Origin of the sequence: Lachnoanaerobaculum sp. OBRC5-5 (genome assembly GCF_000296385.1) — a bacterium.
In the GTDB taxonomy this organism is placed as follows: Bacteria; Bacillota; Clostridia; order Lachnospirales; family Lachnospiraceae; genus Lachnoanaerobaculum.
Genome location: NZ_JH815185.1, coordinates 2,097,281 through 2,154,951, shown reverse-complemented (window position 1 = coordinate 2,154,951; position 57,671 = coordinate 2,097,281). Strand labels below are relative to the sequence as shown.

Genomic DNA, 57,671 nt, shown 5'->3' with positions numbered 1-57,671 from the left:
TAGAAATAGTGAGCTTTTAGGAGCATATCTGGTACAGGCGATTATTATAAGTTTTATGGGAGCATTTATCGGCTGCATACTTGCAAGACCTTTTGGAATGTATATGTTTAATCAGTATGCGGAGTTTTTTTCATTGCCGTCACCAAGCTATATCGATCCGCTTTCCACAAAGATTAAAGGATTTTTAATAGCGGCCACCTCAAGTATTGTGGCTGTAATTTTGGGAGTTGGCGGAATAACAAAGATACAGGCGGCGGAGGCTATGAGGGCAGCCGCACCGAGTGTAGGAAATAATTTTTCTCCGAGTATAATAAGGCATTTTAATGTTATGCATAAAATGGGTATACGCTCTATTTTAAGAAGTCCTTTCAGAACATTTTTTATTGCCTTTGCGATTGCCTTTCCGTTTGCACTTTCATGTACTTTGCTGGCGTCGGAAAATGCGGTCAACAAGATGTTTGTAGGATATTTTGAAGATATTGCAAAATATGATGTAAAAGTAACAATGGAAAATTATTCCTCTTTTAACAGTGTATTTAATTCACTTGACAGTATAGACGGAGTAGGTGAGAGAGAGATTATTTGTGAGATACCTGTAACATTAAAATCTCAAAATCATACAAAGCCGACATTGCTCACCGGCATAGGCAGAGGTTCAAAGCTTTATAGGATATGTGATGTGGATGATATATTTTATGAGCCTCCAGGGGAAGGAATTATTTTAAATTCAAGGATTGCAAAGGATTTGAATGTAAAAGAAGGCGACAGTATTGAAATCAGTACAGGCTATGCCCCTAAGAAAAAAACAAAATTGCCTGTAAGTAAGATTATTTTTGAGGCATTTGGAAGCGGCTGCTATGTGGATATACAAAATATAAATCAATATCTTTCATTGCAAAGTTTCTCAAATACATTAATTTTTAATACACAAAGAGGAATGGAAGATAATATTAAAAAGAGGCTTACAGATGACAGTGCAAATATTACTTCATTTTCAAGTAAGAGGGATACTTTGAGGATTTATCAGGACAGAATGAAAAGCTCTAAATTTATGCTTAGAATGTTTATATATCTGGCATTATTTTCAGGTGTGGTACTTATATACAATATTTCTTTGATAAGCATAAGGGAGAGAAAAACGGAATTTGCCACTATGAAGATTATGGGAGTTTTGGATACGGAACTTAAGCAGATGATTTTTATGGAACAGCTGGTATATCTTATATGTGGACTTATTTTAAGTATTCCACTTTTAAAATTATTCAAATGGCTGCTTGAGAGTTTGCTGGTTTCAGAATCCTTTACCCTGAAATTAAATATAGAGATATCAATGTATATATCCTCACTTATATTTTGTATATTGATGCTATATATATCCGGAAGGGCAATTCTTAAAACCATTGATAAAATAAATCCGAATGACAGTTTAAAAGAAAGAGGTTAACTATGAAAAAAAATAGTTTAGCACAGCTTTTTGAGGGAAGAAAAAAATACATACTGATTTCTATTATTATCTTAGTTATTATATCAGTCTTTATTATAAATAATCTTAATAAGGCTATAGATGTGGAGGTCTATACCGTAAAGCCGGGAGAGGTGAATGATACTTATAAGGAAAATGCGGTTATAAGTCTTGGAAAGGAGTATCATATTCTTTCCAAGGTGAACGGAAGTATTGAAGAGGTTTTGGTAAATGAAAATTCACCGGTAAAAAAGGGAGATGTGCTTATAAAAATATCAAGCAGAGATCTTGAATATCAAAAGCAGCTAAGGCAGAGCAGCTTGGATTCATATACAGCCAAAAAGGAAGAAAGTGATATAGGTAAGCTTATGGCAACTTCTCCTATGGAGTATATAAGCGGATTAAAATCAAGTCTTGATACTGCAAAAGCAGCATACGAGGCGGCACAGACAGATTACTCGGCAAAACAGGCACTTTTTGAGGCACAGAGTGTATCATTGATTGAACTTGAAACTTCCAGGGCAAATTTTGAAAATGCCAAATCAAATTTTGAAACAGCGTCAAAAAGGCTTGATGAAAGCAATAAATATCTGCAAACTCTGAAAGGCCAGGGCTTAAGCGAAAAGGATATCAGTGAAAAGTTTTATGAAAGTACAAAAAAGCAGATTGAGGCGGCTATTGAATCCGAAAAAACATCTATAGCACAGTTGGAACATCAAATAGAAGATTGTGAAGTAAAAGCGGAATATGACGGAATCATTTCCAAGATACCTGCAAAGGATATATCAATGGCTGTAGCAGGTCAGGAACTTGCGGTAATTGATACAAATAATAATGAGTACAGGCTGGAGTGCAGTGTTTTAACGGATGTTATACCCTATCTGCATGTAGGTGATGTAATGGAGGCGGAGTTTAATCTAAGAGGGATAAAGAAAAACTATAGCGGAAAGATAAGTGAAATATATGATTTTGCGACTGAGGAAAAGTCCCCTCTGGGATTAAAGGAGTACAGGGTAAAACTTGTGGCAATATTAGATAATGTTGAGGATGATATCTTAAAAAGCGGTTATGGTGTGGATGCGATATTTACACTTTATAAAAATGACGAAACGATTTCAGTACCTATAGGCTCGGTTTTTAGTGAAGATGAAGTGGACTATGTGTTTAAGATAGAGGATAAAAAGGCTAAGAAAACTCCTGTAAGCATAAGCTATAAATCATCCACACAAGCAGTCATAACTGAAGGATTAAAAGAAGATGATAAAGTGATTATAAATTCGGATGAAGAAAAGCTTAATGACGGCAGTAAGGTCAGAGAAAAGAAGTAAAGATATAGAAGTTTGATAATAAATATTCAAGAATTTTTAACCGGTCATAATTTTTGACCGGTTAATTCTTTTGTTATGGCAAGGATTTGTTCTCGCAAGAGAACAAATAAACCAACTGGTTTTTGGGGATACAACTTTGACTTATAAGTATTCTTCACAGACGGTAATTTACTACCGGTATAGAAGAATAGCGGTACCGGTTACAACAGCACCTGCAAAGACAAATAAAATAATAATCCCGGGTGGAAAAAGTATAGAATATAATATTAATATAAATAAACCAAGTGAAAACTCTGTTATTTTGATTGACACACCGAAACCTATACCTAAGCCAAGGGACATTCTCATGGCAATGTCAACAAGCACAAGGTTGGGATTAAAGGTACCGAAGGCAGCTGATGAAAGAGACGTAAGAGGATATATGTTTATCCTTATGAGTTCGATTGCAGCGGCAATGTTACTTTCATTAAAGAAAAAAGAAGAAAGATAACTTTCACCCTCCGGCTTTTATCCGGGAGATTTTTTTAGATTAAAAGACAACTGTTGAAAAGATATTGTAAGAATTTGACTATAGTAATTATTACTAGATTACTATAAAATGTAAAAGGATAATGATGTTAAATTTTTGTCTGTTTTGTATATGACAAATAAAAGCATTTTTAATATATATAATTTTATTACCGGGGAAATATGAGAAAAAATCACTGCATTATTTTTTATTATTGTTACCAGTGCTTTCTCTATCGGGGAAAGTATATGCTACGGGTGCCGGCGGTAGTGTTATAACTACAGATGTAAGGTACGGTTTATCCGGGCAGACGTCATCTTTAGTAGCACAAAAGGACTCATACTATGTTACAAATACGATTTCAGGAGCAGTATCTACACTGTACAATCCGTTTTCGTATGTGTATTTTGACAAGAGTATATTTGCACCTCCTGTTGTCAGTGATGTTACCTTGGCATCAGGTGCAAGCAGTGTAAATATTATAAATACAGATCCGAACTATTATATTGTAAAGATAAATTATTCCAGACTGTCTACAGACTTTGTATCAAGTTTGTTCGGATACGGTTACAGCGGTCCTGCAAATACAGCCAACGGCGGTGTATCACAAGTACCGTCAGGGACCGGTGCAGGTATGGATAAGAGAAAGGTAGAGTTTAAGATTACTCTTCCGGCCACCGCAGTATGGGATCCTTCACTTCCGAACAACTCGAACCGGACATATAACAGTGCAGACAGAACTATCACACAGGTAGTGGACAGAGGCTTGGGAACAGTATTACAGCCGCCTTTTTCACTTAAGTGGGACGGAAATCAACCTGTTACTTTAGCTCCTACATGGACGAAGATAACTATGCAACAGGTCACTACATTGGTAAATGATGACGGAACTTTGGATAATTCCACAAGAAGAAGCGGTGAGTTATACTACCATGTTTCATATGTAAGAAGAATCCGTATAAAAAAGACATTACTTGGCGAAGGTGGTTATCTGGTACCGAGGGATGCGGACTATAAGTATAACTATTTGGTAAGTGTCGATCAGTTCGGTGGTACAAGACCGCAGACTGCAAGCAGTGTTACATTCAGAATGATAGAGGATGAACCGTAGGCAAGAAGCCTTCTCACAGGATATGAACTTAGAGTCAGACCTGAAAGATTTACTGCGACAGAACTTGCAAAGCTTTCACACAATAAGCTTATCGGCTCCGACAACGGAACTACATGGACCACTATCGCTACAAATATTACACCTGTTCAGGTGAGTAATGCCACAGATTACAGAGCAAACTCTGTATCTACCACATTGGCTACACCGCCAGAGTACAGGTATTTCAGACTTGTCTTTGATGATGATATAACCATCTCACAGTTTGAAGAGGATGCAGTAGGTTTTATAGTTCAGACACAGCTTACACCTGCTACACATACGGCTTTTATCAACGATTTGAATGCTCGTGCCAATGATGTATATTGGAAGCTTGTCAGAAACTTCGGTAGAGTAAGAAATGCAGCCGGTAATGAGCTGGGATATTCACTGGCTGATGCATATTTAAGAAATCCGTATGCAAGCATGCATCTTCAAAATATCGGAATGAGTATAAACGGTACCTCCGCTACAAGTACGGTAAGTGTTGGAGGAACTATAAAGATAACACCACGTATTTGGTATAACAGTATACTTTGGGACCCAAGAGCTGCCATAAATCCCAAGATGGTGGTTGTAGTCGATTCGGACCTTGCTTTTGACAGTGTGCAACCGCAGATGAATGCCAATTTATTTACTTTAAATCCAACTCCTACAGTTATACAAAATTATAAAGGTAATGTGGGAAAGACAGCGTACGAGTTTGAACTTACAGGATTGACATTCCCGGGTTCTACATTTGCGGGTTACGGAAACTATACACAGAACAAAATCGACCATTTGAATATTTCATTTAAGCCGACAGCCGGTATGGATGGAGGTTCACATGATATAAAGGTAATACTCAGCTGGGATAATAATACCACAGACGCATCAAGTGCGGCTCCGGGAATTATATATTCTTCAGATACTGCAGACTACCTTGACACATATGATGCCAATAACAACGGCAATACAAATGACAGACTTTCCACATTGACATATAACTACACCTTTGTACCGCCACAGGCAATGGTACTCGGAAAGAAAGTGAAACTTTCCACAGATAGTGTATACCAAACAAGCATAAAGGCCGATAAGGGAGATATCTTAGATTATCAGGTTAGAGTATGGAACAATACCAATGACCCGGTGGAAAATCTTCATGTAATGGATGTTTTCCCATATGCAAATGATAAATTTATAGTAAAAGACGGCAGCGGAAACTATCTTGACAGGGATTCAAAAATATATCCGAAGGCTATATCGGGAGTGACTGCCAATAACTCTAAGTTTGATATTTACTACTCTACAGATGCTCCAAGTACAATGATAGAAGGAAATATAGGAGCGACATGGTTACCGGCCGCAAGTATTACAGACTGGTCAGCAGTCACCATGTTTAAGGCTGATTTAAAGTCGGGACAGAGTATAACGGCAGGAGAAGAGGTACTCTTTAATTATAAGGTGGAGATGCCGGATACAAAGGATAATCTCGCCACAGATACTGCAAATAACTCCGTAGCTTCATGGAGAGGTAATAATATTGACGGTGCAAATGAGTTTACCGACTCAAAGATAGGTACTCATAAGTACAATAGCGCAACTCATGCCTTCTATGATTTAAATAATAACGGAGTCTATGACAGCACTGATTTAAATATTGCAAACAGACCATATATACTTGTAAAGCTTGATGCAACGGGAAATGAGACAGTGGTTGAATCGGGAACAACGGATTCAAACGGAAATATTTCCTTTACAAATAAGCTAAGCAATGCAGGAAATTATAAGCTCTATGTGGAGAACTTGACCGGTGACAGCTTTGCTTCACCAAATGTGGCAAGTACTGCCACTGTGATTGGAAATGACTTCACTTCATTTACTACAAGGGCATCTGTAATCAAGGCAAATCAGACTCCGGTACCTAATACACCATGGTCAACTGTGGATATAAGCTTAACAAGAGATAATCCAAGTGCCATCAAAAACCTTGGACTTAAGACTGATTTTTATAATCTTACGGTAAAGCATATAAAGGATGAGGACGGAAGCAATCTTGTTGCCGATGTGGTTACAAGAGAGCCGAGAGATACTGCATATACAACAGCGGCAATCACTACAGATCCGAATTTTGAAGTGGATACTGCAAATCTTCCTGCAAATGCAAACGGAAGTTATACTGCAGATACAACAGTTACATACCATTACATAAGAAGAAATGCAGGAGATGTAACCGTACATCACTACGAAACAGGAAAGACTGATGAACTTTATGCGGTTTCAACAACAGCAACACCTGCGGCCGAAGTACTGTCAGGTGCAAGACAGATGGGTAAGCCTTATCAGACTTACAGAAGAGATGTGAGTACGGCGGGAAGCTATCCGATACCTCATTACCACCTTGTAGGAACACCTACAGGTCCTGCAAGCGGAGCATTTGATGCAACGGCAAAGACGGTTACTTATTTCTATGAAAGAAATGATGCACCGGATGTTACTATAAAATATGTGGATATTGATACAGGTGCAAATCTTACAAGACCTGAGAGTCTTGTAAGTACTGTAATGATCAATACTCCTACGGTTCGTTCAGGAACAAATAAAGAAGGACTTGCATGGGGCAGCAATGTACTTCCTGTAGACAATTATGATTTTGTAAGCAGTACTACTCCTAAAAACGGAGTATTCGGTGACGGAACAACCTCCGTAACATATTCCTACAGAAGAAAAAATGCAGGAAATATTACAGTTCATCACTATGAAAAGGGTACTACCACAGAGCTTTATGCTCCGGTAGCCGGAGGAGCTGTGGGACCGGAAGTTATAAGCGGTACAAATAAGCTCGGACTTACATATCAGTCACAGGAGAGGTCGGCGGACATTGCAAATTATCATTTGTATCAGTCACCGAATCCTACGCTGGTCACATTTGCCTCTACACCTACAGAGCTGATTTATTACTATGAAAGAGATAGTACTTCACCGATAATTATTCATTATTATGAAGACGGAACTACCAATGAGTTGTATTCATCTACTCCGGGAGGAACACCGACGGCTGTGACAGTGGACGGAACCAATAAGCTGGGAACTACTTATACTACACAGAGCATGAATATTCCTCATTTCCATCTTGTAAGCTCACCGGCAAATCCGACGGTGACATTCGGAAATGCGCCTGTAGAAGTGGTTTATAAGTATAAGAGAGATGATGCCGGAGATGTTAAAGTACATATTCAACAAGTCCGAAAAACATGCCATATTATACGGTAGTAAATGCTACACCTGCAGGACATACAGGAACTTATCCTGCCACAGGACTTACAGAGGTTACATACTGCTACAAGAGAGATGATGCCGGAAATGTAACAGTACATCATTTTGAAGTCGGAACAAGCAACTCTCTTGCGGCAGATGAGAATTTATCCGGAGTAAGTAAAGCCGGACTTTCCTATACAACAAGCTCTGCAAATATAGCCAACTTTACGGTAGTAAATCCTACACCTGCAAATCATATCGGAACATTTACGGCAGGAACAAACTATATTGTTACCTATGAATACAGAAGAGATGACGCCGGAGATGTGACAGTAATGTATACCGACAGAGACGGTAATGAACTGGATGCAAGAGACATACTTTCAGGAACAAATAAACTTGGATTGCCATATACTACGGCACCTAAGACTATTGGAGGTCTTGTGCTTGTAAATTCACCGACAAATGCAACGTGAGTATTTACGATTGCTCCACAAGTTGTAAATTATGTCTATAAGAGAGATGATGCGGGGGATGTGACAATATATCACAAGTCTGTACATGACGGAAGTGATTTGGTAGCGCCTACAGTACTTAGCGGTATCGAAAAGCTTGGACTTGCCTATACAAGCAGTGCGGAAAATATCGCAAACTTCGATATAGATAAGATGCCTGCAAATGCAACCGGAGTATTCACTCATGGAGCACAGACTGTGACTTACTTGTACAGAAGAAAAGATGCAGTGGATGTGAATGTAAGATATTTGGATGTTCACGGAAACAGCATAGAAAGTGACGATACAATTTCCGGAGTAAATAAGCTTGGACTTAATTATATAACATCACCTATAAATGTTGAGTATATTTACAAGCGTCAGAGAGCGTTTTGTCAAGTACCTTTTTATGTTTATGAATGATTTTTTGAAAATTGAGCAACAAAAAACAGCAAACCTATTTTGATTTACTGTTTCTCAAATTGTTATATTCAATTAAACAAATAGGGAGTTATTATCTCCAATTACATTCCAAGGGCTTTATATCATACTCAGATGGACCTGATAGAACAATTCGATAACCATCAAGATCAGAAAACCATACTTCCCATTGCTTTGCATACTGATTAAAGAAAGGTTTTTTATCAAATACAGTTTTGAGTTTAATTAATCTATCAAGTGCAACATCAAAATCAACAACTGAAAACCATAATAATACCCCTAATCCTACTGAATCATCAGGTCTGAGTAACGCTTCATGATTAATGTCGGAATCCAAGCAATGTAATTGCAATACAAGTTTATTATCATAAATTAACTGTTCATAATGATTTCCGCCATGCCCTTTTTGAAGTCCAAGATGCTCACAATACCAATCCGAACTTTCTCTAACGCTTATAACCGTAATCAACGTTTGATTATTCATTTTTCTCACCTCTACAAATTCTAATTTTATCTATCCCTACAAACCGAAATTATCTAACAGACTAATTTGTTATATCTGTAATGAGCATCCCATATACATAACTATCAGTCCATTCCCCTTTGTTCCAGTAATCCTTGATAAAATGAGCCTCTCTCCTCATACCAATATTACTGCACAATTTAGCAGAAGATATGTTTTGAGCATCCAAATTCGCTTGTATTCTATGAACATTATATTTTTCAAACAACTCTTTCACTACTTCTTTTACAGCTTCTTTTGCATAACCTTTTCCAAAAAAGTTCAGATTAAAAACGAATCCTATTTCAACGGTTTGTTTCATGCCGATGTACCAGATTGATATATCGCCGATTACTTTTCCATTTAGTAACACCGCTAAATTCAATTGGGAATTCTCTTCCAGTTTATTGTTATTCAATTTTTTTTGAAACTCTTCACTTTTATTTTCATATTCCCAAGCATCCTCTAATAGATACTTGCAAACATCTTTGTTTGAGTAAATTTCGTATGTGTCCTCAATATCATCGGGTAAAAATGGACGAATATCCAAGCGATCCGTTTTTAAGTGCATATTGGTCTTCTTTACAAATCTAAACTTGTTTCTCTAAGTGTTTATCAATATTATACCATTTTGAGGGCATTTTTTCCACTGTCGGATTTCCTTCTTGCCATCGTGTTTTTCATAGAAACAGATTGATAAGAATAAAAAAGCTTGATACAAAGTATTTGTTTTCTTTATTCTTTTCGCTGGGCTTGCACCACCTTAAATAGCTTATCTTGAAAGGTATCCTTGCTCTTTTTATCAAAATATATCTCGGTTACAAAGGTCTTTCCGTTCATCTTTTTCGTTAGAACTCCGTCGGGTTTTCGGGGCATCGCTCGTTCTTCGTTGGTCTGTGTTTTTTGTTTTTCGGTCATTTAATCCTCCTTTTACTTGCACAAAAAAAGATTTCCCATGCTTAGGAAACCTCTTTTCTTATTAGTTGATATTTCGTTTTAGGTTGTTGCTTGTAGTTTCTTTTTTGCTCGGTATTCTTTGTAATATTGCCTACGATATGCTCGTGCTTTTTCTTTCTTAGCTTCTTCGATTTCTTCTCTCATCTGTATCATTTCCTGTTCTGTCGGCTCGATTTGTTTTGTGAGTTCGTTTTCAAATTTTCCGATATAGTCGAAATAGACTTCGATACGCTGAACGGCATATTTTGCTCTTTTGACATCTCGCTCATGCACTACGATTTTATTGATAAATTCATTGATGGCGGTAGGGGTAAGTTCTTCAAAGTCTGAATAGCTTTCTGCAAGTCTTATAAAGTTCCTGGCTCTTTGATTGGAATTTTCAAATTCGGATAAGCGTTCTTCTATTTGCTCCTGTTCCAATTTTAAGCTGTAATATTCTTCTGCATATTTTCCCGATAACTGTTCATAGCGTTTCGGTTCGATATTTCCCAGTGCGTTATCTTCATATAGTTTATTCATCACTCTTTCTATCTGTTCCAGTCTATCTGTGATTTGTGGGATACGCTTTTTCTGTTTCCCTACTTCTTCGGTCTGTTCTTTGGCAAGACTGTTTTTTACCAATGCTTCAAACTCTGATTTGTTTGTGAGTGAAAACTTGCCTATCTTTCGTAAAACTTCTTTGAGCGTTTCCATGACATCATCGACATCAATGCGGTGGGGAGAGTGGCATTTCGGGTGCTTGGCTTTGCCTTTGGCATATTCGCTACAATAGGTTACATGCTGTACTTTATTATTCTTGTGTATGGTGCGAATGTGCATTTTCGTACCGCAATCTTTACAGTACATCAATCCCGATAAAGGGTGGATTTCTCCATCTCCGTTTGGTCTTTTAACGGGTGCGTTTTTCAATATCCGCTGTACATTTTCATAGGTGGCTCGGTCGATGATTGGCTCATGCACATCGGAGGTGATTTGCCACTTATCTTTATCGACATAGTGGTTTCGCTTATCTTTGTAATGCTTTTCGGTCTTGAAGTTGACTATATCGCCACAATACTCCTGCCTTTGCAGTATGCGTGTTAGGGTTGCTTTGTTCCAGTTATAGCGGTTTTCTTCATTGAGTGTTCTGCTTTTTGCGGTTCCTCTGTCTTGCTGTTTCATATAAAAGGTTGGGGTTAGTATTTCTTTGTCTTTGAGATAGGTTGCTATCTGATTACGGTTTTTTCACTCCATAAATAGCGTAAAAATGAGTTTTACAACTTCGGCAGCTTCTTTATCGACGATCCAATAATCTTTGTTGTTAGGGTCTTTTATATAGCCGTAGGGGGCTTCTGTTGCTACGGGCTTTCCGCTTGCTCCTTTTGTCTTAATGCCTGTTTTGACTTTCTTGCTGATATCTCTTGCGTACCACTCCGACATAATATTGATAAAGGGAGCAAATTCCAATGTATTTTGGTCTTTGCTGTCGATTCCGTTGTTGATGGCAATAAAGCGTACATTGTTTCTACGGAATATCTCCATAGCGTTTCCTACTTGAAGATAATCTCGTCCCCACCTTGTCATATCTTTCATAATGACAATGCCGATTTTACCGTTTTCCACATCGCTTATCATCTGTGTGTAAGCACTACGGTCAAAGAAGCGACCGCTTTCATCATCGTCGATATAGTGGCGAATGTTCATCAGCTTATGCTGTTTTGCATACTGTTCTAAGAATGCCTTTTGATTAACGATACTGTTGCTTTCCCCACCGTCCCTATCCTCATCACCAACTGAAAGGCGAGAGTATAGCGCAGTGATTTTGGTTGCATATTCTATCATGGCGTTATCCTCCTTTTTTGTGTCTATATATCACTCCTGTTCAGTTAATATTATGCAACCCAGGATGCAGGAAATGTTATTATTGAATATCTGGATGAGAACGGAAATGTTCCGCTTGTTGAGACTACTGTTTTAAACGGTAGTGAGCAAATCGGAGTACCTTATACTTAAGAGCTTAAGTCATTTGACTACTATGACTTGATTTAAATGCCTGCAAATGCGAACGGAGTATTTAATCCGGGAACACAAAGAGTAACATATATCTTTCGCAGACAGGATTCAGGAGATGTAATTGCCCATTATATCAATCCGGCAGGAGTTGCACTGGATGTAGATGATGTTTTTGACGGCAGCAGAAAACTTGGTCTTGCCTATAGTACAAGTGCAAAAGCTATTGCAGGATATCATTTGGAGAGAGTTGAAGGCGCTGAGAGCGGATTGTTCTCAACTACACAAATAGAAATCAACTATATATACGTTAAAAATCCAAGTGTTATAATCTATCCGGATCCGCTACATACGGCTACACCAAGCCAGATAAATCGTCCGGGTGACAGAAACAATGATATTATCATAAGACCTATAGCTACACCTTCAATAGCCACATCTTCAAACGGAAGAAGAGGCGGCTCGGGCACAAGCTCATCTATAAGACCTACACAGACAGTTGTAGAGAAAAAAGAAGAAATAAAGGCTGATGTTATAAATGTCGAGCCTGTAAAACCTGAAATTATCATAGAGGATCCGAAGAAGTTTACTGCGGAGACTGTATCAGACAGACGCCCACTCCCGGTACCTAAGACCTCGGATAATACAGACCTTTTCAAATATATGATATTACTGATATCTTCCTACGGAGCAATGTTGGTGGTATTTAAGAAGAGATAGTGACTTGACAAGAAGAAAGCCCCGGGAATCGCAACTTCCCGAGGCTTTCGCTATGTGTACATATGGTACAAATATCTCTTTTTTACAATTAAAGTATAACTACTTAGTGTTGTATAGTCAAGAGATGGTTTAATATTTAATTTTTTTTAAAATGACTATTTTATAAAAAAGTGTTAAACTAGCCATATGAATATTTTATTTACAGATTTGGACAATACTTTGATTTATTCAAAGAAAACGAATATAGAAGAAAAGATACCTGTGGAGATTTATAACGGAGAGGTGAACAGCTTTATGTCAAAATACTCATATGAGCTTTTACATAAGTTAAATGAGCTGCTCCTTATAGTGCCTGCTACCACAAGAACCTATATTCAATACAGTAGAATAGATCTTGGTATTACACCAAAATATGTACTATGTGCAAATGGGGGAATACTTTTAAAAGACGGTATAAAGTCGGATGAATGGTATAAAGAAAGCCTTGATATAGTAAAGCCTTCATCAGATGAGAGAGAAAAAGCATATGTATTTTTGCAAAAAGATAAAAGAAGAAAGTTTGAATGCAGAAATATTGACGACTTATTTATCTTTACAAAATGTGATGAGTCGGAAGCAGTTGTAAGAGATCTTAAGAGCATATTGGACTTGGAAAAGGTAGAGGTTTTATACAATAAAGATAAGTTGTATGTAATGCCGAAGAATTTAAACAAGGCGGATACGATTAAGCGTTTTATAAGAGAATATGCTGCAGAGGAAGTACAGATATTTGCTGCCGGAGATACGGAGTTTGATACCGGAATGATAGAGCTCGCAGACATAGGATTTGCACATAAGGATTTGAATATAAGTAAAAATATTTTCAAGGATTATGAAGGACTTTTTTCGGATTTTTATTTGGAAAGGGTTTTAGAATATATTAAGGAGTAGGAAATGCCGGGATTTACAACTCACTATATTTTAGGGTTAAAGGCATATGGTGCCTTAGAAAACTCGGGTTTAAAATATATTATATCTAAATACAGATGGTTGTATCAGCTGGGACTTCAAGGACCGGATATGTTTTTTTACAATATCCCGATACTGAGGCACAGGGATTACAGAAATGTCGGTTCATATATGCATGAGAGTCATGTAAACGATTTTTTTGCAAATGCACTTTGTGAAATACAGTCCATGGAATCAAAACAAAAGCAGCAGCAGGCGATAAGCTATATTGCAGGTTTTTTATGCCACTATGTGGGAGATTATATCTGTCATCCATATATTTACGCAAGAATAGGGCATGAAAACGGAAAAAACAGCGCCTATGTATACGGACTTCATGCGGCACTTGAAAATGATATAGATACCATACTTTTAAAAAAGTATAAGAAAAAGAAAACCTCGGAATTTAATCAGGCTGCCACTCTGGCACTCAACGGTTTTGAGATACAATTTGTTTCAGATTTTCTGGCAAGAGTTATAAATAAAACCTATTATCCGATCACATATAAGAATAATTTCAGAGTAACACCTGCCATGGTACACAGATCGGTACTGGCAATGAGATTTGGAGTGAGGACTCTCGCCGATCCTACGGGCAGAAAGAAAAACAGAATAAATGCTATAGAATCCTTATTTTTAAAAAATCCTATAGTTTCACAGAAGATACTCTCAGATGAAGTACCGGATGCAAAAGGAGCCCTAAATCTTGAACATGAACTTTGGATAAATCCATGGAATAAGAGTGTTCATTCAAATGAAAGCTTTCCGGAGCTCTTTGATAAATGCATTGACAGATGTGAGGAAATATTTAAGATACTGAATACGGAAATAGTGCCGGACAGAATGGAAGAGACCGATTTTCACAGACTGCTTGAGAATATAGGAAATTACTCCTATCATTCAGGGCTTGATGTAGGGTGAAAGATATCAAATGATTAGTATTTAAAAATTTAAATATTATTACTTTAAAGAAAGTGAGGTGAATAAGAGTATGTATTCGATGAATGTGACAAAACCTATGGGTGCAGACCAACTTGAAAATCTGAACCGAAAAAAAGGTGTTGTACTAAACAGTGAAAATGTAGATATTTTGAATACTTCCTATTATAAAAAAACGGGAAACACTGCAAGTACACAAAATCCTGTTACTGCAGGCAGTACTACAGTAAGTCAAAACACCGGACAGGCTCAAAGTACAGGACAAAATGCCGATGTAAGGCAAATAACATTGCCGACGTTAAGCAAGAGAGTTTCAAAGGGACAAAAAGTCCCACTTGCCTTTTCTTCAAATAAGATAAAGGTGAATTTTGGGTGGAATGTGAATAATTCAGCTTGTGATGTTGATGTCTCCGCATTTTTGCTTGCCGGAAACGGAAAAGTGGTGGGGGATGATTTCTTTGTATTCTACGGACAGGAGAGCAGCCCTGAAAGGAGTGTGCTTTTTAAAAATGTTGAAGAGGCAAATGTATTGCAGGTATTTGATATAGATACTTCTATATTAAATCCGGCTGTACAAAAGATAGTCTTTGTAATGACTATAAATGATGCAATTGAAAAAGCACTTAATTTCGGTATGTTAAAAGACGCATACATACAGATAGTGGATCCGGTGACAAACGCCGAGGTAGCTTCTTTCCTTGTAGAGGAATATTACAACAATATAAATTCCATGATGATGGGAGAAGTATATCTACACAACGGTGCATGGAAATTTAATGCAATAGGAAACGGAGTAAATAAAGACTTGGCGGGACTTTGCGAATTTTACGGAGTACAAGTCGAATAAGGAGGGGAATATGCTGACATTTGAAGTTATTAACGAGTTGACACTTAAGGTTACCTGTGAAGGAAATGATACATTGATAGCAAAAGCAGGTGCATTTATAGCAGGAGAAAATCCGGGCGGAAAGAACTATACTTTTGAAAAGATGTTGCTTGGACCGGGAGGAAGTATCGGACAGGCATTACTGGGACAGCTTGTAAGAAGAGTTGCAGGTGAAAATATACCGCTTATGAAGGTACATTTAAACGGAGCTTCCACAACATACTATGCAAACTACGGACAGCATGTAGTAGTGTATAAGCTGGCACCGGGCGAGACGGTTTCGGTAGAGTCTGAGAATATACTTGCATTTACAAACGACTGTGATTACTCTGTAAGATTTTTAGGTGTAGGTGTACTTTCACAAAAAGGTCTTGCTACAACCACATTGGTTGGTAGAGGAAATAATGCCTATGTGGCATTACTCTCAGACGGAAACCCGCTTGTGGTTTCAAATGTGAAGTCAAGAGATACACTTGCGGTAGATCCGGATGCTGTAATATGCTGGTTCAGTAGGAACGGAATGGGAGATCCACAGATAAAGGCGGATATCTCATGGAAGACCTTTATCGGTCAGGCTTCAGGAGAATCATATTCATTTGAATGGTCAGGAAATGAGCCTGTAACGGTTCTGGTTCAGCCAAGCGAGAGAGGTGGCGGAATCAGAGTGAGCGTGGATTAATAAATTTGGGTTATTGCAAGTTAAAAGCAGTCGGAAATCCCGACTGCTTTTTCATAATTATTAAAGCTTCATTACTTCTTTAAAAAAGTCCTTTGCATATCTGTACATCTTAAGAGAGTACTCTCCGAATTCTTCCCCTACATTGGCCTTATATACCGTCCATAGAGCCCAAAGGTAACCGCTGAGTGCCATGTATGAATAAAGTTTCTTATACTCATCTGTAAGAGGTTTTCTTTTAAGATAAGTTTCTAAAAGTTCATCAGCTTGAGATTTATCATAATAAGAATAGATTGCACACATTGCCACATCTATAATAGGATCCGCCATTCCGGCATATTCCCAGTCAATAAGCTTTATCTTATTATCTGCGGTAATAATAAAATTATCGGCTACACTGTCTATATGGCAGAGGCGACTTTCAGACTTCATTCCTTTAAGTAAATCGAGTAAGAGCATCATATTTTTGTGAACCTCTTCTACATCTTCAAAAGATATTCCACCGCTCTTTTCACAGAGTCCGGTATAATAATCTATTCTCTCGGCTATATCAAAGCGATGGCTGACCTTTACATCAGTTTCATGCAAAGTCCTTAAAAGTTCCATACATCTTGCCATTTCTTCCTTATTAAAGGCATCGGCATTTTTTGAACCATCATAAAACTTTGATATCTTATAACCGCTTTCCTTATCAAAATAAATTATTTTCTCCGTAATATGCAAATCTTTGACTGCCATATAGCAGTCATACTCATTTGAACGGTTTATAAGTACATCTGTGCCCTTTCCGGGAATTCTACATATATAACTCTTATCATCCACTTCAAAAAGAAAAGATTTATTTGTCATACCGGCTTTTAATGTACGAAGACCTTTTATATGACTCTCCGGGATATTAAAAACCTTTGCAATAAGTTCAAGAGCTACATTTCCGCTGTTTTCCATATATTTATTATCAAATGCTCGAAGCTCTTCCAGATTTTCAAACTCATAGACCTGATTTTCGGGCTGGGGGTTTATATGCATGGCAGGTAGTGTAGAGTTTTTCTTTTGTATTTCACTCATAAGTACATTTTCCCAATACCAGTCATCACTTCCCGGAGTAGCAAAGGCCTTTTCCAGTATCGGCATAAACTCTTTTGAAAAGTCCTTACTGAAATATACAGGTCCGTACATTACATAGGCATCGCTGCCGCCCACATTTATAGCTGTTATTTCGCGCTTTTTATTAAAATCAAGTACCCATTCATTGGTATTTCCTTCCATATATATGGAAGAATACCAGGAGTAAGGCTCATAGCTGTGATACATATTATCTCTCATCCAGTTATCTGAAGAAAGGATATAGACATTGGAATTCTCTATATATTTACATGCATAGTGCAATGTGGAAATATTGTTCTTAGTGGAGTAATCCGGATTATACACAAGTTTTACATTGTACTTATCTATAAGATATTCAAAATGCTCCTTTAAATATCCCACAACTATTACTATATCAAAGACACCGACTTCATGTAGTTGCTTGATCTGACGCTCAATCATTCTTTCGCCGAATACCTCAAGTAATCCTTTCGGTGTTTCAAATGTAAGAGGAACAAATCTTGAGCCGAAGCCTGCAGCCATGATAACGGCACGTTCCACCTTAAAAGGAGATAGATAATCAAGTCCGGATTCGGTAAGACTCATACTACTTCCTTCCTTATGTAAATAGTTTAATGCCATAGCATCTTTTATAAGTGAGTTGATGCTTCCAAGAGAGAGGTTTAACTTCTCCGCGAGCTCTCTTTGAGTAATAGTATTACATTCAAATATTTCTCTGAGTAAATATGCGTATCTGTTCATATAAGCTCCCAATATAGTAAAATAAACATTAAGTTCAAAAACAATAAAAATATATCCTTATTGAACATATTAGCATAACAGGGGGTATAAGTATACATATATATCTTAGAAAAGACAGAAATGTAATATTTTTGTAAGAAATCAGAAAAAGAAAATATATTGTAAGTAATAAAATAAAGTTATATACTAGCTTTGTCTTAAGATAAAGGACTGATAAGAGCCTTTACGGGACGCATTAGATTTTAAAAGGATTTCAAAAAGGAGATGCATTCATTATGAGAAAGCAAACAAAGATTGCTGCATTGATTTCAGCAGCAGCAGTTCTCTCAGTTGGTGGAGCTATGACAGCTTTCGCTGCTACAGGTTGGCAACAGGAGAACGGTACATGGGTATATTATAACAGAAACGAAGAGAAAGTAACAGAGACATGGCAGAAGTCAGGTGACTACTGGTTCTATCTTGACGATAACGGCGAGATGGCTACAGATTCACTTATCGACGATAACGGCGATACATACTATGTTGACGTTAACGGTGTTATGGTTACAAATCGTTGGGTTGCAGTTGACAATGAGAACGCAGGCGAAGAGAACGAGCCAAATCAGTGGTGGTACTACTTCGGAGCTAATGGTAAGGCTTACAAGAGAAGCGATTCAGCTACAGGCGATGTTTCTTTAAAGACTATCAACGGTAAGAAGTATACATTCAATACTGACGGTAAGATGCAGTACGGTTGGGTAAAAGACGGCGAGACACAGCATGATGACAACGCTTGGCAGGATGCTGAGTACTACTTTGGAGATGAGAACGATGGTTCTATGGCAGAGGGATGGAAAGAGATCGCTATCAAGGATGATCAGGCAGCAGACCTTCAGCCTGGTGACAACTACTGGGATGAGGATCAGACAAGATGGTTCTACTTCAAGGCTTCAGGAAAGAAGGAGAAGGATCAGACAGGTAAGACAATCAACGGAAGAAAGTATGGCTTCGATGAGTATGGTCGTATGAACGCTGGTTGGTTCACAAAAGCTACAACATCTAACACATCTGTTAAGGATGGCGGTAGACAGGGTATTGCTACATACTCTAACTCATTCTTATACTACTCAACACCTGAGGATGGTGCCAGATCTACAAAGGGTTGGTTCAAGGTAACTCCAGGTTACTACCTCCAGAAGGATAAGTATGAGGATGGATCAGATTACTGGTACTACTCAGACGGTAACGGAAAGCTTACAGTTAACGAAATCAAGACAGTAAACGGTAAGAAGTATGCATTCGACAACTACGGTAGAATGATCACCGGATTCGTTGTACTTCAGATGGAAGGTAACACTGTAGGTTCAGGTTACAGCTCAAAGAAGATTGTTCAGAAGGTAGATTCTGACGGTACATATGATACAAATGACAACTATAACAAGTTTGTAAAAGCTAACGACGGCTTGTTCAGATCAGGAGAGCTTAAGGCTTACTTCTTCGGTGGAAGCGATGACGGTTCTATGAAGACAGGAAAGCAGAATGTAGAGCTTGATAGCGAAAAGTACACATTCGAGTTTGCTAAGAACGGTTCTAACAAGGGTGTTGGTATTAACGGTATGGAAGATCACAAGTTCTATATTGGTGGAAAGCTTACAACAGCTGATGCTGACAACAAGATTGAGATCGTTATCCTTGACAGCAACAACAAGTTAGTTGCTAAGTCATCTGTAGAGGATGCTCTTGCGGCTTACGGTAACGGTGGAACACAGCACTTCAAGTCAAACGGAGACTTAGATTATACAGAGTATAAGCTTACACGTCTTCCAAGCGGATCTAAGGCTTATGTTGTTAATACAACAGGTGCTATGGTTAAGAGCGGAACAAAGAAGGACGGAGATGATTACAAGGTTAAGACATCTAACTACACAGTAGATTGGGTACGTCTTGAGGAATAATCTCAGTTAATTAAATAGATTTTATATAGGCTTGAGGTGGAGCGAAGCGAAGCCTCATGGCATCTGATAAATCTAATGCGAGAGGAATACTTTCTAAGGAGGTATTCCTCTTTTTTGATTTTATCATATGTAAATTGTACTTAATAAAAAACAGGAATAATTCTCATTATTAGTACTTGACTTTTTTTATATTTTAGTTCATAATAAAAGCACATTGTGGTTGTGCAAAATTAAATCTAATGATTTTGAGATTTAAGTAAATTGCTCAAGTACAACCGGATATTGGAGGACAATATGTTAAAAGATTTTAAAGAGTTTGCGTTTAAAGGTAATGTTTTGGATATGGCGATAGGTGTTATCATAGGTGGAGCCTTTGGTAAGATTGTCACATCTTTGGTAAATGATTTGTTTATGCCTATCATATCTATATTGACAGGAGGTTTGAACTTTACAGATCTTAAGTATGTTATTACTCCTGCACATGGAGACATAGCTGAGAATGCTATTGCTTACGGATCTTTCATCCAAAATGTAGTTGATTTCCTTATCATTGCATTCTGTATCTTCATGTTTGTAAAACTTATAGAGAAGGTTAAGAAGAAAGAGGAAGTTAAGGTAGAGGAAGCACCTGCAAAGGCTGATGATGTTGTTCTTCTGGAGGAAATAAGAGATTTATTAAAAGCAAAGAACTAAGGAGGAAATATGAGTTTTTATCGTTGTGCACACTGTGGAAATATTGTCTCAGTAGTAGTTGATGGTGGTGGTACACTTGGATGTTGTGGAGAGCCGATGAAGCTCTTAAAGGCTAACACAACAGATGCGGCTCAGGAGAAGCATGTACCTGTAGTAACTGTTGAGGGAAGTAAGGTTGTTGTTAATGTAGGTAGCGTAGATCATCCTATGACACCTGAGCATCTTATCAACTTCATCATGATTGAAACAAACCTTGGAAAGCAGTACAAGGGACTTACAGCTGAGGATAAGCCACATGCTGAGTTCGTATTACAGGATGGTGAGAAGCTGATAGCAGCTTATGAGTATTGTAATTTACATGGTTTATGGAAAGCAGAGGTATAATTTATGAAGTATGTATGTGATGTTTGCGGATGGGAATATGATGAGGCTCTTGGAGATCCTGATAACGGAATAGCTCCTGGAACAAAATGGGAAGATCTTCCGGATGATTTTGTTTGCCCACTCTGTGGCGTAGGCAAGGATGAGTTTTCTCAGGAATAATTTTAAATAAAAATTTTCAAAGGGTCCTTAGGGGCCCTTTTTATATATAATCGGGCAGGTTTTCCTGCTCGATTGTTTGACTTGGAAGTATATACTATAGTATATTAGAATTATTATGGATGAATTAAAAAGAGATTACAGTGATATGATAGATATGGAACTTCCAAGTTTGAAGGTTCCGCTATCGAGAAAAGAGAGAGCTTCACAGTATCTGGCTTTTGAAGCCGTACTCAGCGGTAAAAAGCTTTTGGATAGGGGTGAAGAGATTTGGCTTAGAGAGTATGCACCTGAGGACTACAAACAGGAAGTACACAAAACCGAGCAGAAACAGGAAGAAGAATGATTTGTGATTATTGTATAAATTATATATATGATGAAGATGTGGAAGGATATATCTGTGACGTGGATATGGACGAGGATGATTATGCAAGAATGAGAAGCAGTGATTATTCCACATGCCCGTATTATAGAAGTAATGATGACTATTTGATAGTAAGGAAACAGATGTAATGGAAATTGAGATAGGTAAACTGCCGGAGTTACAGAATAAAAAGATAATAGACATAAGGCCCGAGCATGAATTCAAAAGAGGCAGTATTCCTGACTCCGTAAATATTGCGGAGGAAGATATACTTGAGAGAATAAAATATTTTGATAAAACAGATATTATCTGTCTGGTATGTGCCACAGGTAATAAGACCGAGTACCTTGCAGAAGAGCTTGAAAGTCATGGATATGAGAATATATATAATCTGGTAGGCGGATATGAGGCCTATATTAAGCTTAAATTAAATGAGTTTCTAAAAGAGGAAAGTAAAAAGGGTGAGGAGAATAGAAGAAGCAGGGATATTGAGAGAAGTCTTATAAAGAAGTTTAGAAAGAGTATCTGGAGAAAATTTACCGCAGCCATAAATGAATATGAACTGATAAAGGACGGTGATAAGATTGCCGTATGCATATCCGGAGGAAAGGACTCTATGTTGATGGCTAAGCTCTTTCAGGAGCTTTTAAGGCATGGAAAGAGGAATTTTGAGTTGGTATTCCTTGTGATGAATCCGGGATATGATGATATAAATTATCAGACTATAGTGGACAATGCTAAGATTTTGGATGTACCTATAGTGGTATTTGAGTCATCCATATATGATATTGTGGCAGAGGATGAGAAATCGCCATGTTATCTCTGTGCCAGGATGAGAAGAGGACATTTATATGCCAAGGCAAAGGAGCTGGGATGTAATAAGATTGCTCTTGGACATCATTTTGATGATGTGATAGAAACTATTGTTATGGGAATGTTGTACGGTGCTCAGATACAGACAATGATGCCGAAACTTCACTCTACAAATTTTGAAGGTATGGAGCTTATCAGACCGCTTTATCTTGTGAGGGAAGAAGATATAATACATTGGGCAAAGTACAATGAGCTTAATTTTATAAGATGTGCCTGCAGATTAACTGACAATTGCTCCATATCGGAGACCGGCGACAAGGGATCTATGAGGGCTGAAGTAAAGAAACTTATAAGGGAGTTGGCTGCCAAAAATCCATATATTGAGAAGAATATTTTCAGAAGTGTGGAAAATGTCAGCCTTGATACAGTAATAGCCTACAAGAAAAACGGGGTAAAACATTCTTTCTTGGAGAGCTATGATTGAGAGGTTATCTTGTATGAGTGAGAAAACTTTGAATATTATGATAGCTACCGATATCCACTACCTTTCAAAGAGTATAAATGACGGTGGGAAGGCCTTTGAAAATGTAATGGAAAAGGGCGACGGTAAGGGGATGACATATATTGAAGAAATAGTGGATGCATTCTGCAATGAGGTTAAAAAAAGAAGACCGGATTTGGTACTCTTACTTGGTGATTTAACTTTTAACGGAGAGAGAGTAAGCCATTTGGAACTTTCACAAAAACTTAACAGTATAGTGAAAGCGGGTATACCGATATATTTGATACCCGGAAACCATGATATAGATTATGAAAGAAGCTTCGGATTTCGCGGAAATGAAATATATAAGGTTGACAGCGTGAGTGCAAAAGATTTCAGAGATATATATGTCGACTGCGGTTATAAAAATTATGAATATTATGACGAGTATTCCGGAAGCTATATTTCAAAACTTAGGGACGATCTGTATTTGATTATGTTGGATACCAATTCCTATCATTCAAATTATGTGAGTAAGGAAAGTCTTGATTGGCTTGATAAGGCTCTTTTTGAATTATCAAAAGCGGATGTCAAAATACTTGCGGTAAGCCATCAAAATCTTCTTGAGCAAAATTATATGTTTACTGAAGGTTTTATGATTAAAAATGCGGAGGAAATAGAAGCTCTTTATGCCAAATACAATGTAAAGCTGAATCTCAGCGGTCATATGCATATTCAGCATATTGAAAAGAATCTTATAACAGAGATAGTGACATCTTCTTTGGCAGTGTCACCGAATCATTTTGCAAATATTATTTATGACGGGAAGTCTTTTAAATATTTTACGGAATGTCTGAAGGTGGAGGCTGTAAATGATTTTGAAAATTACAGCAGGCAGTTATTTAAAGGTGTTGGAAGCAGACAATTGAATAAGTTGTTTAAGACTCATACCTTTGACAATGATGAAGAAGAAGATATTGAAAAGATGGGCAGAGCCTTTCTTAGGATGAATGAATGCTATTTTGCCGGAGAGATTTTTGATGCTACGGGGTTTGAAGAAGGAATAAGACTTTGGGAAGATCAGCATGAGAGCTTCACATCTTTATATATAAAGAGTATACTGGATTCTGTGTTCAATGAGCAGAATAAATTTAAATTGGAATTATAGAGAGGAGATACAATGGAAAGATTTGTAGATAGATTTTTGCGTTATGTAAAGAAAAATACCAGGTCTGATGAGAGCAAGGCGGGAATAGAGATTCCGTCCACAGCTTCACAGATGGAGTTTTTGGAGGAACTTAGTGAGGAGCTAAAAAGAATAGGCTTTGAGGAAGTTAAGATAAATAAGAAAAATGCATTCCTTACTGCTACAGTTCCTGCAAATGTGGATAATGCTCCTGTAATAGGATTTATTTCACATGTGGATACAGCAGCTTTTAATGCTGAGAATATTTCACCACAGATACATGAAAACTATGACGGAGGGGATATCGCACTTGGAAACAGCGGATTTGTGCTCTCCCCTAAGGAATTCCCAAATTTAAAAAATTACATCGGTCAAACTCTTATCACTACTGACGGAACTACACTGCTTGGTGCCGATGATAAGGCGGGAGTTTGTGAGATAGTTTCAGCTATGGAATATTTGATTGAAAATCCGCAGATAAAACATGGTAAACTGAGAGTAGCCTTCGGATGTGATGAGGAAATAGGTGTCGGAGCCAACAATTTTGATGTGGAAGACTTCGGTTGCGATTTTGCCTATACAATGGACGGAAGTTCTGTAGGTGAATTACAGTTTGAATGTTTCAATGCCGCAGAGGCCAAGATCGATATTTTAGGTAAGAGTGTACATCCGGGTGATGCCAAGAATAAGATGATAAATGCGCTTACCATATCAAGAGATATTCAGATGGCTATGCCGCTTTTATCCGTACCTGAAACAACTGAGTGCAGAGAGGGCTTTATACATTTGATAGAGGCACATGGAGATGTGGAGAATGCAAGCCTTGTCTATATTATCAGAGATCACAACCGTGAGCTTTTTGAGGATAAGAAGAACACTGTAATAAAGATTTGTGAAGAAATCAATTCAAGATATGATATAGACAGAGTAAAGCTGGAGATGCATGATGAATATCGCAATATGGCAGATATCATAAAGAATGATCCAAGGAGTGTGGACATTGCTACAAAGGCAATGGAAAATCTTGGAATAACAGTAAATAAGGATCCTATAAGAGGTGGAACAGACGGCTCCAAGATATCCTTTATGGGACTTCCTACACCTAATATATTTGCAGGTGGAGAGAACTTCCACGGAAGATTTGAGTTTGTAAGCGTTCAGTCAATACAAAAGGCTATAGATGTTATTGTGGAGATAGCAAAGATAGCGGCTGAGAAATAGCTAATAAAAAACAGGCTTTATTTTTATGATCCCGATAAAGTTTTAAACTTTGTAGGATGTAAAATAAGGCCTGTTTTAGTGTTAAATCACAAAGTCATTTCCCGGATCCTCTACTATCAGATCGGCAATGGAAATGTTGTCAAAATAATCGTTTATCATTTTTGAGAGTTTACTCCACATATCAATAGTACGGTATTCGCTTGTGCGATACATACTTTCTGTATCTTCATCATCAATCATTATATTTTCTTCTGCAATTCTAAGCACTTCACCCACAGTGATATCGCTTGGATGTCCGGTTAGTTTGTAGCCGCCGCCTTTACCGCGCAGTCCTACAACAAGCTTATGCTTTACAAGAAGTTTTATTATACTTTCCAGGTACTTTTCTGAAATATCCTGTCTTTTGGCAATGTCACGCAATGGTATAAAGTCATCGGATTTATTTTCTGTCAAATCAATCATAACAAGAAGTGAATATCGCCCTTTTGTTGAAATTTTCATATGGTTCACCTACTCCTTAATTTATAATCCTATTATACAGGTAGGTAATAGGTAAATCAAGCGAATAATAAGACAGAAATGAAAATAGTGATGTAACAATTTATATTTATCCTATATAAAGGTCTTTGTATTCATCTTTATTTTTATTTTTATCAAACCATTTTACTGCATATGAACATGTAGCCTTTATTTTTTTATTATTTGATTTGGCATAGTCTATTACCTCAAGCATAAGCTTGGCTGCAATGCCCTGACCGCGAAGAGAGTCATCCACAAATGTATGATCAATAACTATTGTTTTATCATCCAAATTTGGGAAAGTAACCTCAGCAATCATCTTACCGTTTTCGTCATTCATATATATTCTGTTATCAGCTATATTAAACATAGTACCTCCAATATTTTTATTATTTAAGTAAAGAGTAGCATGTGAGAGAGAAAAGTCAAGGGCTATTGAAAAACATAAATTTTTGTAGTATATTAAATGTAACAAGTGAGAAAAGATATTTAATCATAGTGTTACAAACGAAAAAGCCACGAGTTGCAGCTCGTGGCTTTTTCTATTCTTTTTTTGCAAGGTAGCTTAAACCTTAGGCCGGTTGCCTATTATTTATCTCCATCCAACCATTTGCAGATATAATGGCAGATTATACCTGCCACAATAGAGATAATCAGTGAGAAAAATATATCTATCATGTGTTACACCTCCTTTCTCTGCCGAGTATAGGAGTGGCAACATAATAAGTATAACATGGGGTAGAGAATTCTGTAAATGTCGGGCATTCAAATCATATTGACAGCAATTTATGTTTATGCTAGTATTCCATCTTCAACAGTCGGATAGTAGAAAAGTGGCCCAAAACCCTGTATTTACAAGGCTTTAGCCACTTTTTTCTTCTTTGCAAAAAATGTTGTATGGAACGTCTAGGTTGAATTTTTTTTTATTTAAATCTTTTGGCTGGTAGTATTTCTTATCTAATCCAAGGTCCATTATAGCATTTAATGCCGTTAGAACTTGGGAATTATTATATGTCGACATATAGCACACATCCTCCAAGTTATCCATAAATAATCCCATTTGTGCAATAGGATTTGGCCTATGTTCTTCGCTTACACCATATTTTCTTAAACCTTTAGTTACCTAACCGGTTACTGCATCTACATAGTCGTCATCATTTGATTCTGTTTCAAAGTAATAGTTTGAACAGTTATAAAAGCATACAGAGGTATCTCTTTTTACTATCTTAGTACTGGCATCATATAGATGAGAGATATATTCATCGTAATGATTGTACGTTATATCAAGTGTAGTAAGGATATGTTCATAACCAAAGTCAGGCTGTTCATAATAGTCGGAAAGACTTTTATGAGTACCAAGCTTAGAATCAGGGCTAAGTATTAGCGAATAGGTAAGGAATCTATTTACCTGATTAGGATCAAACTGTATCTTGACATCTTTTGTGATACTTTTAAAGAATGATCCTATCTTAAGATCATGATAAATCTGTTGTAGAAAAAAATATCTGATATTTAAAAGTTTTGACTTGGATACTATATCATCTTGATATGTTATTTTCTCATTAAAGTCAAACTTAAAATCTAAATCTACCGTTTGATTATTTTTCAGCTCCTCGTTATATCTTTGGACCTCCTTTTTAGTATACTCCAGAGGATCGATGGTAGTCTTTAAAAGTTCGGAATGTTTTCCTATACGAACTACATTTTTAGTAGTGGTCTTTTTTCCATTACGGATTCCTCTTTGAATAAAATAAGTGGGATCCTGTGATTTTTTGTCATACCAAAGTTTTATACTTTATTATATCACATAATACAACAATAAAATAAAGAAAATTTAACAGCAAGAATCCTTTATTTATAAGGCTTTGGAGGGTTTATATATATGACTAAGTGTTGTTGTTGAAGACCCGAAAATGCAAACAGGATATTGAAGGGGAAAGTTAGAGGTTAAAAGCCATATATAAATAGTAGAAAGAGATGCTGAAATATTACGAGTTTAATCGCTAAATAACAGCATCTTTACTTCTAATAAGATCATTTGTCAAGATTACCAAGTGCATCAAATAGGTCTTTTACCAAGTGCATCAAATAAGTCTTTAAATCCCTGCGCAATATCTTTTGTAGCATTTGTTACATCTTTAAATCCTTCAACAATCCCATTCATTGAAATATCAAACAAATCTTTCATAATAAGTTGTAATACATATACCTCAAAATCGTTTGATGAACTGAAAGTTGCATCGTCGGCATCCCAATACCAGTTTTCGTCAGTATCAGGAAAAAATCCCCAATCTCTGGTGTATACAGCAGATGTAGTAAATACAAGTCCTGTTTTTCCGGGATCCATAACTGATGTTGATATAAGAGCGACTATATCATCACCGGATATATCATATGAAAAGTATTCTTTTATTCTGGAAATAGTATTGTTATCTAGATTGTAATAGGGTATGACGCTATACCCGGAAGCATTCATTAGCGCAGGAACATAACCTGTTATACAATCTAACATTTCTTGTTTATTGTCCATTGTATTATACTCCTTAGTAATATAAGAATATAAGACTGTAACAAGTAATTAAATGCTACAGTCTCAAGTGATTGTTTCAGAATAAATTAAACAGACAGAAAATTATAAAACCTCGTAAGCTGTTCCATATGTTGCCATAGCTTTGGCCTTTGCCTCTTGGATATTCTTAGCATCAATAAGAACATTCTGTACTTTGCCGGTTTGTCTGTCTTTTAGACGTATTGTATACTTAGCCATAATGTACCTCCTTAAAATCCTTTAGTACATTATATATATATATAGTCAATACTTTTATAAAAAATATGACAGAATTTTCTATTCCATTTTTATTGAACATATATAAGATAGAAAATACTAAGAGACAGTAAATAACTGGAGTTTAGAGATAGATTTATATTATTTTATGTAGTAAATTAATAAAGTATTAAATACTTGTGATATAATGTGTATGTGAGCATACAAATGAGTATGCAACACAAAAATCAAATTAAAATGGAGAAATGTGGCAATGTGTGAGGCATTGGATAAAATAGAGGAAATCGGAGTTAAAAAGGGCATTTTGATCGGTAGAGAAGAAGGCAGGCAGGATACTGGGTGTAGATCAGGGTGAAGATTTAGTGTCCAGGCTAAACGGTATTTTAGCAAGAGAAAGAAATATAGAAAAGATTCTTAAGGCAAGCGAAGATAGGGAGTACAGAAAAGAATTGTTGCGAGAGTATAATCTTATATAATTGCTTAGATTTTATTGAAGTGTAAAACCTTTAATGGGTTTGTGTAGTTTTAGAAGATAGGGTTTGAAAAAATCCTATCTTTTTTATTTCAATGATGAATAGTTGAAATAAACTTTTTATCCATATTTATTACAAAAAACAAAAGAAATATTGAAGAATAAATTGCCGGATGATATAATTTTCTTAAAATTATTAGTAGATGGGGAAATAAATGGGATTACGTTTTAGGAAAAGTATTAGGATTTGCAAAGGTATGAAGTTAAACTTCGGGAAAACAGGTGTAGGTGTTTCTTTTGGAACGAGAGGTCTGCATTATACAGTTCATTCAAGTGGAAGAAGAACCGCTTCTGTAGGAATTCCCGGTACAGGAATATCGTATGTCAGCTCAAGTGGAGGTGGCAGGTCTAAAAGAAGTAGGGCAGGTGCATGTGTAAAAGCACAAAGAGCGATTCAAGTACAGCAACAAAAAGAAGAAGAATATAACAGAAATTGTGAAATGGTAGATGATTTTAACGAACTTCTTGATATGATACGTTCCATTCATGAAGAATGTAGTGAGACAATAGACTGGATTTCACTGAAAAATAAACCTGAGCCGTTCAACAATATGTTACCGGGCCCGCATGAGGAAGAGGCACTTAGAAGTTTACATGATGCCAAGCCGGGATTTATAGGGAAACTTATACCTGCTGCGCATAACAATAAAATGAAAAAGCTTAATGACGCTGTTTTGGCTGCCCGAGAGGAAGATAAGCAAGTATATGAGGATTGGGAAAATATGAAAAAGCTTGCAACACAAGTTCTGTCAGGGGAGATTGACAGTTATTTTTATGTTGTTTCTGAAATGCATCTGTTTGATGAGATATTGGATTACGGAAGTGACTTTAATATAGGTACAGATATACCTAATATTTTAGAAGTGGAGTTTCACGCAAAGACTGATAAAGTGGTGCCTAATCACGTTTTAGAGATTACAAAGACAGGAAAGTTGTCTTCAAAAAAGATGACGAAGACAATGCACTATGATATAGCTCAAGACTATATTTGCAGCTGTGTTTTAAGAACAGCGAGAGAAGTATTTGCGTTATTACCTATAGATAGTGTAGTTATTCATGTCGTGGATAAAGTTCAGCCTATAATCGGAAATGAATACGAGGATACAGTGCTTTCTGTTCTTATAGACAGAAAGAGATTTGAACAGATAAGCTTTAGCGGAATAGATGCCTCCGATACTATAGAAATGTTTAAGTGTAATATGAGCTTTAAAAAAACAGGCGGTTTAAAGCCGGTAAAGAGGGTTGAATTTTAGATACTGAGGAATGAGATATGAAAATTTGCAGAAATTGTAAAAAGTTTATAGATAATGATGCTTTGGTCTGTCAATACTGCGGTTGTGTAAACAGAAATGATAACAGTGTAACTAGAGGTAATATTGAAAGAAATACTCAGGCTCCAAGAAAAAAGAGTAAGTTATGGCTGTGGGTGCTCGGTTGGATGTGTTTTTTTCCAATACCGCTAACTATACTTGTTGCAAGAAGTAAGAAGCTTAATAATGTGGCAAAAGCGGTAATATTGATATTGTTTTGGGGTATTCTTATTCGTGTCGGAACAAAAAAAGAAAAGCCCGGTGATATAACCGGTACAACTGAAATTGTAAGGGAAATGCCTTCACAAGATGATACAAGCGGTGAAAGTATGTCACAGGAGAGTACCGCTGTTGAAAGTACACAGGAGACTCAGACACCTGTAACGGCACAATCAATAAGTTTTGTTGAAATAAAAAACGTTATGAATGTTGGAGATACTTGGCAGGCTGTAGCAATTATCTCACTTGAGAATACACAGGATAAAACAGTTGTTTGGACTTCAAGTAATGAGGCGGTTGCTACTGTTGACAGGGAAGGTAATATTGCAGCATTAGGTGGCGGTGTGACAACAATTACCGCAAAAACATCAAACGGTATTGAAAATTCTTTTGATATAAGCGTTGAAGAGCATAAGGATGTAGATAAGAGATTGATGCAGGTGATTACTGATTGGAACAGAACCGACGACAATAATATCGGACATGAGTGGTCATATGATATAAGAATCAACGGTGAAAGAGCTAAAGGAGAGATGGAAGTGGCTGTAGGTGACAATATTTCTTTTTCTGCAAGAATGGAGGAAGAAGATACAAAGCCTGATATAGGTTCGGAATCGGCTTCTCATACAGTTACAAAAGAAGACATTATGAACGGATTCAGCACTTCACTTGAAGTGGTAGTAACTGAAAACGGTGGAAGAAATAAAGGTAAGAGCGCACACTTTGTAGTAACATATAAGTTTGTCCCGAAATAAATAAGTTTGTCCTCCTTCCTTGACTTGACCAGAATAAAAAAGTATAATCACATCTTCAACAGTTGGACAGTGGAAAAGTGGCTTAAAATCCTGTATTTACAAGGTTTTAGCCACTTTTTTCTTCTTTGCAAAAAATGTTGTATGGAACGTCTAGGTTGAAATTTTTTTTATTTTTTATTTAAATCTTTTGGCTGGTATTATTTTTTGTCTAACCCAAGGTCCATTATAGCATTTAATGCCGTTAGAACTTGGGAATTATTATATGTCGACATATAGCATACATCTTCTAAGTTAGCTACTTGTATGTTGCTTAGAGTTTTTATAATACTGTCTACAGTAAAGCATGTTCCATACATATCAAGTTTCTTTTCCAGAAGTCTATATATAAGGAGTGCTGTATAACAGATCATAAAGTGTGCGACTATACGCTCTCTCTTTTGATGAAATACAGATCTGGCTGAGAAATTTGTTTTCATTACTCTGAAGCAGTCTTCTATTTTATATCTGTTTGAGCTGATATCTAAGATATACTTGGCCGAATCGTTAAGATTCGTTGCCACTACATAGAATCCGTCATACTTCTCTTCCTCATTGATAACATCAAGATTAAGCTCATATGTATCTACAGTTTCCTCGCCTGAACGTGTAGTTGTAGTTCGCTTTATAAAACGTGTTATGTCATTTGCTCCTTTTTTATAGGCTTCAGGGTCTATGTTTGTAAGGAGTTTTTTTGCTCTTTCAATCTGACGATTACGTACAAATCTTTGGTATTCCATCATCTTTCTTGAGAATGATACAATAATCTTTTGAGGAATTATGGCCTTTGACTTAATCTTCCTAACAGTGCCGTTCTTGCACGTCTTCTCTTCATATAGTCCCAGGTCAAAAGCTTTATCAGCAGGTATAATCTTATATATTCTATCTTCATAAAGTGATGCGTTAGACTTGTCAAATCTGTCATTTGCTTTATAGTTGCCGGTTTATCATTAGATAATAAGCGATAGTCAATATCACTAAAAACAGCTCCTTTTAAGGTGTTGGAAAGCATATTTATAGATTGTGTGACGATAAAAGCTCTACCGCCCATTGAATTAAAGTTCCTTATGTTAAAAGAGCCTAAGCCTGCATCAGCACAATAAATAAACTTTTTCACTTTAAACATAGTTATAAGCTTTGGCTCTAAAGGAATAGCAGTGGTTTGCTCATTATCTGAACCTGATGTAATACACATAGACAGCGGTATACCGTCTTTATCCATAAATAATCCCATTTGTGCAATAGGATTTGGCCTATGTTCTTTGCTTACACCATATTTTCTTAAACTTTTAGTTACCTCACTGGTTACTGCATCTACATAGTCGTCATCATTTGATTTTGTTTCAAAGTAATAGTTTGAACAGTCATAAAAGCATACAGAGGTATCTCTTTTTACTATCTTAGTACTGGCATCATATAGATGAGAGATATATTCATCGTAATGATTGTACATTATATCAAGCGTACGAAGGAGCGGGATCCTGTGATTTTTTGTCATACCAAAGTTTCATACTTTATTATATCACATAATATAACAATAAAATAAAGAGAATTTAACAGCAAGAATCCTTTATTTATAAGGCTTTGGAGGGTTTATATATATGACTAAGTGTTGAAGACCCGGGCATCCAAATCGTTGAAGACCCGGGCATCCAAATCGTATTGACAGCAATTTGTGTTTATGCTACTATTACATAGATGCTGCTGTGGCACAGGTGGTAGCGCACCTCATTGGTAGTGAGGAGGTCACGGGTCCGAGTCCCGTCAGCAGCTTGAGTATAACCCTTGATTTTACAAGGGTTATTTTTTATATATAACCATAGAGTCCTCGTACGCTGACTTCACCGCTGATAATTCTTTTTATTTTTCCTTCGGCATTTACAAGCAAGGCACCTGTTTCATCGATTCCAAGTGCGACGGCTTGATAACTACCTTTAGGGTCAAGAATCTTCACGTCTTTACCGATATTTGCCAAATGCTTTTCATAATTTTCTTTAAGTCCGCTCATATCACAGGTTTTTAGAAAGATATTCATATTTCTGTAGAAATGATACATAACGGCTGCAATCAATTTAGCTCTGTCCATTAAAATACCGGTTTCAAGCAAAAGAGATGATGCCATATCTTTTATATCATCAGGGAATTCCTTATTATTAACATTTATACCCATTCCTGAAATAATGTATTTTATACCGTCCATATCGGAGCTCATTTCCGTAAGTATACCTGATATTTTCTTTGAATTTATGACTATATCATTCGGCCATTTGATGGTGGTGCTTATATGGTAAAGCTCTTCTATAGCATCACAAATGGAGATGGCGGTTACAAGGGTGATCATAGAAGCCTTTTCTACAGCAATTTCAGGCTTTATACAAAGGCTCATAAAGATACCGGTTCCGGCAGGTGAACTCCAACTTCTTCCCATTCTGCCTTTTCCCAAAGTTTGCATATCGGCTACTACAAGGAAGTCGGAATTTATCTTGTCTGCCATCAGTCGGGCATAGTTATTGGTGGAGTCGACTTCATCCAGATATATTATCTGTGGTGCATTGGAGAGTTTATAAGAATTTATATTTTGCTCTATTTCCACTTGATTTAGAATATCGCTTTTTGCCAAAAGAAGATAGCCTTTGTTATTGACGGATTCTATATTGTATCCGTCTTTTTTTAATGCGGAAATAGCCTTCCATACGGCAGTCCTTGAGACACCCAGACTTTCTGAAATATCTTGACCGGATACGTGAATGTTATTTGATAATAAGATTTTTAAAACTTCATTCTTTAACATATTTCTCCTTATATGTCATATAAAAAATAATGTATCAAGTGGGATTCGAACCCACAGTCTTCAGAGTCGGAGTCTGATGCGTTATCCAATACGCTATTGATACAAACAAATATTACAAAATTATATCATTTTTTATAATAAATTGATAGGTGCTTTTTGCAATAATATTTGATAAAATAATACCGGAATCAAAAGGTTATAAATTAATTATAAAGAGGCATTTATGAGAAATAAAAAAATAATAACAGGAATAGGTATGATGGCAGTGATGATGGCGGTTGCTACGGGCTGCAGCAATACAAGCAAGGCGGTAAGTACCGAGGAGACCACTACAGTTGCTGAGTCTACCATGTCTGAAGAGGAAAAAGTATTATCGGATTATAAAACATATGGTATGCAAAAGGATCCGATTCCGGGAATTATAGAGCTTGTGAAGGCATATCAGTATGCAAAAGTAAATGCGGATGCCAGAAGAATGTACAATGTTTTTGGAAGAAGCGATGAGGACGGACTTGCGGATTTGCAGGCAAAACTGACAGATGAGGCAAAGGTATACGAATCATTTGATGATACTGTTACCTATGTGACAAAGGGATATGAGGATAATTCATATGTGGTATTTATCAGTTCAAATGTAAAGTTCCATGATATTGATACAAAGGCACCTATGCTTACATGGGCATATGTAAAAGAAGAGCCTAAGGATGCTTTTTATATGGTAGAGACTGATAAGTTGACTGCTGAAGAGAGGCAGTATGTGGATGAGGTTTCCAAGTCGGAAGATATTATTGCTCTTGATGCACAGATGAGAAAAGACCTTGCAACTGCGGTAACAAGTGATATTCAGCTTGGAACACTTTATTCTATTTGGGTGCAAAATGCGTCTACAAATGAGAGCGGTGCTGCTGTGGAAACTTCAGAGCAACCTTCAGAAACAACTGTTGAGGAAAGTACTGTGGAAAGTATTACAGAAACAAGTAAAGAGGAAGCCAATGTATCCATATCGGAGACAAAGAGCGGAAACTGATATGGATGTAAGAGATTTTTGGTATGATTTACCGCAGGAACTTATAGCACAAGATCCGCTTGAAGACAGAGCTTCTTCAAGGCTTTTGGTACTTGATAAAGTAAGCGGAGATATCAGTCATAAGCATTTTTTCGATATTATAGATTATTTAAATGAGGGTGATTGCCTGGTACTTAATGAAACCAAGGTAATACCTGCAAGACTTATGGGTGTAAAAAAGGATACCGGAGCGGCGATAGAAATACTTCTTTTAAAGAGAAAGTCAAAGACCTCCTGGGAATGCCTTGTAAAACCCGGAAAAAAATGTAAGGTCGGAGCGAAGATTGATTTCGGAGACGGAGTACTTTTGGGAACAATAGTGGATATTGTGGAGGAAGGTAACAGAATAATCGAGTTTGAGTTTGAAGGGATTTTTGAAGAAATCTTGGATAAGCTTGGAACCATGCCGCTTCCGCCATATATTACGCATGTGTTGAAGGATAAAAACCGATATCAGACAGTATATGCAAAGAATGAGGGCTCTGCGGCTGCACCTACGGCAGGTTTGCATTTTACAAAGGAGCTGCTTGAGAAAATAGAAAAAAAAGGTATCAGACTTGCAAAGGTTACGCTGCATGTGGGACTTGGTACTTTCAGGCCGGTAAAGGTAACGGATGTGAATGAGCATCATATGCATTCCGAGTTTTTTCAAATCTCAAAAGAGGCTGCCGATATCATTAACAGTACAAGAGAAAACGGTAAAAGAGTAATTTGTGTGGGAACCACAAGTACCAGAACTATAGAAAGCGCGGCGGATGAAAACGGACATCTGGAAGAAAAGTCGGGGTGGACAGATATTTTCATATATCCCGGATATAAGTTTAAGGTTTTGGATGCTCTTATTACAAACTTCCATTTACCGGAGTCAACTTTGGTAATGCTTGTGAGCGCATTGGCAGGAAGAGAAAATATATTGCATGCTTATGAGGAGGCTGTAAAAGAGAAATACAGATTTTTCAGCTTTGGGGATGCGATGTTTATAAATTAAATATATTTTTAGAAAGGGTTTTTATGAAGATGAGAAAAAGTATTGTGGCATTACTTGTTTTATCAATGATTATCGGATTGATGAGCTTTAGTGTATACGCCGCAACAGTAAGAAAGGTAACTACAAGTAATTACACACCGCAGCAGAGTGAGCCTGCCACAAGAATCTATGTAAGCAAGACAAGCAAGGAGCTTACACTTATAGCCGACAATAAGGTAGTAGGTAAGTGGCCATGCAGTCTTGGAGAGTTTTCAGCAAACGGAACAAAGCAAAAGCAGGGTGACAGAACAACTCCGAATGGCGATTACTATATCTGTGTAAGAAATGATAAGAGTGCATATCATTTATCTCTTGGACTTTCTTACCCTGATAAGGCGGCAGCCGACAGAGGATTTGAACAGGGAATTATTACACAGGAAGAAAAGGATGCCATCTACACAGCTATTGACAAGAAGGTATGTCCTCCATGGAATACAGCGCTTGGCGGTGCAATAATGATCCACGGAAATTATCAAAAAGGTGTACCTACAGCAGGTTGTGTGGCTGTAAGCAATGATGTAATGGATATTATCTGGCCATATGGACAGCTTGGAATCAAGGTTTCGGTAGGACCATAAAGATATAGGGCATGTTATAGGCTTTGTCTATAATATGCCTTTTTAAATGGAGAGAATATGAATATTAGGAGAGCAAAATTCTCAGATATAAACAGGCTTCTTGAGATATATATAAAAGCAAGAGAATATATGAAGGCAACAGGCAATCCACATCAGTGGAGGAATTATTATCCAAGTAAAAAGCTTGTAAAAGACGATATAGAGAATAAAGCATGCTACGTAATTGAAAGAGGAGGTCATATTTGTGCCTGCTTTACATTTATGAAAGGCCGTGAAAAGAGCTATGAGCGTGATTTTTCATGTGGTAAAGACTATGGAATAATACATAGAGTGGCGAGTGATGGAATTGAAAGAGGAATTGTAAGAGAAATAATAAATTTTACAAAGAAAGACGGACTGTTGAGAATAGATACACATGAGGACAATATCACAATGCAAAGAGCTTTGGAAAATAACGGGTTTAAAAAGCTCGGTATTATATATCTGCATGACGGAAGTCGCAGGATATTATATGAATTAAAGGAGGAGTTATGATCAGACATGTAAAAGCGGAGGATTTGGACAGACTGGCTGAGATAGAAGCTGCATCTTATCCTAAAGCAGAGGCTGCAGGTAGGGAAAGCATAAAAAAGAGAATGGAAAGTTTTCCGGAGTGCTTTTGGATACTTGAAGAGGATGGGATTATAAAGAGTTTCATAAACGGTATGGCTACAGATGAAGAGGACCTTACCGATATTATGTATGATGATGCCTCTATGCATAAAGAAAATGGGGATTGGCAGATGATATTCTCCGTAGTTACGGAAAAGCCTTACAGAGGTCAGGGGCTTGCAAATCAGGTGATGAATAAGGTAATAGAGGATTCCAAGGCAAGGGGAAGAAAAGGAATTGTACTCACCTGTAAAGACGGACTCAGATTATTTTATGAGGAATTCGGTTACAAGGATGAAGGCATATCACAGTCAAATCATGGCGATACAATATGGTATAAGATGAGAATGACATTTTAGGTGGAATATGGAAGAGCCGGTGAGATCGAAGTGATTTCATCGGCTCTTGTTTTATTTGTAGATACCTTCATCTATTAAGTTTTGCACATAGTCAAGGAAAAGCTTAATTGTCGGATGGGATTTTTTTATATTCATATAATGTAATGAAAAATGTCTCATATTTGCATTATCAAGCGGATATGTTATCACCTTGTCGCTATCCAATAAATTCTGAGTGGAAAATCTTGAGCAGATACTTATGCCCATACCGTGAACTATCATCTGCTGTATGGATTCAAGGTCATTTGTCTGTGCAATTACATTCAAATCACTTTTCTTTATACCGAGGCCTTCAAGAAGTTTGCTGGCTACAAACTGGGTGCCTGATCCGTTTGATCTTAAGATCATAGGATACTTTAAGATTTCGGATATCTTTGCACGGTTTTCTTTAAGCTTTTTATACTCCTCTGTGGCAGGTGTAACAAGCATAAGATGATCGGGACATACTTTCAAGCTCTCACAAAGCGGAGAGCTTATGTCTTTGCCGGTGAAAGCTATATCAACGCTGTCACTAAGTAGCAGTTCCGCAATTTCATCACTGCTTCCCTGCCAGATACTGAAGTGCATTTCGGGGTATTTTTTCTTAAAACCTGCAATGATTTCCGGCAAAAGATATCCTGAAGGTATGGAGGAAGCACCTATATGTAACATACTTTTAGATGACTGCTGCAGTGAGAGCACAGCCTGATCCTTAGTCTCCACTATTTTTCTGGCATAGGAGAGAAATGTCTCACCCTCAGGTGTGAGAGTAATGGACTTTGTAGTTCTTAAAAGCAGCTTTCTTCCCAAATCATCCTCTAAGTTTTGAACATGTGAGCTTATAGTTGACTGTGACAGATATAAATATTTTGCAGCCTGTGAAAAACTCTTTAATTCGGCTGTGGCCACGAAAGCCTCCAATTGTCTAAATTCCATAAATAATCTCCTTTAATATAATTATAGATTTATTTATAGATAAAGTCAATAAATGGTTGCGCAAGATTGGTTAACGGTATAAAAAGAAAAAATAAAAATAATTTTAAAGTTTTTCAAAAAACATGTTGACAACAACTTTTATATATTGTATTATATCGAAGTGTTCAAAAAACACAGAACACAAAAAATAAAAAAGCGCCTTTAGCTCAGTTGGTAGAGCAGTAGACTCTTAATCTATTTGTCCAGGGTTCGAGTCCCTGAAGGCGCATGAAGGTCCTACTTGATAGACAGTGAGCTATTGGGAAGGGCTTTTTTTGTTGTATAATGAATAAAATTAGGTTATAATTAAAGACAATGCTTAAATGCAAAAGCAGTGAATTTGTTTCGACTTTGTGCAAAGGAGTTATATATGTTGAGAGTTGGTATGCTAACAAGTGGAGGAGATTGTCAGGCCTTAAACGCAACAATGCGCGGTGTGGCAAAGAGTCTTTACAAATCTGATAAAGAGGTGGAAATAATAGGTTTTCTTGAAGGCTACAAGGGGCTTATGTATGAGGAATACAGAGTAATGAAACCTTCAGATTTTTCGGGTATATTGACAACGGGCGGAACTATGCTCGGAACCAGTCGTCAGCCGTTCAAACTTATGAGAGAGCCCGATCAAAACGGATTGGATAAAGTAGAAGCTATGAAGTCCACATATAAAAAGTTGAAACTTGATTGTCTTGTGGTGCTTGGTGGAAACGGATCACAAAAGACGGCAAATCTTTTAAGTGAAGAGGGCTTGAATGTTATCGGACTTCCAAAGACTATAGATAATGATCTTTACGGTACGGATATGACATTCGGTTTTCAAAGTGCAATGGAAATAGCTACAAATGCTATTGACTGTATACATACTACAGCTGCTTCTCACAGCAGAGTCTTTATTGTAGAAGTAATGGGGCATAAGGTAGGATGGCTTACACTGTACGCAGGTCTTGCAGGCGGTGCGGACATCATTTTGATACCTGAGATACCTTATGATATCAAAAAAATAGCCGAGGCTATAAAGATAAGAGAAAAGGAAGGCAAGAAGTTTACCATACTTGCAGTGGCAGAGGGTGCAATATCAAAGGAAGATGCGGCCCTTTCAAAAAAAGAATTAAAAAAGAAGAAGCTGAAAGACGCAGGCAGATATCCTTCCATAAGTTATGAAATAGGAGATATGCTAAGTGCGGAGACAGATGTGGATGTAAGAGTGACGGTTCCGGGACATACTCAAAGAGGCGGAGATCCGAATCCTTATGACAGAGCTCTTTCTACAAGGCTTGGTGCGCATGGAGCCGAACTTATACTTGGAAAAAAGTTTGGTCGCCTTGTGGTATTAAAGGGAACAGAGGTTACAGATATTGCTTTAAATGAGTCTGCCGGCAAATTAAAATATGTGGATCCCGAGTCTTCACTTGTAAGAGAGGCAAGACTTGTGGGAATAAGCTTTGGCGACAAATAGAAAGGAAGCAAATGGCTTATACAGCATTATATAGGAAGTTTCGACCTTCAAATTTTGATGAGGTAGTAGGTCAGGAAGCTATAACAAGAACTTTAAAAAATCAGTTAAAGACCGGAAGAATATCACATGCATATCTTTTTTGCGGAACAAGGGGTACAGGAAAAACAAGTATAGCCAAGATAATGGCAAGGGCACTCAATTGTGAAAATCCCACAGATGCGGGACCGTGTAATGAATGCCCAACCTGTAAGTCAATATTAAGCGAAGCTTCCATAAATGTAGTGGAAATAGATGCGGCTTCCAATAACGGTGTGGACAATATAAGAGAGATAAAGGAACAGGTACAATATCCGCCAACTTTCGGAAAGTACAAAGTGTTTATTATAGATGAGGTGCATATGCTTTCTACAGGAGCATTCAATGCACTTTTAAAAACTCTTGAAGAACCGCCGCAATATGTTATATTTATTCTGGCAACCACAGAGGTACATAAGCTGCCGGTTACAGTGCTGTCAAGATGCCAAAGATATGATTTTAAAAGAATAGGCATCGACACCATATCGGAAAGGTTAAAGAGCCTGTGTAAGAGTGAAGGTGTTGATATAGAAGACAGGGCGCTTGAGTATATTGCAAAGTCTGCAGACGGAGCTATGAGAGATGCACTCAGCCTGTTGGATGAATGTATTTCGTTTTTACAAAATGAAAAGATAAGTTATGAAGCGGTACTGGATATACTTGGGGCTTCAGATATAAGCGTATTTAATGAGCTTTTGGACGGAGTACTTGAGGGCAATACTATAGAAGTGTTGAATCTTTTGAATAATTCCATAATAGACGGAAAAGAGATAGGGCAGTTTGTGACGGATTTTCTATGGTATCTGAGAAATATTCTGATACTTAAGTCCACACAAAATGACAGTTCGCTGGTTGACATGTCGGAACAGAACTTACAAAATTTAAAAGAAAAAGCAAATACTGTTTCCAAAGAAACTCTTATGCGGTATATTAGAAATTTGTCGGAGCTTTCCAATAAATTAAAGACGGCCACACAAAAAAGAGTTGTGGCGGAACTTGAATTTATAAGACTTATGACTCCTGAGATGGAGGATAATTTGGACAGTGTGCTTGAGAGACTCTCAAGACTTGAGTCGGGAGTAAGGCCTGTTAATTCGGTACAAAGAAGTCCGGAAGAAAAGGCGGATATTCCGATAGAGGATGAAGTCATAGAGCTTCCGAAAGCGACCTATGATGATTTCATGGCAATAAAGAAGGAATGGAACAGCATAGTGGAACATCTTGGCGGCAAGGCGGGCAGTGTATATAAGGAAGCTGAGATAGAGCCGGTAAAAGAAGGCGGTATCGATGTTATTTTCTTTAACAAGATGTTTTACGATATGGGAAATAAGGAGACGACAATCTTAGATTTGCGTACATTTTTAAGTGAAAAATACGGAAAAGATATTGCAATCCGGATTTCTTTAAGAGAAAATAAGGTTGTAAGAAACACAAGATATGTTTCGATAGACGAGATAAAATCTGTTATAAACACAGACATTATTATAGAACAGTAAGGAGATATTTATGGCAAAGCGTGGCGGTTTCGGTGGAGGCATGATGCCCGGTAATATAAATCAGTTGATGAAGCAGGCTCAGAAGATGCAAAAGCAGATGGAAGAGCAAAGTGCGGCCTTTGAAGGTAAGGAGTTTAGCGCAAGTGCCGGAGGCGGTGCGGTAAGCATTACCGTTTCAGGTAAAAAGGAAATCACAAAGGTATCTATAGATAAAGAAGTGGTAGATCCTGACGATGTGGAAATGTTAGAAGATTTGATAATGGCGGCTACAAATGAGGCTCTCAGAAAGATGGAAGAAGAGCATTCCGCACTGATGGGCGGCATTGCAGGTGGAGCAGGAAAGTTGCCATTCTAATGGATTATTACAGCAGTCATATCAGCAAGCTTATAGAGGAACTTTCAAAGCTGCCGGGGGTGGGAGCAAAGTCCGCGCAAAGGCTTGCTTTTCACATAATTGGAATGTCAAGTGAACAGGTAGAGTCATTGTCAAGGGCAATAAAAGATGCTAAGGGCAATGTGAATTATTGCAAAGAATGCTATACCTTGACAGACGGAGAAGTCTGTCCTATATGTGCCAGTGAAAAAAGAGATCATAAGACCATAATGGTAGTGGAAAACACAAGGGATCTGGCGGCATATGAAAAGACCGGAAAGTATAATGGAGTATATCATGTTTTACACGGGGCAATTTCACCTATGCTTGGAATAGGTCCGGCGGATATTAAGCTGAAGGAACTGATAAAAAGACTCGAGGGTGATGTAGATGAAGTTATAATTGCCACAAACTCCACACTTGAGGGTGAGACTACGGCAATGTATATAGCAAAACTTGTAAAACCTACAGGTATAGAGGTGAGCAGGATAGCAAGCGGAGTTCCTGTAGGCGGGGATTTGGAATATATTGACGAAGTGACTCTTTTGAGGGCACTTGAGGGAAGAAGAGCACTCTAGGGTGCAAAAGTAAAAAATCTTGAGGTTTGGTGCAAGTATGGATAAATATGAATTTAATTTAAAGGTTGAACAACTGAATAAATTGGTGAAAAGCGGTGACTACAAGGCTGCTATGAGAATCACCGATACAATCGACTGGAGTAGAGTTCATAATGCAGGCTTATTGACAACCGTTTCAGAAGTCTATGAAAAAAACGATGAGTATAAGGAAGCCAGAGAAGTATTGCTTTTGGCCTATGACAGAGCACCGGTCGGTAAAAGAGCTTTGTACAGGCTTACCATGCTTGCGATAAAAGAGGGAGATATAGCGGAGGCTGAAGCTTACTACAGAGAATATATCGAGATATCACCTCAAGACAGCAGAAAATATCTTATGGAATATCATATTGCCGTGGCAAAGGGTGAAGACATACATAAGAAGATAAGAATTCTTGAGAAGTACAGTGATATCGAAAAGATGGATGAGCAGTGGAAGTATGAACTCGCACAGCTTTATGCTAAAGCAGGAAGAATAGATGATTGTATAAAGACATGTGATGAAATAATGCTTTTATTCGGAGTCGGCGAGTATGTGGAAAAGGCCGCTGCTTTGAAGGAGTCAACAGGCTGTCCATTAAGCTCAAAGCAGCAGGAGCAGGTTGATAACAAGGAGTTCTATGAGGACAGATTAAACTCGCTTGTAAAGCAGTATGAAAGTGAGAATTATCCGAATCTTAATCTGGATGATATGAGTGCATATAAACCCAGAGAGGAAAAAAGAACTACTATAAGTCTGATTGATGAGGAAGAAAGTCCAAATGAGGATGCTTCCATAAATACTGAGCTTTTTCCAAAGACTGTCGGTGTAAATGAAATAAGGATATCAGAAACAACATTTAAGGGGGAAAACGTGAACCCGGAATTTGAAATAGAACTCAAGAGGGCCATAGCAATTACAAATGAAAATTTGAATAAGATGAAGACTGAAGGCGATCATGCATCTATGAGAGAGATAGATGAAGAAGTCAGAGCACATATGGAAAGAGTGGAGAGAATCAAACAGGGAAGATTTAATGCTCCACCGGTCATGGGTGAAAGAAGAAAAAGCAGAATCAGTAATCACTTTGACAGTATGGGGCTTCCAAAAACTCACGGAAGCAGAGATGAACGTGAGGGAATGGATAAAGTACAAAATACATGGATAAGAGATGAAGAAGAAAGAAAGTCTCCAGACAATGACGATACATCTGAAGAATCACACATTACAGAGACTGTTTTAGAAGATACTGTTTCTAAAGTGGAGCAGACAAAAGATAGTGAAAATATAAAAGAGCAGGTTGAGGAATTAGGCAAGGCCCATGTAGACGAAGCTGTTGTGGATGAATCGGATATCAAAGAAGAAAAAAATGATAAGATTGATTTGATAAATATAAATACAAATAATAGTGATGTATTTCAAAGTAATACGGATCAAAGTGATGAGGATGATGATTTCATAGAGGAGATAACTGATGAACTACCTGTAGAGAATATCACAGTTACAGAAACAGCCTCAACAAAGGTATTGGAAAACTATGTCCCGGAAAAGAAGAATCCTATATTTGATAAGGATGATTTAATAAACAGCTATTTTGACGATGAAATAGACATGGGTGTACCTACAGTTTCATCTGTTATGGCCAAAAGAAAAGAGCAAAAAGATGTAGTCCAAAGCAGTATAAAAAGTGAAACAACAATGGAAGTGGTAGATGATGAAGAAATCTATTACACAAAGGAAGAGAGAACTTTTGTAACAAAGGTAAAGAAGGGTGAAGAACCTGAGGAAATCTTTATAGAGCCTGAGTATAAAGAAGTGAAAGCTGAGGATGAAGGTACCGTTATGATAGAAGAAACAGATATTCAAGAGGATACAACAGAAGAAACAACAGAAGAAACAGATATTCAAGGGGAAGCGGAACAGGAAACTGAAGAGATTACAAAATCAGATTCACCTGAAGATGATGAAGAGGGCGATACTGTTGTTATTGAAGAGAGTGTGGAAGAGGCTGCAAATGATGAAAGTAGGGAGGTCGATTTACCTGTGCACGGAAAGGTAATGAAAGCAAAAGCGCCAAAATCAAGAGAGCCGAAGGAATATTTGATGAGAAGACCGGGCTCCATAATGGTAGAGGGTATAACAGGACAAAAGGCTCTTGAAAATGCTATAGAGGTATTGAGAGAGGTAAATGAACTTACAAAGATAAAACATACAGTATTAAAAATCAAGGCAAAGAGCCTTAATGCAAAAGGAGTGATGAACTCTATTGATAAGATTAAGGGCAAAGATCTTATTATAGTTGATGCGGGATACCTTGATGATAATACTATTGCGGAACTCATAGAGTTTATCAGAGACGGTAAGGAGACTGTAGTATTTGCGGATACAATCGAAGGCATTGCAAACCTTATAGAAGCAAACGATCTTTTGCATGGAATGAGTCTTGTTATGAGAGAGGAAGAGGTTCCTGTAAAGAGAAAGAATATTGTGGCAAATATTGAGCTGAAGGATAAAGCAAAGGAGCCTGAGAAGGAAGAAAGCAAGGAGGCTGAGGAGAAAGCTGTTGAGGAAGCCGATACCGAAAAAGAGCCGCAGAGTACTGAAGAATTATCGGACCTTGAAATCATAGCGAATATTTTAAAGAAGGAATATGGCGAGGATTTCCAGTTTGAAATGCAGGAAATCGGAAGCTCGGACAGCATTACCTTCCATGCAAACAACAAACCCGAGTCTGATGTTAAAGAGGAAGAAAAAGAGGCCATTAAGATTGAGCCTGTTATATCACAGCCTGTAAAGGAGGAAGATAAAGAAATAGAAAAAGCCAAGACAACTAATGAAGAGCCTGCTCGGATTGAAGAGAAGGAAGATGAAGATATCTATATAGCGGATGAGGAAGAAGACGGTGAAGATAATGCTCCTATGGATGTGGACGATTTTATTAACTATGCACTCAGTTATGCAAAGGAGATAGAATGCGTACTTTACAACAAGGCAAAGTATGCTGTTGAAGAAAGAGCGGATTATATGAAGGAGGATAAAACTCCATTGACCAGAAAGAATGCCAGAAATCTTATAGATCATGCAGCAGACCTTGCTGAAAGGCCGGGCGTTGTGAAGGCTATATTCGGCTTTATGAATCCGAAGTATGATAAAGAAGGCAGACTGATTCTAAGAGAGGAGCATTTTAGGATATAATGTGTTTTAATGTTCTGGAGGTCTGTATATTACTGTTTTTTATAGGTATGATAGCGCGAGGGTATAGGAAGGGCCTTTTAAAAATATCCATTACAATGCTGGCGCTCATATCAAGTGTAATTGCTCTGAATTTTGTAAATCCGTATCTCAGAAATGAGTTGCAACAAAATACCAAGATAAATCAATTTGTATTAACTACGATTTATGAAAAAATAGGGCTTAATGAGATGCATGAGGACTCATCAAATGCCGAGGGAAGAAGTAAAGCAATAGATAAGTTGAATGTACCTACAAAAGTCAAAGACGTTTTGAAGAAAAATGACGACAGAAAAGTATATGATAAACTTGGTGTATATACTTTTTCGGATTATATTGTAAGCTATGTCACCCAGATGACTGTTAATTCTATAAGTTTTATCGGTTCATTTGTACTCGTTTGGCTGGTGCTTGGAATACTGTTCAAGGGTAACAAGATTCTAAGCAAGATACCGGTTTTGGGCGGAGTCAATCAGTTGTTTGGAGCTTTTGCAGGTTTTATTTTTGCATTGATAATATTCTGGGTCGGCTGTATTTTTATTATCGCCCTTTCTGCAACAAAGACAGGGGCGAATCTTTCGGAAATGTTGGAATGCAGCCCGATTTTGGTATTTTTATCAAGAATGAACCCTATAGCGGTATTTTTAGGACTGTAGTTATGGAGGTTATATGAAATCTAAAAGAAAGCTGATGAATGCATCAAATGTGATAGTCGGACTTTGGGTTATGGCGATGTTTACCATCTTCCCTTTGATCTACAATGATTTTTATTTTGACATCTTGCAGACAAAATATTATACGGTATTGACTCTTTCAATAATAATGATTTTGGCTTTGATCGTAATATGCGGTTTTGCAGGCGGATTTAAAAATTTCTTTGATAATTTGAATAAAAAAGGGTTTGCCGTTTGGTTTAAAGAAGAATTCAGCATATGGGATATATGTATATTGGTATTCTGGCTGATGAGCGCACTTTCTACAGCATTTGCGGGAAGATTTGTAATGGAGTCCATTACAGGTGATAAGGGAAGATATTCGGGACTCTTACTTATTTCTATATATGTGATAATTTACTTTACGGTGAGCAGAATGTTTTCATTTAGCAAGGTATACTTTACAGTATTCCTTGCAGGAAGTATTCCTGTATGTTTATTTGGATATACCGATTATTTCAATATGGATATATTGGGATTTAAGGAGAAGATAAGCCCTGAGCAGTGGCCGATATTTACTTCTACAATCGGAAATATAAATACATATACCGCGGTATTGGCGTTTTATATCGCCATTGCCGGAACATTGTTTATTACCACACCTTTTAAAAGTGATAACGGAAGAGGTGAGAGCATTGGAAAGATATCTTTTTATTATGTAATAATGTTTATGAACTTTATTGCACTTACAATGGGTACTTCCGATAACGGTTATCTTACGCTTGCAGCATTTTTCGGACTTGTACCTTTTGTGGCATTCAGAACCATGGAAGGTGTAAGAAGATTCGTACTGACGATTTTTACTTATCTTCTCGGAATAAAGATAATACAGCTGATAAATATAAGTTATGCGGGCAAAGTGCTCGGCATTTCAGGTCTGTACGATTTTATAAGTGATTTTAAATATCTGGATTTAGTCATTGTTGCTTTTGCAATAATAGTTATTATCATGTATGTACTTGAATACAGAAAGAAAGAAAAAAGAAGAGACAATGAAGCGCTTTTAAGAAGCTTAAGATATATCTGGCTTGCAATACTTGTTATAATATTTGCGGCAATAGTATTTATGGGAATGAAGATAAACTCGGATGTAACTGCTGCTAAAGAAAAGTACGGTGCTCTTGCAGATTATTTTGTATTTAACGATTCATGGGGTACTTTCAGAGGTTATATATGGAGAGCCGCCGTGGAAGAATATATGAAATTCCCGCTCCTTCATAAGATTTTCGGAAGCGGACCGGATACTTTCGGCTTATATATCGGCTTACTTAGAAACGAAGAAATGACAAGTGTAACCGGTCAGTTCTTTGATGCAACACATAATGAGTATATACAATTTTTATTTACTCTTGGACCTATAGCTACAATATCTTATATTCTGGCACTTATACTTCCAAGTGTTGAAGCACTCAGAACAAGACTGTTTTATCTTAGAGACAATACAATGCTGCCATATTTGTATGCATGTGCTATTGCAGTAATTTGCTATGCCACTCAGGCTGTCGTAAATTTGAACTTACCTGTGGTAACACCATTTTTATGGATATTCCTAAGTATCATGGTGGCAATACTTAGAGACAAAGGAGAAGTTATAAATGGATAAGATAATCCTTACAGGAGATCGTCCTACCGGAAAGTTACATGTAGGACATTATATCGGCTCTTTAAAAAGAAGAGTTGAATTGCAAAATTCAGGAGAATTTAAAAAGATTTTTATAATGGTGGCGGATGCTCAGGCACTCACCGACAATATGGAAAACCCTGAAAAGGTAAGACAAAATATTATAGAGGTAGTACTTGACTATCTGGCATGCGGTATCGACCCTAAGAAGTCTAATATATTTATACAGTCAATGGTACCGGAGCTTACAGAGCTTGCATTTTATTATATGAATCTTGTTACAGTTTCAAGACTTCAAAGAAATCCTACAGTAAAGGCTGAGATAGGGCTTAGAAATTTTGAAAATAGTATTCCGGTAGGATTTTTCACATATCCTATATCACAGGCATCGGATATTACAGCGTTTAAAGCAACTACAGTACCTGTAGGTGAGGATCAGTTGCCTATGATTGAGCAGACCAGAGAGATAGTAAGAAAGTTTAATTCAGTATACGGTGAAACTTTGGTAGAGCCTGAAGCGCTTATACCAAAGGAAGATGCGGCTAAGAGACTTCCGGGTACAGACGGTAAGGCAAAGATGAGTAAGTCGCTTGGAAACTGTATTTATCTTTCAGATGATGCAGATACTGTTGCATCAGCTATAAAGACTATGTATACAGATCCTTTACATATAAAGGTAAGCGACCCGGGACATCTTGAGGGTAACACGGTATTTACATATCTGGACGCCTTTTCAAGACCGGAGCATTTTGCAGAGTATCTTCCGGATTATAAGTCACTTGATGAGCTCAAAGAGCATTATACACGTGGTGGATTGGGAGATATGAAGGTAAAGAAGTTCCTTGCAAGCATAATGGAAGAAACCTTGGCACCGATTAGAGCAAGAAGAGCGGAATTTGAAAAAGATATTCCGGCAATCTATGAGATGCTTAAGGAAAGCTGTGAGGTTGCAAGAAATGAAGCTGCAAATACACTTTCGGAAGTAAAGAACGCCATGAGATTAAACTACTTTGATGATGCCGAGCTTATAAAGTCACAGGCGGAGAGATTTCAAAATAAATAATAAATTATAAAATTTAAATCCGGGCTTTATTTATAATCTTATATGAGATTGTAAAATTTAAGGCTCGGATTTTTTGATTGAATTTTTTAATAAATTTTAAAATAATACTTGACAGTTGAATGGATGCTCAACTATAATAACAACATAACAGTTGAACAAGTATTCAACTAAGGGAGGTGTATTGAGGTAGAGAGTTTAAGCAGAGAAGAGGCACTGGAAAGAGCCAAGACAAATATGCTTGAAGCTGAAACAACAGATTCACTGTCAAAGCTGTTTAAAGTATTAGGAGATCCGACAAGGATAAAGATACTTTGGGCATTAAATGTACATGATTTATGTGTACTTGATATTTGTGAAGTGCTGGGAATGACAAAGTCGGCGGTATCACATCAGCTTGGTACACTTAAGGAAGCCAAGCTTGTTAAAGCAAGAAGAGAAGGTAAGGAAGTATATTATTCACTTGATGACGAACATGTAAAGGAGATATTTGAAACAGGTATCGTACATGTCTCTCATAGATGTAAAGCAGATTTTTAAAGGAGAAAAGAAATGAAAAGAGTTTATAAATTAGAAGGTTTGGATTGTGCTGATTGTGCTGCAAAGCTTGAGAAAAAGCTTGCCGCAATTGACGGTATTACAAGTGCAAATATCAACTTTATGACATTAAAATGCACTCTTGAGGCTGAGGCTGAGAAGATGAATGAAATTATTGAAAAGGCTATGGAAATTATAAAGGTTGAAGAGCCTGATGTAGAGGTAAAGAGAGCGTAAGTAATACGGGTTTTATTCATTAGATAGAAGGATAATATGAACAATAAGCAAAAGAAGATGTTAAGTAAAATAATTATGGGGGCATGTCTTTATATAATTGCCGTCATAGTTTCAAAAATAAGCTTTTCTATGTCAAATATAATCAGTTTCGGACTGTTCATAGCGGCATATATAATAGTGGGAAAGGATGTATTACTAAAAGCATTCTCAAATATAAAAAGAGGTAAGGTTTTTGATGAAAACTTCCTTATGACTATTGCTACCGTAGGTGCAGTTATAATCGGTGAATATCCGGAAGCGGTGGGAGTTATGCTCTTTTATATGGTGGGTGAATTTTTACAGTCGCTGGCTGTAGATAAATCCAGAAAATCCATATCGGATATGATGAATATAAGACCGGATTATGCAAATCTTGTAAAAGAAGACGGCAGTGTGGAAACTGTAGATCCATATGATGTGGAAGTGGGAAATATCATAATGGTAAAAGCCGGAGAGATAATTCCTTTAGACGGAATCGTAGTTTCAGGAAAGGCAATGCTTGATACTTCGGCACTTACAGGTGAGTCGGTTCCAAGAAGTGTAAATGAGGGTGCCAATGTATATAGCGGAAGTATAAATAAGGACGGTCTTTTAAAGCTTGAGGTCACAAAAGAGTTTAGTGAGTCTACAGCAAGTAAAATTCTTGACCTAGTGGAAAATGCCGCAGCAAAGAAATCGAAGACAGAAAACTTTATCTCAAAGTTTGCGGGAGTATATACTCCTATAGTTGTTTTTGCAGCCATAGCACTGGCAGTGATTCCGCCTTTTATATTTCCGGGAACAGGATTTGCCACATGGATTTACAGGGCACTTACATTCTTAGTTGTATCATGTCCTTGTGCATTTGTTATAGCGATTCCTTTAAGCTTTTTTAGCGGTATAGGTGCATCGTCAAAAATAGGTGTGCTCATAAAGGGAAGCAATTATCTTGAATTTTTAGCCGGAGTAAGGACTTTTATGTTTGACAAAACCGGTACCTTAACAAAGGGGGTTTTTGAGGTGGTAAGCTTACATCCAAATAATGTAAGTGAAGAAGAATTGTTAAGTAAGGCAGCAATGGCGGAAGAGTATTCTTCACACCCTATAGCAATATCTATTAAAAAGGCATATGAAGAACTGAAAACTGAATTGGGAGAAAGTAAAGATATTTCCGACAGATTAAGTGACTTGAAAGAGATTGCAGGACAGGGTATAAGTATAAAAGTTGACGACAAAGAGGTTCTTGTAGGTAATGACAAGCTGATGATTTCAAACAATATAGAATTTGAAAAATGTGAAGAATTCGGTAGCTTGGTTTATGTAGCTGAGGAAGGCAAATTCTTAGGATCAATTGTAATAAATGACAGAATAAAAGAAGATGCAAAAGAATGTCTTATGGCATTAAAGAGCGTAGGTGTCGAAAAATCGGTAATGCTTACAGGTGATATAAAAGAGGTCGCGGATGTGGTGGCAAAGGAGTTGGGAGTTGACTATGCATACTCGGAGCTTTTACCTCAGGATAAGGTAGAGAAGGTGGAAGAGGTGCTTGTTGAGAACAAAGTACTTGCATTTGTAGGCGACGGATTAAACGATGCTCCGGTTTTGGCAAGAGCCGATATAGGTATTGCAATGGGAGGTATAGGTTCAGACGCAGCCATTGAAGCGGCGGATGTGGTTATAATGGATGATAAACTTTGCAATATAGTAAGAGGTATCAAACTTGCAAAAAGAACTATGAGCATTGCAAAGCAAAATATTATATTTGCTTTGGGTGTTAAGCTTATTTTCCTATTGCTTGCGGCCATAGGTTTTGGTACTATGTGGGAAGCGGTATTCGCTGATGTAGGTGTAACTGTACTTTGTATAATCAATGCTATGAGAAATCTGCAGACAAAAAACATATAATGGAGATTTTATGGAAAAGATAACAAGCTTTACAATAGATCATCTGAAGCTTCTGCCGGGAGTTTATGTGTCAAGGAAAGATAATGTCGGTGAAGAGATTGTTACCACATTTGATATCAGAATGACCAGACCGAATTTTGAGCCGGTAATAAATACGGCGGAGCTTCATGCTATAGAGCATCTGGGAGCAACATTTTTAAGAAATCACAAAGAGTATGGAGAGAGTATTCTTTATTTCGGACCTATGGGATGCAGAACAGGATTTTACCTGCTTTTAAAGGGCGATCATGAGTCAAATGAGATTATACCTTTGCTTAAGGAGATGTTCGAGTTTATCAAGAACTTTGAAGGAGAGGTTCCGGGAGCCTGTGCAAAGGACTGTGGCAACTATCTGGATATAAATTTGCCTATGGCAAGATATACTTCAGCTAAGTATCTTGATGAAGTGTTGTCGGATATATCAAAAGAGAGACTGATATATCCTGAATAAATTTGAGAATGTATTTAAATAATATTTAAAGGTATGTAAGCTTCGGCCTATATACCTTTTTAACATGTAAGCAATAACACTTTCTTTCTAAATTATCACAAAAGGAGGAATGATTCCTATTATTATAGAGTGAAATCTATCGAAATTGATTTTATACAATAAAAAATGTAGAAATCAAGGATAAGAATAAGTATAATTATATCGTTAAATATTTTTCGCCTACTATATTTAATAGTAATAGAACAACGGAAGGAGGAGTACATATCAACACATTAAGAAAACGTTTGACCGGAGTATTGTCATTCATACTTGCACTTATAATTACATTTACTTCTGTGCCCATAGACGCACATGCAACAGGTATAGGTAGTCAAGTTACAACAAAAATAAGATACTCGGTAGGCGGTCAAACAACATCGCTGATAGGAAAGCAGGAATCTTACAGTATCCAGACGAGTATTTCAGGTACGGTAGGAAGTTATACACTGCCATACTCAATTATTTATTTGTCTAAAGACAAATTTGATGCACCGTCTGCAGCAGATGTATCAACAGCCAACTTCATACAAGGAGTCACGGTTGATAATACAAGCGATGCACAATACTATAAGATAAAAGTTACATACAGACAATTGACGGCAGGACCGCCTGTAACATTCCCGTTTAGAGCAGTTCTTAAAAACTTGAATGTTGCCGGAGGGGAGCAGGTTAATATTAAGACAACCTTCCACGAAAAAGACGGAGTGGAGATTGTAAATGACAACAAAAATTTCACTGCTGCAGGTTATGTGGCAGGTATTGAAGGAAATGACAACAGTCAGGCTAATCCGAGACAGATGGGATATGGTGAAACAATTGTAGATGCGGATGTTGATTCAACACATACAAAATTTTCACCAAATTACCAAAATGATATCACATTCTCTATTATGAACGGAAAAAAGAACGCGACAAATGGAGAAGTGACAGTAAAACCTTCAGAAGGTTTGGATAAGAGGCCGGTTAGAGTAACAGTTACATTGCCTTCAACATCGGTTTGGGATGCTTCATTACCGAACAATGCAGGCTGGACTTATAATTCGGCCGACAATACAATTACAAAAGATTTTACAAGAACAGGTTACGAGTTTAGACCTCTTTTTACCATAAAGTATGGAACCGCTACAACGGTAGGACGACAGACTTTCCCGGTAAAAACAGTACTTGTAAATACTGACGGAAGTACAGATTCCACAACAGAAAGAAACGGTAGCGTATTTAAGGATTATACTTATGTAAGAAAGCTTAAAGGAAATAAATATCACCTTCGCTACAATTATGCGGTTCCTGTAAAAGAAGAATACAAACATGCTTATTTAATTACAGCAGGACAGTATTGGGGAACTACGGTAGTACAAAATACTACAACAACATTAAATACAATCATTGATGAGCCATGGAGTCCAAACCTTTTTACAGGTTACGGAATCCGTGTACAAAACGGTTATTTTGATGCTGCAAATCTTGCGCTTATAGCTCAAAACAAGCTGATAGGTGTAAATGATGACGGCAGCGAGGAAGTTATACAGACAAATGTGCCGTATGAAGTGGTAAATAATGATGCGGCTATGACAACAGACAGCATACCGATTGCCATGACACCTAAGCACTATAAGAGTATAAGACTTGAATTCGACAACGAGGTGACAATATCAAAGTACGGTGAGAAGGCTATAGGTCTTGTAGTTGAGACACAGCTTACACCTGCCGAGTTTACAAAGGAGAAAAACAGACTTGCTGCAAATCCTTCGCCTTCATCTGCAAATGTTACAAATACAGGTAAGGTACAGTCATACTCAAACGGCGTATGGACAACTATAAGCTCAAATGCGGTATATATTATGCGTGAAGAGTTTGCTCAGATGCAGCTTGATAAATTAAGTCAGAAGATCAACGGCAATACATCTTCAAATATAGCTTACACAGGAAATACCATGGAATATGAGATGAATGTCAACTATGATGATTCATATATATTCAGCGAAGACAGAGATGTAGAAAACGGTAAGCTCGTTATGGTTGTCGATCCGGAGTTAAACTTTAACAGCATTACAGTCGGAGGAACACCTTACTTTACAGTTGATGCAAATCCTACCGAAGTAGCCAATTACGGAGGAACGGGAAAGAAAGCATATATCTTCAATCTCAATAATTTTGCCTTCAAAAAGCAACAGCAGGCAATTTTTAAGAGAGACAATATAAGGGTTTCATTTACTCCAAGTTCAAGTCTTGAGCCGGGAGAACATAAAGTTGAAACCATACTTTCATGGACCAATAATACAGATCAGGCAAACAGCAAGGATCCTCACACAGTATTTTCAAAGGATACTGCAAATTACCTTGATATTTATGATTCAAACGAGAACGGAAGTACAAATGACAGACTTTCAAGAATAGAGTGGAAGTTCAACTTCGTACCGCCGCAGTCGGTTATCATAAACAAGGTTGAAAAACTTGAATCGGAGCCTGACAGTGCATACCGTGCGAAGATGAAAGCTGAAAAAGATGAGATAGTTCAATATCGTATCATGGCTTACAACAACTCAAATGCGGATGCAACAGAGTTGAATTTCTTGGATATTTTCCCATATGTGGGAGATAAGAACACGGTAAAGGACTATGCGGGAAATTATGTAGACCGCGGTTCTAAATTTGCAACTGTTTTACAAGGACCTGTAACCGCTCCGGCAGGATATACGGTTTACTATTCTACAGATTCACCTAAGGATACATTTGCCGAGAACCTTGCAAATACCTGGGTAAGTGCTTCAGGTATTTCAGACTGGAGTCAGGTAGCAATGTTTAAGGCTATAATGAATACAGGTGTGAAGCTGGCAAAGGATGACAAAGAGTATTTTACTTACAAGGTAAAAATGCCGGACACAAAAGATTTGGATGAAGCTGATACAAGTAACAACTCTATTGCAACATGGTATGGAAACAATATTGACGGTGCAAATGAGGCAATCAACTCAAAGGTCGGTATTTACAAGTATCAGGTATCCGGAAAAGCATACTATGATGTCAATGATGACGGAAAGTATGATACAGGAGATGTGCTCATTGCAAACCGTCCGGTAAAACTTTTAAAAGACGGAAATGTTATTGCCGAAACTACAACAGATGCAAACGGTGATTATGCTTTCAAAAACATTATCACAAACGCAGGTAATTACAATGTGGTTGTTGAAACATTAACAAGTGATACAATCATTCCGAATAATCCAAGTACAAGTTCGGTAATAGGACAGGATTTTAACTCTACAGAGTCATCAGCCTCAACAATGTTTAGCGGACAGACAAGTACATGGGCAAAAACAGATGTAAGCCTTACAAAGGCAAAGACTAAATCTGTTAAAAACATAGGTTTGAAAAATCAGACTTCAAATCTTACGGTAAAACATATAAAGATTGATGATAATACCGAACTTATACCGGATACAACGACTGCTGCAGGTGTGGGAACACCATATACCACAGCGGCGGTTACAACAGATCCGAATTATGAGGTGGATACAACACAGCTTCCGGCAAATGCAAACGGTACTTATGCGACTACAGATACAACTGTTGTTTATAAGTATAAGAGGAAAAATGCAGGCAAAGTTACAGTGCATCATTATGAAGTAGGTACAACTACAGAGCTTTACAAAGCTCCGGGTGCAACTGCGGCAGGACCTGAGGAACTTGACGGAACAAATAAGCTTGGACTTTCATATACTACTGCAAGCAGAGAAAATGATATAGCAAACTTTGAGCTGACAACTCCTGCACCTACAAATCCGACAGGAACATTTACTACAGGAGAGCAGGAAGTAATTTATTACTACAAGAGAAAGAATGCGGGAAAAGTCATAGTACACCACTATGAAACAGGGCAGACAACAGAGCTTTACACGCCGGCAGGAAAAACTTCACCACAAGCTGAAGAACTTGACGGAAGCGGAAAGCTTGGCCTTCCTTATACAACTGCAAGCAGAGAAAACGACATAGCAAACTTTGAGCTTACAACTCCTGCACCTACAAATGCAAGCGGTAATTTCACTACAGGAGTACAGGAAGTTACATACTACTACAGACGAAAGAATGCGGGAAAAGTCACAGTACATCACTATGAGGTTGGAGGAACAACAGAGCTTTACACACCGGCAGGAAAAACTTCACCACAAGCTGAAGAGCTTGACGGAAGCGGAAAGCTTGGACTTCCATATGTGACAACGGAAAAGTCTGCAGATCTCAGCAATTATGAGCTTGTTAATCCTGCGCCTACAAATGCAATGGGAACTTTCCAAAGTGGAGAGCAGACTGTAACTTATTACTACAAGAGAAAGAATGCAGGAAGTGTTACAGTACATTACAAAGATGCGGATACAGGAGAGGAACTTTATAAAGCATCTGGAAGCTTGGTTGCAGGACCTATAACAATGGATGGAACCGGAAAACTCGGACTTGCATATACAACCGATGCAAAGAGCTTTGATAATTACGACATTGTAAATACAACACCTGCAAATCATTCAGGAAACTATACTACAGGAAATATTGTAGTAACTTATGAGTACAGAAGAAAGAATGCAGGAAAAGTTATAGTACATCACTATGAAGTAGGACAGACAACAGAGCTTTATACACCGGCAGGTGCAACTTCACCTTCACAGGAAGAACTTGACGGAACAAGAAAACTCGGTCTGCCATATACAACGCAGAGCAGAGAAAATGATATAGCAAACTTTGAGCTCACAACACCGGCACCTACAAATGCAACAGGTACATTTACTACCGGAGTGCAGGAAGTAACTTATTTCTATAAGAGAAAGAATGCCGGAAATGTAGTGGTAAATTATCTTGAGCAGGG

52 protein-coding genes, 3 tRNA genes and 2 pseudogenes (1 of these 57 cut by a window edge) are annotated in these 57,671 nt (G+C 37.4%); 43 read left to right on the top strand and 14 right to left on the bottom strand.

Features of this window, described 5'->3' with window-relative positions; all coding sequences use genetic code 11:
* From HMPREF1135_RS10105 to HMPREF1135_RS10075, 7 genes are all read left to right on the top strand, one after another.
* Positions 1 to 1,444 carry the 3' portion of an ABC transporter permease gene (locus HMPREF1135_RS10105; protein WP_007594846.1) on the top strand. The gene continues 902 nt to the left of window position 1, outside the view, so the window shows 1,444 of its 2,346 coding nt (coding positions 903-2,346); the start codon falls outside the window, past its left edge; the stop codon is at positions 1,442 to 1,444.
* A 2-nt stretch (positions 1,445 to 1,446) separates the two neighbouring features.
* Positions 1,447 to 2,790: an efflux RND transporter periplasmic adaptor subunit gene (locus tag HMPREF1135_RS10100; protein ID WP_007594845.1), complete on the top strand. Its 1,344-nt coding sequence runs from the start codon at positions 1,447 to 1,449 to the stop codon at positions 2,788 to 2,790.
* Positions 2,791 to 2,926: 136 nt separating this feature from the next.
* Positions 2,927 to 3,280 carry a hypothetical protein gene (locus HMPREF1135_RS10095; protein WP_007594844.1) on the top strand — a complete coding sequence of 118 codons (354 nt, stop codon included), beginning with the start codon at positions 2,927 to 2,929 and terminating at the stop codon, positions 3,278 to 3,280.
* 241 nt (positions 3,281 to 3,521) lie between these two features.
* A complete protein-coding gene (locus HMPREF1135_RS10090; RefSeq protein ID WP_007594843.1) occupies positions 3,522 to 4,409 on the top strand; it encodes a hypothetical protein in 888 nt (295 codons plus the stop codon).
* A gap of 150 nt (positions 4,410 to 4,559) precedes the next feature.
* Positions 4,560 to 7,700, top strand: a complete 3,141-nt coding sequence (locus tag HMPREF1135_RS10085) for a MucBP domain-containing protein (protein ID WP_007594841.1) — start codon at positions 4,560 to 4,562, stop codon at positions 7,698 to 7,700.
* On the top strand, positions 7,682 to 8,161 hold the full coding sequence (locus HMPREF1135_RS10080) for a MucBP domain-containing protein (protein ID WP_007594839.1): 480 nt from the start codon (positions 7,682 to 7,684) through the stop codon (positions 8,159 to 8,161). The genes HMPREF1135_RS10085 and HMPREF1135_RS10080 overlap by 19 nt, the downstream gene beginning before the upstream one ends.
* Positions 8,162 to 8,221: 60 nt before the next feature.
* Positions 8,222 to 8,602, top strand: coding sequence for a MucBP domain-containing protein (locus tag HMPREF1135_RS10075; RefSeq protein WP_007594837.1), 381 nt, complete (start codon positions 8,222 to 8,224; stop codon positions 8,600 to 8,602).
* A 91-nt stretch (positions 8,603 to 8,693) separates the two neighbouring features.
* On the opposite strand, the gene HMPREF1135_RS10070 is transcribed toward HMPREF1135_RS10075, so the two are convergent.
* From HMPREF1135_RS10070 to HMPREF1135_RS14185, 4 genes and pseudogenes are all read right to left on the bottom strand, one after another.
* Positions 8,694 to 9,104 (bottom strand): VOC family protein, encoded by a 411-nt coding sequence (locus HMPREF1135_RS10070; protein ID WP_007594835.1) that lies wholly within the window; start codon positions 9,102 to 9,104, stop codon positions 8,694 to 8,696.
* A gap of 61 nt (positions 9,105 to 9,165) precedes the next feature.
* Positions 9,166 to 9,693: a GNAT family N-acetyltransferase gene (locus HMPREF1135_RS10065; RefSeq protein WP_007594834.1), complete on the bottom strand. Its 528-nt coding sequence runs from the start codon at positions 9,691 to 9,693 to the stop codon at positions 9,166 to 9,168.
* 164 nt (positions 9,694 to 9,857) lie between these two features.
* Positions 9,858 to 10,040: a transposase gene (locus HMPREF1135_RS10060; RefSeq protein ID WP_007594832.1), complete on the bottom strand. Its 183-nt coding sequence runs from the start codon at positions 10,038 to 10,040 to the stop codon at positions 9,858 to 9,860.
* Positions 10,041 to 10,118: 78 nt separating this feature from the next.
* Positions 10,119 to 11,900: pseudogene (locus tag HMPREF1135_RS14185) on the bottom strand (recombinase family protein).
* A 207-nt stretch (positions 11,901 to 12,107) separates the two neighbouring features.
* On the opposite strand from HMPREF1135_RS14185, the gene HMPREF1135_RS10050 reads away from it, so the two are divergent.
* The 5 genes from HMPREF1135_RS10050 to HMPREF1135_RS10030 all read left to right on the top strand — a co-directional run bounded on the left by HMPREF1135_RS10050 (position 12,108) and on the right by HMPREF1135_RS10030 (position 16,279).
* Positions 12,108 to 12,788 (top strand): MucBP domain-containing protein, encoded by a 681-nt coding sequence (locus HMPREF1135_RS10050; RefSeq protein ID WP_007594827.1) that lies wholly within the window; start codon positions 12,108 to 12,110, stop codon positions 12,786 to 12,788.
* 186 nt (positions 12,789 to 12,974) lie between these two features.
* A complete protein-coding gene (locus HMPREF1135_RS10045) occupies positions 12,975 to 13,718 on the top strand; it encodes an HAD hydrolase family protein (RefSeq protein WP_007594826.1) in 744 nt (247 codons plus the stop codon).
* A gap of 3 nt (positions 13,719 to 13,721) precedes the next feature.
* Positions 13,722 to 14,696: a zinc dependent phospholipase C family protein gene (locus HMPREF1135_RS10040; RefSeq protein ID WP_007594825.1), complete on the top strand. Its 975-nt coding sequence runs from the start codon at positions 13,722 to 13,724 to the stop codon at positions 14,694 to 14,696.
* Between the two features lie 70 nt (positions 14,697 to 14,766).
* The gene (locus HMPREF1135_RS10035; RefSeq protein WP_007594824.1) at positions 14,767 to 15,561 is read left to right on the top strand and encodes a TerD family protein; all 795 of its coding nucleotides are present in this window, start codon (positions 14,767 to 14,769) and stop codon (positions 15,559 to 15,561) included.
* A 10-nt stretch (positions 15,562 to 15,571) separates the two neighbouring features.
* Positions 15,572 to 16,279, top strand: a complete 708-nt coding sequence (locus HMPREF1135_RS10030; protein WP_007594823.1) for an AIM24 family protein — start codon at positions 15,572 to 15,574, stop codon at positions 16,277 to 16,279.
* Positions 16,280 to 16,339: 60 nt separating this feature from the next.
* Here HMPREF1135_RS10030 and HMPREF1135_RS10025 read toward each other — a convergent pair whose 3' ends face one another.
* Positions 16,340 to 18,121 (bottom strand): phosphotransferase, encoded by a 1,782-nt coding sequence (locus HMPREF1135_RS10025; RefSeq protein ID WP_007594822.1) that lies wholly within the window; start codon positions 18,119 to 18,121, stop codon positions 16,340 to 16,342.
* 275 nt (positions 18,122 to 18,396) lie between these two features.
* Between HMPREF1135_RS10025 and HMPREF1135_RS10020 the strand changes: the two genes are divergently transcribed.
* The 9 genes from HMPREF1135_RS10020 (at position 18,397) to pepT (ending at position 25,353) form a co-directional block, all read left to right on the top strand.
* Positions 18,397 to 20,055, top strand: a complete 1,659-nt coding sequence (locus tag HMPREF1135_RS10020) for a cell wall-binding protein (protein WP_007594820.1) — start codon at positions 18,397 to 18,399, stop codon at positions 20,053 to 20,055.
* Between the two features lie 294 nt (positions 20,056 to 20,349).
* Positions 20,350 to 20,748 (top strand): large-conductance mechanosensitive channel protein MscL, encoded by a 399-nt coding sequence (mscL, locus tag HMPREF1135_RS10015; RefSeq protein WP_007594819.1) that lies wholly within the window; start codon positions 20,350 to 20,352, stop codon positions 20,746 to 20,748.
* Positions 20,749 to 20,757: 9 nt separating this feature from the next.
* Positions 20,758 to 21,132 carry a desulfoferrodoxin family protein gene (locus HMPREF1135_RS10010; protein WP_007594818.1) on the top strand — a complete coding sequence of 125 codons (375 nt, stop codon included), beginning with the start codon at positions 20,758 to 20,760 and terminating at the stop codon, positions 21,130 to 21,132.
* A gap of 3 nt (positions 21,133 to 21,135) precedes the next feature.
* Complete coding sequence (locus HMPREF1135_RS10005; protein ID WP_007594817.1) at positions 21,136 to 21,291, top strand: rubredoxin; 156 nt, start codon at positions 21,136 to 21,138, stop codon at positions 21,289 to 21,291.
* Between the two features lie 115 nt (positions 21,292 to 21,406).
* The gene (locus tag HMPREF1135_RS10000; RefSeq protein WP_007594816.1) at positions 21,407 to 21,634 is read left to right on the top strand and encodes a hypothetical protein; all 228 of its coding nucleotides are present in this window, start codon (positions 21,407 to 21,409) and stop codon (positions 21,632 to 21,634) included.
* Positions 21,631 to 21,801 (top strand): DUF6472 family protein, encoded by a 171-nt coding sequence (locus HMPREF1135_RS14050; protein ID WP_007594815.1) that lies wholly within the window; start codon positions 21,631 to 21,633, stop codon positions 21,799 to 21,801. Before HMPREF1135_RS10000 ends, HMPREF1135_RS14050 begins: the two co-directional genes overlap by 4 nt.
* Positions 21,801 to 22,949, top strand: coding sequence for an ATP-binding protein (locus HMPREF1135_RS09995; protein WP_007594813.1), 1,149 nt, complete (start codon positions 21,801 to 21,803; stop codon positions 22,947 to 22,949). The genes HMPREF1135_RS14050 and HMPREF1135_RS09995 overlap by 1 nt, the downstream gene beginning before the upstream one ends.
* 13 nt (positions 22,950 to 22,962) lie before the next feature.
* Positions 22,963 to 24,114, top strand: coding sequence for a metallophosphoesterase (locus tag HMPREF1135_RS09990; protein WP_007594811.1), 1,152 nt, complete (start codon positions 22,963 to 22,965; stop codon positions 24,112 to 24,114).
* Between the two features lie 12 nt (positions 24,115 to 24,126).
* Complete coding sequence (pepT, locus tag HMPREF1135_RS09985) at positions 24,127 to 25,353, top strand: peptidase T (protein WP_007594810.1); 1,227 nt, start codon at positions 24,127 to 24,129, stop codon at positions 25,351 to 25,353.
* A gap of 81 nt (positions 25,354 to 25,434) precedes the next feature.
* On the opposite strand, the gene HMPREF1135_RS09980 is transcribed toward pepT, so the two are convergent.
* From HMPREF1135_RS09980 to HMPREF1135_RS14265, 5 genes are all read right to left on the bottom strand, one after another.
* Positions 25,435 to 25,854, bottom strand: a complete 420-nt coding sequence (locus HMPREF1135_RS09980; RefSeq protein ID WP_007594809.1) for an RrF2 family transcriptional regulator — start codon at positions 25,852 to 25,854, stop codon at positions 25,435 to 25,437.
* A gap of 106 nt (positions 25,855 to 25,960) precedes the next feature.
* Positions 25,961 to 26,254 carry a GNAT family N-acetyltransferase gene (locus tag HMPREF1135_RS09975; protein WP_334290531.1) on the bottom strand — a complete coding sequence of 98 codons (294 nt, stop codon included), beginning with the start codon at positions 26,252 to 26,254 and terminating at the stop codon, positions 25,961 to 25,963.
* Between the two features lie 480 nt (positions 26,255 to 26,734).
* Entirely contained in the window at positions 26,735 to 26,893 is a 159-nt protein-coding gene (locus HMPREF1135_RS13800; protein WP_156804107.1) for a hypothetical protein, read from the bottom strand.
* Positions 26,894 to 27,931: 1,038 nt separating this feature from the next.
* Entirely contained in the window at positions 27,932 to 28,402 is a 471-nt protein-coding gene (locus HMPREF1135_RS09960; RefSeq protein ID WP_007594807.1) for a hypothetical protein, read from the bottom strand.
* A gap of 102 nt (positions 28,403 to 28,504) precedes the next feature.
* Positions 28,505 to 28,639: a hypothetical protein gene (locus HMPREF1135_RS14265; protein WP_007594806.1), complete on the bottom strand. Its 135-nt coding sequence runs from the start codon at positions 28,637 to 28,639 to the stop codon at positions 28,505 to 28,507.
* Positions 28,640 to 29,344: 705 nt separating this feature from the next.
* Between HMPREF1135_RS14265 and HMPREF1135_RS09955 the strand changes: the two genes are divergently transcribed.
* Together HMPREF1135_RS09955 and HMPREF1135_RS09950 are read left to right on the top strand one after the other, a co-directional pair.
* A complete protein-coding gene (locus HMPREF1135_RS09955; RefSeq protein ID WP_034243116.1) occupies positions 29,345 to 30,442 on the top strand; it encodes a DUF4236 domain-containing protein in 1,098 nt (365 codons plus the stop codon).
* Between the two features lie 17 nt (positions 30,443 to 30,459).
* A complete protein-coding gene (locus HMPREF1135_RS09950) occupies positions 30,460 to 31,473 on the top strand; it encodes an Ig-like domain-containing protein (RefSeq protein WP_007594803.1) in 1,014 nt (337 codons plus the stop codon).
* A gap of 197 nt (positions 31,474 to 31,670) precedes the next feature.
* Here the strand turns inward: HMPREF1135_RS09950 and HMPREF1135_RS14555 are convergent.
* Positions 31,671 to 32,983 (bottom strand): annotated as a pseudogene (locus HMPREF1135_RS14555) (IS1634 family transposase); the annotation flags it as partial.
* A 226-nt stretch (positions 32,984 to 33,209) separates the two neighbouring features.
* On the opposite strand from HMPREF1135_RS14555, the gene HMPREF1135_RS09940 reads away from it, so the two are divergent.
* Positions 33,210 to 33,282, top strand: a tRNA-Thr gene (locus HMPREF1135_RS09940).
* 34 nt (positions 33,283 to 33,316) lie between these two features.
* On the opposite strand, the gene HMPREF1135_RS09935 is transcribed toward HMPREF1135_RS09940, so the two are convergent.
* A complete protein-coding gene (locus HMPREF1135_RS09935; RefSeq protein ID WP_007594798.1) occupies positions 33,317 to 34,300 on the bottom strand; it encodes a biotin--[acetyl-CoA-carboxylase] ligase in 984 nt (327 codons plus the stop codon).
* Between the two features lie 30 nt (positions 34,301 to 34,330).
* A tRNA-Arg gene (locus HMPREF1135_RS09930) sits at positions 34,331 to 34,403 on the bottom strand.
* Between the two features lie 120 nt (positions 34,404 to 34,523).
* Here HMPREF1135_RS09930 and HMPREF1135_RS09925 point away from each other — a divergent pair.
* The 5 genes from HMPREF1135_RS09925 to HMPREF1135_RS09905 are packed head-to-tail and all read left to right on the top strand — an operon-like array spanning position 34,524 to position 37,981.
* Positions 34,524 to 35,327 (top strand): hypothetical protein, encoded by an 804-nt coding sequence (locus tag HMPREF1135_RS09925; RefSeq protein ID WP_007594796.1) that lies wholly within the window; start codon positions 34,524 to 34,526, stop codon positions 35,325 to 35,327.
* A 1-nt stretch (position 35,328) separates the two neighbouring features.
* Positions 35,329 to 36,354, top strand: coding sequence for a tRNA preQ1(34) S-adenosylmethionine ribosyltransferase-isomerase QueA (gene queA, locus HMPREF1135_RS09920; protein WP_034243503.1), 1,026 nt, complete (start codon positions 35,329 to 35,331; stop codon positions 36,352 to 36,354).
* Between the two features lie 23 nt (positions 36,355 to 36,377).
* Positions 36,378 to 36,971 carry a L,D-transpeptidase family protein gene (locus HMPREF1135_RS09915; RefSeq protein WP_007594792.1) on the top strand — a complete coding sequence of 198 codons (594 nt, stop codon included), beginning with the start codon at positions 36,378 to 36,380 and terminating at the stop codon, positions 36,969 to 36,971.
* A 57-nt stretch (positions 36,972 to 37,028) separates the two neighbouring features.
* A complete protein-coding gene (locus HMPREF1135_RS09910) occupies positions 37,029 to 37,505 on the top strand; it encodes a hypothetical protein (RefSeq protein ID WP_007594790.1) in 477 nt (158 codons plus the stop codon).
* Positions 37,502 to 37,981: a GNAT family N-acetyltransferase gene (locus tag HMPREF1135_RS09905; RefSeq protein WP_007594787.1), complete on the top strand. Its 480-nt coding sequence runs from the start codon at positions 37,502 to 37,504 to the stop codon at positions 37,979 to 37,981. The genes HMPREF1135_RS09910 and HMPREF1135_RS09905 overlap by 4 nt, the downstream gene beginning before the upstream one ends.
* Positions 37,982 to 38,032: 51 nt before the next feature.
* On the opposite strand, the gene HMPREF1135_RS09900 is transcribed toward HMPREF1135_RS09905, so the two are convergent.
* Positions 38,033 to 38,935 (bottom strand): selenium metabolism-associated LysR family transcriptional regulator, encoded by a 903-nt coding sequence (locus HMPREF1135_RS09900; protein WP_007594785.1) that lies wholly within the window; start codon positions 38,933 to 38,935, stop codon positions 38,033 to 38,035.
* 195 nt (positions 38,936 to 39,130) lie between these two features.
* Here HMPREF1135_RS09900 and HMPREF1135_RS09895 point away from each other — a divergent pair.
* The 14 genes from HMPREF1135_RS09895 to HMPREF1135_RS09830 form a co-directional block, all read left to right on the top strand.
* Positions 39,131 to 39,203 (top strand) — tRNA-Lys (locus HMPREF1135_RS09895).
* 141 nt (positions 39,204 to 39,344) lie between these two features.
* Positions 39,345 to 40,427, top strand: a complete 1,083-nt coding sequence (locus HMPREF1135_RS09890) for a 6-phosphofructokinase (protein WP_007594782.1) — start codon at positions 39,345 to 39,347, stop codon at positions 40,425 to 40,427.
* Between the two features lie 11 nt (positions 40,428 to 40,438).
* A complete protein-coding gene (gene dnaX, locus HMPREF1135_RS09885) occupies positions 40,439 to 41,998 on the top strand; it encodes a DNA polymerase III subunit gamma/tau (protein WP_007594780.1) in 1,560 nt (519 codons plus the stop codon).
* 10 nt (positions 41,999 to 42,008) lie between these two features.
* Complete coding sequence (locus HMPREF1135_RS09880; RefSeq protein ID WP_007594778.1) at positions 42,009 to 42,353, top strand: YbaB/EbfC family nucleoid-associated protein; 345 nt, start codon at positions 42,009 to 42,011, stop codon at positions 42,351 to 42,353.
* A complete protein-coding gene (gene recR, locus HMPREF1135_RS09875) occupies positions 42,353 to 42,949 on the top strand; it encodes a recombination mediator RecR (RefSeq protein ID WP_007594776.1) in 597 nt (198 codons plus the stop codon). Before HMPREF1135_RS09880 ends, recR begins: the two co-directional genes overlap by 1 nt.
* A 37-nt stretch (positions 42,950 to 42,986) precedes the next feature.
* A complete protein-coding gene (locus HMPREF1135_RS09870) occupies positions 42,987 to 46,160 on the top strand; it encodes a tetratricopeptide repeat protein (protein WP_007594774.1) in 3,174 nt (1,057 codons plus the stop codon).
* Positions 46,160 to 46,852, top strand: a complete 693-nt coding sequence (locus HMPREF1135_RS09865) for a CvpA family protein (RefSeq protein WP_007594772.1) — start codon at positions 46,160 to 46,162, stop codon at positions 46,850 to 46,852. The genes HMPREF1135_RS09870 and HMPREF1135_RS09865 overlap by 1 nt, the downstream gene beginning before the upstream one ends.
* 13 nt (positions 46,853 to 46,865) lie before the next feature.
* A complete protein-coding gene (locus HMPREF1135_RS09860) occupies positions 46,866 to 48,512 on the top strand; it encodes an O-antigen ligase family protein (protein WP_007594770.1) in 1,647 nt (548 codons plus the stop codon).
* Positions 48,505 to 49,593, top strand: a complete 1,089-nt coding sequence (gene trpS / locus HMPREF1135_RS09855) for a tryptophan--tRNA ligase (protein ID WP_007594769.1) — start codon at positions 48,505 to 48,507, stop codon at positions 49,591 to 49,593. The genes HMPREF1135_RS09860 and trpS overlap by 8 nt, the downstream gene beginning before the upstream one ends.
* Positions 49,594 to 49,827: 234 nt before the next feature.
* Entirely contained in the window at positions 49,828 to 50,130 is a 303-nt protein-coding gene (locus tag HMPREF1135_RS09850) for an ArsR/SmtB family transcription factor (protein ID WP_007594766.1), read from the top strand.
* A 12-nt stretch (positions 50,131 to 50,142) separates the two neighbouring features.
* The gene (locus tag HMPREF1135_RS09845; RefSeq protein WP_007594764.1) at positions 50,143 to 50,364 is read left to right on the top strand and encodes a cation transporter; all 222 of its coding nucleotides are present in this window, start codon (positions 50,143 to 50,145) and stop codon (positions 50,362 to 50,364) included.
* Positions 50,365 to 50,400: 36 nt separating this feature from the next.
* The gene (locus tag HMPREF1135_RS09840; protein ID WP_007594762.1) at positions 50,401 to 52,287 is read left to right on the top strand and encodes a heavy metal translocating P-type ATPase; all 1,887 of its coding nucleotides are present in this window, start codon (positions 50,401 to 50,403) and stop codon (positions 52,285 to 52,287) included.
* 10 nt (positions 52,288 to 52,297) lie between these two features.
* The gene (locus HMPREF1135_RS09835) at positions 52,298 to 52,777 is read left to right on the top strand and encodes an S-ribosylhomocysteine lyase (protein WP_007594760.1); all 480 of its coding nucleotides are present in this window, start codon (positions 52,298 to 52,300) and stop codon (positions 52,775 to 52,777) included.
* A 284-nt stretch (positions 52,778 to 53,061) separates the two neighbouring features.
* Positions 53,062 to 57,671 (top strand): MucBP domain-containing protein (locus HMPREF1135_RS09830; protein WP_007594759.1); only part of this gene is annotated, 4,610 nt, incomplete at its 3' end.

Bases quoted from the DNA above. Each gene is read 5' to 3' on its own strand.
- HMPREF1135_RS10100 (WP_007594845.1), top strand. From the start codon at position 1,447: ATGAAAAAAAATAGTTTAGCACAGCTTTTTGAGGGAAGAAAAAAATAC.
- HMPREF1135_RS10080 (WP_007594839.1), top strand. From the start codon at position 7,682: ATGCCATATTATACGGTAGTAAATGCTACACCTGCAGGACATACAGGA.
- HMPREF1135_RS10070 (WP_007594835.1), bottom strand. From the start codon at position 9,104: ATGAATAATCAAACGTTGATTACGGTTATAAGCGTTAGAGAAAGTTCG.
- HMPREF1135_RS10065 (WP_007594834.1), bottom strand. From the start codon at position 9,693: ATGCACTTAAAAACGGATCGCTTGGATATTCGTCCATTTTTACCCGAT.
- HMPREF1135_RS10060 (WP_007594832.1), bottom strand. From the start codon at position 10,040: ATGACCGAAAAACAAAAAACACAGACCAACGAAGAACGAGCGATGCCC.
- HMPREF1135_RS10050 (WP_007594827.1), top strand. From the start codon at position 12,108: ATGCCTGCAAATGCGAACGGAGTATTTAATCCGGGAACACAAAGAGTA.
- HMPREF1135_RS10045 (WP_007594826.1), top strand. From the start codon at position 12,975: ATGAATATTTTATTTACAGATTTGGACAATACTTTGATTTATTCAAAG.
- HMPREF1135_RS10040 (WP_007594825.1), top strand. From the start codon at position 13,722: ATGCCGGGATTTACAACTCACTATATTTTAGGGTTAAAGGCATATGGT.
- HMPREF1135_RS10035 (WP_007594824.1), top strand. From the start codon at position 14,767: ATGTATTCGATGAATGTGACAAAACCTATGGGTGCAGACCAACTTGAA.
- HMPREF1135_RS10030 (WP_007594823.1), top strand. From the start codon at position 15,572: ATGCTGACATTTGAAGTTATTAACGAGTTGACACTTAAGGTTACCTGT.
- HMPREF1135_RS10025 (WP_007594822.1), bottom strand. From the start codon at position 18,121: ATGAACAGATACGCATATTTACTCAGAGAAATATTTGAATGTAATACT.
- HMPREF1135_RS10020 (WP_007594820.1), top strand. From the start codon at position 18,397: ATGAGAAAGCAAACAAAGATTGCTGCATTGATTTCAGCAGCAGCAGTT.
- mscL (WP_007594819.1), top strand. From the start codon at position 20,350: ATGTTAAAAGATTTTAAAGAGTTTGCGTTTAAAGGTAATGTTTTGGAT.
- HMPREF1135_RS10010 (WP_007594818.1), top strand. From the start codon at position 20,758: ATGAGTTTTTATCGTTGTGCACACTGTGGAAATATTGTCTCAGTAGTA.
- HMPREF1135_RS10005 (WP_007594817.1), top strand. From the start codon at position 21,136: ATGAAGTATGTATGTGATGTTTGCGGATGGGAATATGATGAGGCTCTT.
- HMPREF1135_RS10000 (WP_007594816.1), top strand. From the start codon at position 21,407: ATGGATGAATTAAAAAGAGATTACAGTGATATGATAGATATGGAACTT.
- HMPREF1135_RS14050 (WP_007594815.1), top strand. From the start codon at position 21,631: ATGATTTGTGATTATTGTATAAATTATATATATGATGAAGATGTGGAA.
- HMPREF1135_RS09995 (WP_007594813.1), top strand. From the start codon at position 21,801: ATGGAAATTGAGATAGGTAAACTGCCGGAGTTACAGAATAAAAAGATA.
- HMPREF1135_RS09990 (WP_007594811.1), top strand. From the start codon at position 22,963: ATGAGTGAGAAAACTTTGAATATTATGATAGCTACCGATATCCACTAC.
- pepT (WP_007594810.1), top strand. From the start codon at position 24,127: ATGGAAAGATTTGTAGATAGATTTTTGCGTTATGTAAAGAAAAATACC.
- HMPREF1135_RS09980 (WP_007594809.1), bottom strand. From the start codon at position 25,854: ATGAAAATTTCAACAAAAGGGCGATATTCACTTCTTGTTATGATTGAT.
- HMPREF1135_RS13800 (WP_156804107.1), bottom strand. From the start codon at position 26,893: ATGTCGACATATAATAATTCCCAAGTTCTAACGGCATTAAATGCTATA.
- HMPREF1135_RS09960 (WP_007594807.1), bottom strand. From the start codon at position 28,402: ATGGACAATAAACAAGAAATGTTAGATTGTATAACAGGTTATGTTCCT.
- HMPREF1135_RS14265 (WP_007594806.1), bottom strand. From the start codon at position 28,639: ATGGCTAAGTATACAATACGTCTAAAAGACAGACAAACCGGCAAAGTA.
- HMPREF1135_RS09955 (WP_034243116.1), top strand. From the start codon at position 29,345: ATGGGATTACGTTTTAGGAAAAGTATTAGGATTTGCAAAGGTATGAAG.
- HMPREF1135_RS09950 (WP_007594803.1), top strand. From the start codon at position 30,460: ATGAAAATTTGCAGAAATTGTAAAAAGTTTATAGATAATGATGCTTTG.
- HMPREF1135_RS09935 (WP_007594798.1), bottom strand. From the start codon at position 34,300: ATGTTAAAGAATGAAGTTTTAAAAATCTTATTATCAAATAACATTCAC.
- HMPREF1135_RS09925 (WP_007594796.1), top strand. From the start codon at position 34,524: ATGAGAAATAAAAAAATAATAACAGGAATAGGTATGATGGCAGTGATG.
- queA (WP_034243503.1), top strand. From the start codon at position 35,329: ATGGATGTAAGAGATTTTTGGTATGATTTACCGCAGGAACTTATAGCA.
- HMPREF1135_RS09915 (WP_007594792.1), top strand. From the start codon at position 36,378: ATGAAGATGAGAAAAAGTATTGTGGCATTACTTGTTTTATCAATGATT.
- HMPREF1135_RS09910 (WP_007594790.1), top strand. From the start codon at position 37,029: ATGAATATTAGGAGAGCAAAATTCTCAGATATAAACAGGCTTCTTGAG.
- HMPREF1135_RS09905 (WP_007594787.1), top strand. From the start codon at position 37,502: ATGATCAGACATGTAAAAGCGGAGGATTTGGACAGACTGGCTGAGATA.
- HMPREF1135_RS09900 (WP_007594785.1), bottom strand. From the start codon at position 38,935: ATGGAATTTAGACAATTGGAGGCTTTCGTGGCCACAGCCGAATTAAAG.
- HMPREF1135_RS09890 (WP_007594782.1), top strand. From the start codon at position 39,345: ATGTTGAGAGTTGGTATGCTAACAAGTGGAGGAGATTGTCAGGCCTTA.
- dnaX (WP_007594780.1), top strand. From the start codon at position 40,439: ATGGCTTATACAGCATTATATAGGAAGTTTCGACCTTCAAATTTTGAT.
- HMPREF1135_RS09880 (WP_007594778.1), top strand. From the start codon at position 42,009: ATGGCAAAGCGTGGCGGTTTCGGTGGAGGCATGATGCCCGGTAATATA.
- recR (WP_007594776.1), top strand. From the start codon at position 42,353: ATGGATTATTACAGCAGTCATATCAGCAAGCTTATAGAGGAACTTTCA.
- HMPREF1135_RS09870 (WP_007594774.1), top strand. From the start codon at position 42,987: ATGGATAAATATGAATTTAATTTAAAGGTTGAACAACTGAATAAATTG.
- HMPREF1135_RS09865 (WP_007594772.1), top strand. From the start codon at position 46,160: ATGTGTTTTAATGTTCTGGAGGTCTGTATATTACTGTTTTTTATAGGT.
- HMPREF1135_RS09860 (WP_007594770.1), top strand. From the start codon at position 46,866: ATGAAATCTAAAAGAAAGCTGATGAATGCATCAAATGTGATAGTCGGA.
- trpS (WP_007594769.1), top strand. From the start codon at position 48,505: ATGGATAAGATAATCCTTACAGGAGATCGTCCTACCGGAAAGTTACAT.
- HMPREF1135_RS09850 (WP_007594766.1), top strand. From the start codon at position 49,828: ATGCTTGAAGCTGAAACAACAGATTCACTGTCAAAGCTGTTTAAAGTA.
- HMPREF1135_RS09845 (WP_007594764.1), top strand. From the start codon at position 50,143: ATGAAAAGAGTTTATAAATTAGAAGGTTTGGATTGTGCTGATTGTGCT.
- HMPREF1135_RS09840 (WP_007594762.1), top strand. From the start codon at position 50,401: ATGAACAATAAGCAAAAGAAGATGTTAAGTAAAATAATTATGGGGGCA.
- HMPREF1135_RS09835 (WP_007594760.1), top strand. From the start codon at position 52,298: ATGGAAAAGATAACAAGCTTTACAATAGATCATCTGAAGCTTCTGCCG.